Source organism: Sinorhizobium sp. P24N7 (assembly GCF_042436655.1).
In the GTDB taxonomy this organism is placed as follows: Bacteria; Pseudomonadota; Alphaproteobacteria; order Rhizobiales; family Rhizobiaceae; genus Sinorhizobium; species Sinorhizobium meliloti_A.
The window spans coordinates 168,893-223,924 of sequence record NZ_JBHMIW010000001.1 but is presented as its reverse complement, the minus strand read 5'-3'; the positions used below and the strand labels follow the sequence as shown (position 1 = coordinate 223,924).

General features: G+C 63.3%; 55 protein-coding genes, 1 tRNA gene and 1 pseudogene (2 of these 57 only partly in view). 30 read left to right on the top strand and 27 right to left on the bottom strand.

The annotated features are described in order from the left end of the window. Both ACFHWW_RS01025 and msrB read left to right on the top strand, forming a co-directional pair. Positions 1 to 417: the 3' portion of an anti-sigma factor domain-containing protein gene (locus ACFHWW_RS01025; protein WP_275602590.1), read on the top strand. It extends 297 nt beyond the left edge of the window; the window shows 417 of its 714 coding nt (coding positions 298-714); the start codon falls outside the window, past its left edge; its stop codon occupies positions 415 to 417. A 489-nt stretch (positions 418 to 906) separates the two neighbouring features. Next, complete coding sequence (gene msrB, locus ACFHWW_RS01020) at positions 907 to 1,401, top strand: peptide-methionine (R)-S-oxide reductase MsrB (RefSeq protein WP_379937052.1); 495 nt, start codon at positions 907 to 909, stop codon at positions 1,399 to 1,401. A 53-nt stretch (positions 1,402 to 1,454) separates the two neighbouring features. Here msrB and ACFHWW_RS01015 read toward each other — a convergent pair whose 3' ends face one another. From ACFHWW_RS01015 to rpmH, 5 genes are all read right to left on the bottom strand, one after another. Next, a complete protein-coding gene (locus ACFHWW_RS01015) occupies positions 1,455 to 1,994 on the bottom strand; it encodes a DUF1269 domain-containing protein (RefSeq protein ID WP_100669731.1) in 540 nt (179 codons plus the stop codon). 127 nt (positions 1,995 to 2,121) lie between these two features. After that, on the bottom strand, positions 2,122 to 2,775 hold the full coding sequence (gene yihA / locus ACFHWW_RS01010; RefSeq protein ID WP_018094044.1) for a ribosome biogenesis GTP-binding protein YihA/YsxC: 654 nt from the start codon (positions 2,773 to 2,775) through the stop codon (positions 2,122 to 2,124). Positions 2,776 to 2,940: 165 nt separating this feature from the next. Further along, positions 2,941 to 4,725, bottom strand: coding sequence for a membrane protein insertase YidC (yidC, locus tag ACFHWW_RS01005; protein WP_379937051.1), 1,785 nt, complete (start codon positions 4,723 to 4,725; stop codon positions 2,941 to 2,943). Next, positions 4,725 to 5,123, bottom strand: coding sequence for a ribonuclease P protein component (gene rnpA, locus ACFHWW_RS01000; RefSeq protein WP_018094046.1), 399 nt, complete (start codon positions 5,121 to 5,123; stop codon positions 4,725 to 4,727). Before rnpA ends, yidC begins: the two co-directional genes overlap by 1 nt. A gap of 21 nt (positions 5,124 to 5,144) precedes the next feature. Then, positions 5,145 to 5,279, bottom strand: a complete 135-nt coding sequence (rpmH, locus tag ACFHWW_RS00995) for a 50S ribosomal protein L34 (RefSeq protein WP_003531576.1) — start codon at positions 5,277 to 5,279, stop codon at positions 5,145 to 5,147. Between the two features lie 307 nt (positions 5,280 to 5,586). Here rpmH and ACFHWW_RS00990 point away from each other — a divergent pair, with 307 nt between their 5' ends. The 5 genes from ACFHWW_RS00990 (at position 5,587) to ACFHWW_RS00970 (ending at position 11,771) form a co-directional block, all read left to right on the top strand. Beyond that, positions 5,587 to 7,584 (top strand): methyl-accepting chemotaxis protein, encoded by a 1,998-nt coding sequence (locus ACFHWW_RS00990; protein WP_338277865.1) that lies wholly within the window; start codon positions 5,587 to 5,589, stop codon positions 7,582 to 7,584. Between the two features lie 243 nt (positions 7,585 to 7,827). Then, positions 7,828 to 8,628, top strand: coding sequence for a TVP38/TMEM64 family protein (locus ACFHWW_RS00985; protein ID WP_100669728.1), 801 nt, complete (start codon positions 7,828 to 7,830; stop codon positions 8,626 to 8,628). Between the two features lie 22 nt (positions 8,629 to 8,650). Then, positions 8,651 to 10,072 (top strand): dihydrolipoyl dehydrogenase family protein, encoded by a 1,422-nt coding sequence (locus ACFHWW_RS00980; protein WP_379937050.1) that lies wholly within the window; start codon positions 8,651 to 8,653, stop codon positions 10,070 to 10,072. Positions 10,073 to 10,093: 21 nt separating this feature from the next. Beyond that, positions 10,094 to 11,575: a HAMP domain-containing sensor histidine kinase gene (locus tag ACFHWW_RS00975; protein WP_275596869.1), complete on the top strand. Its 1,482-nt coding sequence runs from the start codon at positions 10,094 to 10,096 to the stop codon at positions 11,573 to 11,575. A 119-nt stretch (positions 11,576 to 11,694) separates the two neighbouring features. Next, positions 11,695 to 11,771 (top strand) — tRNA-Arg (locus ACFHWW_RS00970). Between the two features lie 172 nt (positions 11,772 to 11,943). Here ACFHWW_RS00970 and ACFHWW_RS00965 read toward each other — a convergent pair. Next, positions 11,944 to 12,864, bottom strand: a complete 921-nt coding sequence (locus tag ACFHWW_RS00965) for a LysR substrate-binding domain-containing protein (RefSeq protein WP_379937049.1) — start codon at positions 12,862 to 12,864, stop codon at positions 11,944 to 11,946. 118 nt (positions 12,865 to 12,982) lie between these two features. Between ACFHWW_RS00965 and ACFHWW_RS00960 the strand changes: the two genes are divergently transcribed. From ACFHWW_RS00960 to ACFHWW_RS00945, 4 genes are read left to right on the top strand one after another with little or no spacing between them, the layout of a single operon-like run. Next, positions 12,983 to 13,726: an SDR family oxidoreductase gene (locus ACFHWW_RS00960; protein ID WP_379937236.1), complete on the top strand. Its 744-nt coding sequence runs from the start codon at positions 12,983 to 12,985 to the stop codon at positions 13,724 to 13,726. A gap of 1 nt (position 13,727) precedes the next feature. Continuing rightward, positions 13,728 to 14,429 (top strand): cupin domain-containing protein, encoded by a 702-nt coding sequence (locus tag ACFHWW_RS00955; protein WP_275596867.1) that lies wholly within the window; start codon positions 13,728 to 13,730, stop codon positions 14,427 to 14,429. Between the two features lies 1 nt (position 14,430). After that, positions 14,431 to 15,534, top strand: a complete 1,104-nt coding sequence (locus tag ACFHWW_RS00950; RefSeq protein ID WP_379937048.1) for a flavin monoamine oxidase family protein — start codon at positions 14,431 to 14,433, stop codon at positions 15,532 to 15,534. Beyond that, complete coding sequence (locus ACFHWW_RS00945) at positions 15,531 to 16,736, top strand: MFS transporter (RefSeq protein WP_100669722.1); 1,206 nt, start codon at positions 15,531 to 15,533, stop codon at positions 16,734 to 16,736. Before ACFHWW_RS00950 ends, ACFHWW_RS00945 begins: the two co-directional genes overlap by 4 nt. Here ACFHWW_RS00945 and ACFHWW_RS00940 read toward each other — a convergent pair. Beyond that, positions 16,733 to 17,236, bottom strand: coding sequence for a TetR/AcrR family transcriptional regulator (locus ACFHWW_RS00940; protein ID WP_275599960.1), 504 nt, complete (start codon positions 17,234 to 17,236; stop codon positions 16,733 to 16,735). The two genes, ACFHWW_RS00945 and ACFHWW_RS00940, sit on opposite strands and share 4 nt — an antisense overlap. Positions 17,237 to 17,344: 108 nt before the next feature. Here ACFHWW_RS00940 and ACFHWW_RS00935 point away from each other — a divergent pair, with 108 nt between their 5' ends. Then, entirely contained in the window at positions 17,345 to 18,112 is a 768-nt protein-coding gene (locus ACFHWW_RS00935) for an SDR family NAD(P)-dependent oxidoreductase (protein WP_100669720.1), read from the top strand. Positions 18,113 to 18,132: 20 nt separating this feature from the next. Then, positions 18,133 to 18,474 (top strand): carboxymuconolactone decarboxylase family protein, encoded by a 342-nt coding sequence (locus ACFHWW_RS00930; RefSeq protein WP_100670025.1) that lies wholly within the window; start codon positions 18,133 to 18,135, stop codon positions 18,472 to 18,474. A 431-nt stretch (positions 18,475 to 18,905) separates the two neighbouring features. On the opposite strand, the gene ACFHWW_RS00925 is transcribed toward ACFHWW_RS00930, so the two are convergent. Then, positions 18,906 to 19,604, bottom strand: a complete 699-nt coding sequence (locus ACFHWW_RS00925) for a TetR/AcrR family transcriptional regulator C-terminal domain-containing protein (RefSeq protein WP_338277885.1) — start codon at positions 19,602 to 19,604, stop codon at positions 18,906 to 18,908. Between the two features lie 194 nt (positions 19,605 to 19,798). On the opposite strand from ACFHWW_RS00925, the gene ACFHWW_RS00920 reads away from it, so the two are divergent. From ACFHWW_RS00920 to ACFHWW_RS00900, 5 genes are all read left to right on the top strand, one after another. Then, complete coding sequence (locus ACFHWW_RS00920; RefSeq protein WP_100669718.1) at positions 19,799 to 20,287, top strand: RidA family protein; 489 nt, start codon at positions 19,799 to 19,801, stop codon at positions 20,285 to 20,287. 178 nt (positions 20,288 to 20,465) lie between these two features. Next, on the top strand, positions 20,466 to 20,729 hold the full coding sequence (locus ACFHWW_RS00915; RefSeq protein WP_018094055.1) for an antitoxin: 264 nt from the start codon (positions 20,466 to 20,468) through the stop codon (positions 20,727 to 20,729). Beyond that, positions 20,726 to 21,142 (top strand): type II toxin-antitoxin system VapC family toxin, encoded by a 417-nt coding sequence (locus ACFHWW_RS00910; RefSeq protein WP_379937046.1) that lies wholly within the window; start codon positions 20,726 to 20,728, stop codon positions 21,140 to 21,142. Before ACFHWW_RS00915 ends, ACFHWW_RS00910 begins: the two co-directional genes overlap by 4 nt. Continuing rightward, a complete protein-coding gene (locus ACFHWW_RS00905; RefSeq protein ID WP_275596862.1) occupies positions 21,139 to 21,756 on the top strand; it encodes a hypothetical protein in 618 nt (205 codons plus the stop codon). The genes ACFHWW_RS00910 and ACFHWW_RS00905 overlap by 4 nt, the downstream gene beginning before the upstream one ends. 91 nt (positions 21,757 to 21,847) lie before the next feature. Further along, entirely contained in the window at positions 21,848 to 22,993 is a 1,146-nt protein-coding gene (locus tag ACFHWW_RS00900; RefSeq protein ID WP_026168519.1) for an alpha-hydroxy acid oxidase, read from the top strand. Between the two features lie 270 nt (positions 22,994 to 23,263). On the opposite strand, the gene ACFHWW_RS00895 is transcribed toward ACFHWW_RS00900, so the two are convergent. The 5 genes from ACFHWW_RS00895 to ACFHWW_RS00875 all read right to left on the bottom strand — a co-directional run bounded on the left by ACFHWW_RS00895 (position 23,264) and on the right by ACFHWW_RS00875 (position 27,170). Beyond that, entirely contained in the window at positions 23,264 to 23,734 is a 471-nt protein-coding gene (locus ACFHWW_RS00895; RefSeq protein WP_018094065.1) for an aminoacyl-tRNA deacylase, read from the bottom strand. Between the two features lie 184 nt (positions 23,735 to 23,918). After that, complete coding sequence (locus tag ACFHWW_RS00890; protein ID WP_379937045.1) at positions 23,919 to 24,596, bottom strand: methyltransferase family protein; 678 nt, start codon at positions 24,594 to 24,596, stop codon at positions 23,919 to 23,921. Positions 24,597 to 25,060: 464 nt separating this feature from the next. Then, positions 25,061 to 25,492 (bottom strand): DUF1810 domain-containing protein, encoded by a 432-nt coding sequence (locus ACFHWW_RS00885; RefSeq protein ID WP_379937044.1) that lies wholly within the window; start codon positions 25,490 to 25,492, stop codon positions 25,061 to 25,063. Between the two features lie 22 nt (positions 25,493 to 25,514). Then, positions 25,515 to 26,501, bottom strand: coding sequence for an aldo/keto reductase (locus ACFHWW_RS00880; protein ID WP_338277906.1), 987 nt, complete (start codon positions 26,499 to 26,501; stop codon positions 25,515 to 25,517). Positions 26,502 to 26,585: 84 nt separating this feature from the next. Continuing rightward, positions 26,586 to 27,170, bottom strand: coding sequence for an IMPACT family protein (locus ACFHWW_RS00875; protein WP_379937043.1), 585 nt, complete (start codon positions 27,168 to 27,170; stop codon positions 26,586 to 26,588). Between the two features lie 201 nt (positions 27,171 to 27,371). Here ACFHWW_RS00875 and ACFHWW_RS00870 point away from each other — a divergent pair, with 201 nt between their 5' ends. Next, positions 27,372 to 28,616: an integrase core domain-containing protein gene (locus tag ACFHWW_RS00870; RefSeq protein ID WP_379937042.1), complete on the top strand. Its 1,245-nt coding sequence runs from the start codon at positions 27,372 to 27,374 to the stop codon at positions 28,614 to 28,616. A 43-nt stretch (positions 28,617 to 28,659) separates the two neighbouring features. Here ACFHWW_RS00870 and ACFHWW_RS00865 read toward each other — a convergent pair whose 3' ends face one another. Beyond that, on the bottom strand, positions 28,660 to 29,337 hold the full coding sequence (locus tag ACFHWW_RS00865) for an aldolase (protein WP_379937041.1): 678 nt from the start codon (positions 29,335 to 29,337) through the stop codon (positions 28,660 to 28,662). Positions 29,338 to 29,352: 15 nt separating this feature from the next. Continuing rightward, entirely contained in the window at positions 29,353 to 30,357 is a 1,005-nt protein-coding gene (locus tag ACFHWW_RS00860; RefSeq protein ID WP_338282306.1) for a LacI family DNA-binding transcriptional regulator, read from the bottom strand. Between the two features lie 141 nt (positions 30,358 to 30,498). On the opposite strand from ACFHWW_RS00860, the gene ltnD reads away from it, so the two are divergent. The 3 genes from ltnD to otnK are packed head-to-tail and all read left to right on the top strand — an operon-like array spanning position 30,499 to position 33,473. After that, complete coding sequence (gene ltnD, locus ACFHWW_RS00855; protein WP_324764588.1) at positions 30,499 to 31,404, top strand: L-threonate dehydrogenase; 906 nt, start codon at positions 30,499 to 30,501, stop codon at positions 31,402 to 31,404. An 11-nt stretch (positions 31,405 to 31,415) separates the two neighbouring features. Continuing rightward, positions 31,416 to 32,192, top strand: a complete 777-nt coding sequence (gene otnI, locus ACFHWW_RS00850; RefSeq protein WP_379937040.1) for a 2-oxo-tetronate isomerase — start codon at positions 31,416 to 31,418, stop codon at positions 32,190 to 32,192. Positions 32,193 to 32,195: 3 nt separating this feature from the next. Further along, positions 32,196 to 33,473 (top strand): 3-oxo-tetronate kinase, encoded by a 1,278-nt coding sequence (otnK, locus tag ACFHWW_RS00845; protein ID WP_379937039.1) that lies wholly within the window; start codon positions 32,196 to 32,198, stop codon positions 33,471 to 33,473. 118 nt (positions 33,474 to 33,591) lie between these two features. On the opposite strand, the gene ACFHWW_RS00840 is transcribed toward otnK, so the two are convergent. Genes ACFHWW_RS00840 through ACFHWW_RS00830 form a run of 3 tightly spaced genes read right to left on the bottom strand, consistent with a single transcriptional unit; the run spans position 33,592 to position 37,456 of the window. Next, a complete protein-coding gene (locus ACFHWW_RS00840) occupies positions 33,592 to 34,560 on the bottom strand; it encodes a substrate-binding domain-containing protein (RefSeq protein WP_324764586.1) in 969 nt (322 codons plus the stop codon). Next, positions 34,557 to 35,879: an ABC transporter permease gene (locus ACFHWW_RS00835; RefSeq protein ID WP_379937038.1), complete on the bottom strand. Its 1,323-nt coding sequence runs from the start codon at positions 35,877 to 35,879 to the stop codon at positions 34,557 to 34,559. Before ACFHWW_RS00835 ends, ACFHWW_RS00840 begins: the two co-directional genes overlap by 4 nt. Further along, positions 35,867 to 37,456 carry a sugar ABC transporter ATP-binding protein gene (locus ACFHWW_RS00830; protein ID WP_379937037.1) on the bottom strand — a complete coding sequence of 530 codons (1,590 nt, stop codon included), beginning with the start codon at positions 37,454 to 37,456 and terminating at the stop codon, positions 35,867 to 35,869. The genes ACFHWW_RS00835 and ACFHWW_RS00830 overlap by 13 nt, the downstream gene beginning before the upstream one ends. 211 nt (positions 37,457 to 37,667) lie before the next feature. Here ACFHWW_RS00830 and ACFHWW_RS00825 point away from each other — a divergent pair, with 211 nt between their 5' ends. Then, positions 37,668 to 38,687 (top strand): LacI family DNA-binding transcriptional regulator, encoded by a 1,020-nt coding sequence (locus ACFHWW_RS00825; RefSeq protein ID WP_379937036.1) that lies wholly within the window; start codon positions 37,668 to 37,670, stop codon positions 38,685 to 38,687. Positions 38,688 to 38,722: 35 nt separating this feature from the next. Here the strand turns inward: ACFHWW_RS00825 and ACFHWW_RS00820 are convergent, their stop codons facing one another. From ACFHWW_RS00820 to gcl, 7 genes are all read right to left on the bottom strand, one after another. Beyond that, a complete protein-coding gene (locus ACFHWW_RS00820; protein WP_338281823.1) occupies positions 38,723 to 39,298 on the bottom strand; it encodes a DUF1349 domain-containing protein in 576 nt (191 codons plus the stop codon). Between the two features lie 25 nt (positions 39,299 to 39,323). Further along, entirely contained in the window at positions 39,324 to 40,247 is a 924-nt protein-coding gene (locus ACFHWW_RS00815; protein ID WP_379937035.1) for a DUF930 domain-containing protein, read from the bottom strand. A gap of 98 nt (positions 40,248 to 40,345) precedes the next feature. Beyond that, the gene (locus tag ACFHWW_RS00810) at positions 40,346 to 40,837 is read right to left on the bottom strand and encodes an ureidoglycolate lyase (RefSeq protein WP_018096250.1); all 492 of its coding nucleotides are present in this window, start codon (positions 40,835 to 40,837) and stop codon (positions 40,346 to 40,348) included. 47 nt (positions 40,838 to 40,884) lie between these two features. Continuing rightward, positions 40,885 to 42,153: a glycerate kinase gene (locus ACFHWW_RS00805; RefSeq protein ID WP_379937034.1), complete on the bottom strand. Its 1,269-nt coding sequence runs from the start codon at positions 42,151 to 42,153 to the stop codon at positions 40,885 to 40,887. A gap of 113 nt (positions 42,154 to 42,266) precedes the next feature. Next, complete coding sequence (locus ACFHWW_RS00800; RefSeq protein WP_379937033.1) at positions 42,267 to 43,151, bottom strand: 2-hydroxy-3-oxopropionate reductase; 885 nt, start codon at positions 43,149 to 43,151, stop codon at positions 42,267 to 42,269. Between the two features lie 5 nt (positions 43,152 to 43,156). Next, the gene (gene hyi / locus ACFHWW_RS00795) at positions 43,157 to 43,972 is read right to left on the bottom strand and encodes a hydroxypyruvate isomerase (protein WP_100671367.1); all 816 of its coding nucleotides are present in this window, start codon (positions 43,970 to 43,972) and stop codon (positions 43,157 to 43,159) included. Positions 43,973 to 44,025: 53 nt separating this feature from the next. Continuing rightward, a complete protein-coding gene (gene gcl, locus ACFHWW_RS00790) occupies positions 44,026 to 45,810 on the bottom strand; it encodes a glyoxylate carboligase (RefSeq protein WP_338281833.1) in 1,785 nt (594 codons plus the stop codon). A gap of 169 nt (positions 45,811 to 45,979) precedes the next feature. Between gcl and ACFHWW_RS00785 the strand changes: the two genes are divergently transcribed. Beyond that, positions 45,980 to 46,801, top strand: coding sequence for an IclR family transcriptional regulator (locus tag ACFHWW_RS00785; RefSeq protein WP_018096245.1), 822 nt, complete (start codon positions 45,980 to 45,982; stop codon positions 46,799 to 46,801). 113 nt (positions 46,802 to 46,914) lie between these two features. Here ACFHWW_RS00785 and ACFHWW_RS00780 read toward each other — a convergent pair whose 3' ends face one another. Further along, positions 46,915 to 47,814, bottom strand: a complete 900-nt coding sequence (locus ACFHWW_RS00780; RefSeq protein ID WP_379937032.1) for a LysR family transcriptional regulator — start codon at positions 47,812 to 47,814, stop codon at positions 46,915 to 46,917. 132 nt (positions 47,815 to 47,946) lie between these two features. Between ACFHWW_RS00780 and ACFHWW_RS00775 the strand changes: the two genes are divergently transcribed. From ACFHWW_RS00775 to xth, 6 genes and pseudogenes are all read left to right on the top strand, one after another. Beyond that, positions 47,947 to 48,783, top strand: a complete 837-nt coding sequence (locus tag ACFHWW_RS00775; protein ID WP_379937031.1) for a bifunctional allantoicase/(S)-ureidoglycine aminohydrolase — start codon at positions 47,947 to 47,949, stop codon at positions 48,781 to 48,783. Positions 48,784 to 48,820: 37 nt separating this feature from the next. After that, positions 48,821 to 51,276 (top strand): annotated as a pseudogene (ligD, locus tag ACFHWW_RS00770) (DNA ligase D). Between the two features lie 90 nt (positions 51,277 to 51,366). After that, entirely contained in the window at positions 51,367 to 52,251 is an 885-nt protein-coding gene (locus ACFHWW_RS00765; protein ID WP_018096241.1) for a Ku protein, read from the top strand. Continuing rightward, on the top strand, positions 52,251 to 53,336 hold the full coding sequence (locus ACFHWW_RS00760) for a tetratricopeptide repeat protein (protein WP_379937030.1): 1,086 nt from the start codon (positions 52,251 to 52,253) through the stop codon (positions 53,334 to 53,336). Before ACFHWW_RS00765 ends, ACFHWW_RS00760 begins: the two co-directional genes overlap by 1 nt. A gap of 1 nt (position 53,337) precedes the next feature. After that, on the top strand, positions 53,338 to 53,979 hold the full coding sequence (locus tag ACFHWW_RS00755; protein ID WP_379937029.1) for an alpha/beta family hydrolase: 642 nt from the start codon (positions 53,338 to 53,340) through the stop codon (positions 53,977 to 53,979). Between the two features lie 7 nt (positions 53,980 to 53,986). Further along, complete coding sequence (xth, locus tag ACFHWW_RS00750) at positions 53,987 to 54,760, top strand: exodeoxyribonuclease III (RefSeq protein WP_379937028.1); 774 nt, start codon at positions 53,987 to 53,989, stop codon at positions 54,758 to 54,760. A 1-nt stretch (position 54,761) separates the two neighbouring features. Here xth and ACFHWW_RS00745 read toward each other — a convergent pair whose 3' ends face one another. Then, on the bottom strand, positions 54,762 to 55,032 hold the 3' portion of the coding sequence (locus ACFHWW_RS00745) for an ester cyclase (protein ID WP_379937027.1). It continues 911 nt past the right edge of the window; only the last 271 of its 1,182 coding nucleotides appear in the window; its start codon lies off the right edge, out of view — the gene reads right to left on this strand; the stop codon is at positions 54,762 to 54,764.

Below are 55,032 nucleotides of genomic sequence, written 5' to 3'. Positions count from 1 at the left end.
AGCGTCGCGCTGGTATCGCTTTCGGCTGTCGTCGTAATGGCAGGCGCGGTGGCCGGACTTTTCAGCGATCGCCGGGGCGGTACGCAACTCGTTGCGAGCCTCGAAGCGCAAGGCAGCGCCATCAACCTCGTCACGCACTTCGAACCGGCTACGGGGCGCCTCAGACTGTCGCCGGCCGCCGCCGGACAGATGGAGGAGAAATCGCTCGAACTCTGGCTGATCAAAGGTGACGATCCGCCGGTCTCGCTCGGCGTGCTGCCGCCGTCCGGCGAGGGGGAAATCGTGCTCGAGCCGGGAATGCGAAGCCGGATTGCCAGCGGCTCCAGGCTCTCCGTCAGTGTCGAGCCCCTGGGCGGCTCGGCGACCGGCTCGCCCACCGGTGCGGTCATCGCGCAAGGCACCGCGCGCGCTTTCTAAGTCTCGTTCCACGCGGGCCACGCAGTCACGGCAGGAATGCCGCGACCGCTTTGAGCGCCGTGCGCCCGAGTGGACGCACAAAGTTTGAGTTCATGACGGCTGCTGCAACTCTGGTCGGTTTGTCGGCACAGCGGCGCTGTGGGAACCTTTCGGAGGACTGCAATCTCTCCTCTTCCTCATTCCTGTGCTTGTCACAGGAATCCAGCCAGACCAAGTCCTTGGGCTGGAAAGGCTCTTCCGCGCCGCAGACGCGGCGCTGCTTTCATCCTGTGACGAGCCCAACCGGCCGTGGTGGGTATCCCGAATCTCAACAAGCCTTAATCCAATTTGTCGTATCGACGCATCGTGCTTTCCGGAAATCGATACCGATTTTTGGGCCGATGCGGTAAATTACGATATCAGGCCGAACCGGCTGCGGGAGGAAGAAGCACTTCCGCCTTTCGCTCCAGATTCGGCCAATGCCAGTTGCATCGCCCGATGGAGGTTCCGATGATCAGCCGGCGCGACTTGCTGATGGCGGGCGCGGCCCTGGCCGCGGTGGTCACCTTGCGCGGTCTGTTATGGCCCATGCGCGCCGTCGCCGGCGACACCTTCGAAATCACCAGGACCGACGCGGAGTGGCGGGCGCTGCTCGGCGAGAACCGCTATCGCATTTTGCGGGAGGAGGGCACGGAGCCGCCGTTCAGCAGCCCGCTCGACGATGAAAAGCGAAACGGCCTCTTTCAATGCGCGGGATGCGCCTTGCCCGTCTATTCCTCCGAGGCGAAATATGACAGCGGTACCGGCTGGCCGAGCTTCTGGCAGGCGCTACCCGGCGCGATCGGCACACGCGAGGACGATACCCTGTTCATGACGAGGACCGAATGCCACTGCCGCCGCTGCGGCGGTCATCTCGGCCACATCTTCGACGACGGTCCGCCGCCGACCGGCAAGCGGCACTGCATCAACGGTCTCGCCCTGTCATTCGTACCGGAAACTGCCTGAGCGTGGGGATCTTCCCGCCGGCTCCGGCGAGAAGATCGCTGTGCAGCAACCGATCAGAATGTACCCGCCTGCGGCGACGGCGTCTGCGCCTCGGAAAGGGCTGCCTGAAGCTTCTGTTCCTGCTCCGGCGAGAGCGATGTCTTCAGCACGCGGCCGCGCAGGCCGGAGAATTCGGCCAGCACCTTTTCCGGCTGCACCTTGCGCACCAGAACGAAGAGCGCCGAGGAATTGTTCGGGATGGTGTTGCCGAGCGACTTGATGAAGTCGTCGTCGATCCCGTAATCGACAAGCGAGCCGGAAAGCGCACCGGCACCGGCGCCGATAGCGCCGCCGAGGGCGAAACCCGCGAGCGGATTGAGGAAGAGTAGCCCGACGAGCCCGCCCCAGAGGGAGCCGGAAAGGAGGCCGGACGTGGCTCCGACGGTGGTCAGGTTCATGCTCTGCTTCAGATGCACCTTGCCGTCGGCGTCGCGAACGACGACGACCGCATCTTCCAGATCGATCAGATACTCCTTCCTCAGGCTGTTGAGCTTCAAGAGGACCTTGTCGGCCTCATCCGTCGAATCGAATCCCACGACAATCAAATCGGACATGTCTCTCTCCTGATCCTTCGGGCAGACAATCTGCCGCCGCGAAGCAGAGATAGAGCGCTTTTCATGTCAGGGTAGTGACGGAGGTCGAAGACGAGGGGATCGCCCTTCAGCGGCGCCGTTTCGCGCGTCAGCGCGTCACGGCAAGCTCGATCGCCGCGCGGAGGTCCTCGATGCCTTCGCCCTTTTCCGACGATGTCGACAGCACTTCCGGAAAGGCCGCCGGCCGCTTCTTGATCTTTTCGAGGGTTTCCCCGACGAGGCGCGGCACGCCGGCCGCCTTGATCTTGTCCGTCTTGGTCAGCACGATCTGATAGGAAACCGCAGCCTTGTCGAGGAGTGCCAGCACGTCCTCGTCATTTTTCTTGATGCCGTGGCGCGCGTCGATCAGCACGTAGACGCGCTTCAGCGTCGAGCGTCCGCGCAGATAGTCGAACACCAGCTTCGTCCAGGCGTCGACCTGTTCCTTGGGAGCCTGCGCGTAGCCGTAGCCCGGCATGTCGACGAGCGCCATCGGCGGCAGGTCGTCGGCCTCGCCGGAATAGCCGTCCGGCACGAAATAGTTGAGTTCCTGGGTGCGGCCGGGCGTGTTCGATGTGCGCGCAAGGCCCTTATGGCCCACGAGTGCGTTGATCAGCGACGACTTGCCGACATTGGAGCGGCCGGCAAAGGCGATCTCCGTCGGTCCCTCCGGCGGCAGGAACTTCATCGACGGCACGCCGCGGATGAAGATCCACGGCCGGCCGAAGACGCTTGCGGCATTCTGCTTGTTCGTCCCGGACATGTTCTGGCGTTTCCTCTTTGGCCTCGGCATCAGGCTTTTGCAGAGGCTTGTCAAGCTTGAGAGCGCCGGGGCGGCGCCGGTGGCGCTCGGGAAATCGAAAAGAAAAGCCCCGGAACGCGTCGCACCGGGGCTTCCAACTCTTTCACTGCGCTTCCTGGAAGTGCTCTATTCCGCCGGTTTCGGTTTCTTCGAGAAGAGCGACTTCAGATTGTCGAAGAGTTCGACCTTGACGCCCTGACGCTTCATGATGATGCCCTGCTGCAGGATCGACAGCGTGTTGTTCCAGGCCCAGTAGATCACGAGACCGGCCGGGAACGATGCCAGCATGAAGGTGAATACCACCGGCATCCATGTGAAGAGCATCGCCTGGGTCGGGTCCGGCGGCGTCGGGTTCATGCGCATCTGCAGGAACATGGTGATGCCCATGATGATCGGCCAGACGCCGAGATGCAGGAAGGACGGAGCATCGAAGGGCAGGAGGCCGAAGAGATTGACGATCGTCGTCGGATCGGGCGCGGAGAGATCCTGGATCCAGCCGAAGAACGGCGCATGCCGCATCTCGATGGTGACGTAGATCACCTTGTACAGCGCGAAGAACACCGGGATCTGGATGAGGATCGGCCAGCAGCCCGCCAGCGGGTTGATCTTCTCTTCCTTGTAGAGCTGCATCATCGCCTGCTGCAGCCCCATCCTGTCGTCGCCGAATTTCTTCTTCAGCTCCTCCATCTTCGGCTGAACCTTCTTCATGTTCGCCATCGAGGCGTATTGCTTGTTGGCGAGCGGGAAGAAGATGAGCTTGACGACGATCGTGGTGATCAGGATCGCGATGCCGAAATTGCCGAAGAGACGGAAGAAGAAATCCATCATTTTGAACATCGGCTTGGTGATGAAGTAGAACCAGCCCCAGTCGATCAGCTTGTCGAAGTTGGGGATCGAATACGCCACTTCGTAATTGTCGACGACCGGGACTTCCTTGGCACCGGCGAAGACGAGGTTCTTCAGCTCCACGGACTGGCCGGGGGCAACCGTCACCGCATCGCTCTTGTAGTCGCTCTGGTAACGCGGGCGCCCGTCGGCGAAATGCGAGAACCGGATGTCGAAGGGCGTCGCCTGCGGCGGCACGATCGTCGCGGCCCAGTATTTATCGGTGATGCCCAGCCATCCGCCGGTCGACTTACCCGGTTCGACGGGCTCGTCGTCTTCGACCTTGGAATAGCCAACTTCCTGGAGGCCATGCTCTCCCGCAACGCCGACGAAGCCCTCGTGGAGCACGTAGATGCTCGGAGTCGTCGGCTTGTTGAAGCGCGTGACGCGGCCGTAGGAAGACAGGGAAACCGGCGCGGCGGTCTCGTTCTTGATGCTGTCGACCACCTGGAACATGTAGCGGTCGTCGACCGAGATGGTCCGGGAAAAGGTGATGCCCTTGTCGTTCGTATAGCTCAGCGTCACCGGCGTCGAGGGGGTGAGCTTGTCGCCGCCCGAAAGCGTCCATGTGGTCTGCGGCCCCGGAACCGATCCGGTCGCGTCCGATCCGATATAGCCGATTTCCGTGAAATAGCCGTCGGCGGTCTCCGCCGGGCTGAAGAGCGTGATGACCGGGCTCTTCGGGTCGACTGTTTCGTGGTAGCCCTTGAGTTTCAGGTCGTCGAAGCGTGCGCCGGTCAGGTTGATGGAGCCGGAAAGCGCCGGCGTGTCGATCGCCACGCGGGCCGATTTGCCGATTGCCTGATCGCGGCTTTCGCCTGCGCTCGGGATCGCACCGCCGGGCAGCGCCTGTCCAGGTGCAGCGGGCTGAGCGCCTGGCTGTTGCTGGGTCTGTTGCGCCTGCTGCGCCTGTTCCGCGGCAATGCGGTCCTTTTCCATCTTCGGGCTGACATAGAAGAACTGCCAGGCGATGAGGATCAGCACGGAAAGGGCGATCGCCACGAAATAATTGCGGTTGTTTTCCATCATGATTTCCTGGAACCGGCCGGTGGCCGCTTCTGTTTCGGCTTGTTTTCGATGCGATCCCGAAGCGCCCGAGTCAATGCGTCGAAAGGGGCATTCAGGAGATCGCGCCGGGCGACAATCACATAGTCGTGTCCGGGTTTCATTGCAAACCCGGCCGAAAGCCGCACGGCTTCCTTGAGGCGTCGGCGCATTCGGTTTCGCTCGACGGCATTGCCGTGTTTCTTGGTAACGGTGAAGCCGACGCGGGCTTCTCCCTCCGGATCGTTCCGGTCGAGAACTTCGAGGAGAAATAGCGGGCCTCTGCGGCTTTCTCCAGCCCGGACCGCCAAAAACTGCGGACGGCTTTTCAGCCGCCCGACAGCCGTCTTGTCTTTATCTGTCGTCATTTGCCCGGACATAAGGTTTCGGGCAGATTCGGCTTACGCCGAAAGACGCTTGCGGCCACGAGCCCGGCGGGCTGTGAGGACCTTGCGCCCACCCTTGGTGGACATACGTGCACGGAAGCCGTGACGGCGCTTGCGAACAAGCTTGGACGGTTGGTAGGTACGCTTCATTTATTTTAATACCGCGGTGTGCGGTCCTTCTTGGGTTTGCATGATGCAAGAGCGTTTACGCGCCGGACATGGCTCCGCCAACGGGCGGCTCCACCGGACGTGCGCGGCTTATAGGGACAAAAACCCGATAGAGTCAATTCCCAGACGCCGGCGGCGTGCTCATGATTAGCCGCATGACACCCTAAAATGAGTGGGCCCGATGGGTGCTTTGTTAACCACACGCATTTTAGCATTTACTCAGTAGCGTGTAAGCCGTGAGTTACTTTCCCGTTTTAGGCGAGTATGCGGCTGGGGACAGGGACAGGACATGAAAATTCGTGGAAAGATAAACCTCATCGTCGGCATCATGAGTCTGCTGGCGATAGCGATCACCGGCATGTCGTTGCTGATCGTGAGCGAGTACAACCAACGGCTCGGTGAATACCAGAACGCATCCGACCGGGCCTTCAAGGGCGAGAGGCTCAATCGCCTGGTAACGGCGGTGGTGATGGAGGCGCGGGGCATTTATGCGGCGCCGACGGTCGAGAAGGCAAAGCCTTTTGCCGAGGGAATTCTCAAGAACCTCGACAAGATCGACGCGCTGCTCACCGAGTGGCGGCCGCTGGTGCCCGCCGACGTCCTGCCCGCCTTCGATACCCTCGTCCAGCGCGCGGAGGAATTCAAGACGTTCCGAAGCGAGACGGCTCGCCTCGGCACGCAGGTCGCGCCGCAAGCGGCCAACGAGCAGGGCAACAACGAGGCGAACCGGGCCAACCGCAAGGCGTTCCAGGCGGAAATCGACGTGGTCGTCGACGAGAACCTTGCCTCGCTTCACACGATCACCGCGGATCTTGCCGACTACAAGCGCTCGATCGTGCTGATCGTCCTTGCAACGGCAGCGCTCGGCATGCTGGCCGGGATCGGCGCCGCCTTCTATATTGCGACCAATCACCTCAGCCGCCCGATTCTCGATCTGACGGGCAAGATGAAGCTGCTTGCCGGCGGCGATCTCTCGGTTGATGTGCCCTTCGCCGGGCGCAAGGACGAGATCGGCGACATGGCGGCGGCGGTCGAAGTCTTCAAGCAGAACAGCCTCGCCGTGCGAGAGCTCAACGCCCAGGAAGAGGTCCTGCGCGAAAAGAGCGCGGACCTGCAGTCGAGCATCGCCACGGTCGTCGCGGCGGCTGCGGCAGGGGACTTCACCAGGCGCATCGGCAAGGACTACGACAACGACGACCTCAACCGTTTTGCGGCGAGCGTCAACGAACTGGTCAACAGCGTCGATACGGGCATCGCCGAGACCCGGAGGGTCATTGCGAGCCTGGCGACGGGCGACCTCACGCAAAGCATGAAGGGCCAGTTCCAGGGCGCCTTCGCCGAGTTGCAGACGAACGTCAACGATACCTTGCAGACCCTGCAGAAGACCCTGCGCGAGGTCCGCATGACGACGGACTCGATCAACGGGAACTCTACGGAATTGCGCAGTGCCGCCGACGACCTGTCCAAGCGGACTGAACAGCAGGCCGCCGCGCTGGAGGAAACTTCGGCGGCGCTCGACGAGATAACCGCCGCGGTTCGCAATTCTACGGAGCGGGCCCAGGAAGCGACCGTCATGGTCACGGAGGCGAAGGACAGCGCAGCGGAGTCGGCGTCGGTCGTCCGCAACGCCATCGATGCCATGGGCCGCATCGAACAGGCTTCGAGCGAGATCGGCCAGATTACCAACGTCATCGACGAGATCGCCTTCCAGACGAACCTGCTGGCCCTCAATGCCGGCGTCGAGGCGGCGCGCGCGGGGGATGCCGGCAAGGGTTTCGCGGTCGTTGCCCAGGAGGTCCGCGAACTCGCCCAGCGTGCAGCCAGCGCCGCCAAGGATATCAAGTCGCTGATTTCTAAATCGGGCGGCGAAGTGGCCACCGGCGTCAAGCTCGTCCAGGCGACGGGAGCCGCACTCGGTCAGATCGAGACGCGCGTCCTCAAGATCAACGATCACATCCATTCGATCGCGACGGCCGCACGCGAGCAGGCCACGGGTCTCGGCGAGGTCAGCACCGCCGTCAACCAGATGGATCAGGTCACCCAGCGCAACGCCGCCATGGTGGAGGAGGCGAACGCCGCCACGCATAAGCTGTCCGCCGAGGCCGACAATCTCGCCAACCTCATCGCCTACTTCAAGGTCGAGCGCGAGGCGGTGCGTACGGTCGCGCCGGCAAGGGAAGCGAGCCGCCCGGTGGCCTCGCCCGCCCGCCGCATGATGGGCACGGTCGCGCGCGCATTCGGCAACGGCTCCGCTGCGGTCGCTCGCGACGATTGGGAAGAGTTCTGAGGGCCTGCTGCAGCACTGCAGTCGCCCAGTGACCAGCTTCGTTCGCGGTGACCTGTCGGTCGCCGCGAGCGGCATTTCCGAGATGAGCCTGCCCTCCGGAAGGGGCCGCAGGCACTTTCACGCCGGCGTGACTTGCCGCGGCGACCCGGTCACGCCGTCGTTTGTCGACGCGACGATTCGTTATTGGTTCCGGGGGTGAATTCCTTCTAATTCAGGGGCAGAATCTCACCGAAGGCAAATCGCATGAGCCATGGTATCAGCAACGGGGCGGAAGAAGGACCGGCTCTCGAACCCTCGTCGAGCCGACGAGACCTTCAGCCTGTTCCGCATCGCTCTCCCTGGCGCTTCCTGCCGATTTCGCTTCTGCTTGCGGGCGGCGTCCTGAGCTATGCCTACGGCCTGCAGGACTATGTTTCGCTGTCTGCGCTCGCCGACCAGCGCGAGACGCTCGCCGCCCATGTCGCCGCCCATCCGGTCAGTTCGGTTCTCGTCTTCTTCGCGATTTATGTCGCGGTGGTGGTCTTCTCCATTCCGGCGGCATCGGTGCTCACGATCTCCGCGGGCTTCCTTTTCGGCTGCCTTGCCGGCGCAGCCATTACGGTTCTTGCCGCCACACTCGGGGCTTGCCTGCTATTCATCGCCGCGCGCGGCGCCTTCAGCGACATCCTGAGGCGCCGTGCCGGCGGCGTCCTGGAGCGCCTTGCCGATGGATTCCGGGACAACGCCTTCCTTTATCTCCTGATCCTGCGCCTCGCGCCGATCTTTCCTTTCTTCCTGATCAATATCGCGCCTGCCTTCTTCGAGGTGAAGCTGCGCACCTATGCGCTCGCGACGGTGATCGGCATCGTGCCGGGCACTCTCGCCTATACCTGGCTCGGCCGCGGCCTCGGCGACGTGATCGCTTTTGCTGCTGCAAGCGGCCGTGAACTCGTCCTTGCCGATTTCGCCACCAGAGATATTTCGCTGGCCCTCGTCGCCCTCGCATCGATTGCTGCATTGCCTCTGGCATTCAGGCTAATACAGTCGCGCCGCAAAGGTGCATGACGGAGGCGGAGGGCCTAGCCGCGTGGCGAATATACTGACACCCGACATCTGCGTGATCGGCGGCGGTGCCGCCGGGCTCTCCGTGGCCGCCGGGGCGGCCGCTTTCGGCGTGCCCGTCGTTCTGGTCGAGCACGGCCGGATGGGCGGCGATTGCCTGAATTACGGCTGCGTGCCGTCAAAGGCCCTGATCGCAGCAGCCAAGCATGCGGAAGCGATCCGCAAGGCTGCGGAATTCGGCATTGCCGCGGCGGGACCAGTCGTCGACCACGAGCGGCTGACGGCGCGCATACAGTCCGTCATCGAAGGCATCGCGCCGCATGATTCCGTAGAGCGCTTCACCAGCCTCGGCGTCGAGGTGATCAAGGAAACGGCCCGCTTCGTAGACGACCGCACCGTCGCTGCCGGCGACCAGCTGATCCGCGCCCGCCGCTTTGTGATCGCCGCCGGCTCCTCCCCCGCCGTTCCCCCGATCCCCGGACTTGCGGAGACGCCGTTTCTCACCAACGAAACGCTCTTCGGCCTGAAACGCCTGCCGCGACATCTCGTCGTCATCGGCGCGGGCGCGGTCGGCCTGGAGATGGCCGCGGCTCACCGCCGATTGGGTGCCGATGTCACGGTCGTGGACAGGGCCGCGGCTCTATCCGGCCAGGATCCCGAGCTGGCGGCGATCGTGCTCGACGGGCTGCGTGCGGAAGGCATGCTCCTGCACGAGCGCACGGAGATCCGCTCGGCGGAGCAAACGGAGACGGGCGTCCGGCTTTTCTGCGAGAACGAGAGCGGCCCTTTCGAGATCGAAGGGAGCGACCTGCTGGTGGCTGCCGGTCGTGCCTCCGATCACGGACCGCTCGATCTCGATGCGGCCGGCATCCGCCACGGGCCGAAGCACATAGAGGTCGGGGCGGACCTGCGGACGAGCAACCGCCGCGTCTATGCGGTCGGAGATGCGGCGGGCGGCCTCTTCACGCATCAGGCGAGCTATCACGCCCGGCTGGTGCTGCAGCAGATCCTTTTCCGCCTGCCGGGACGCGAGAGGGCGGCCATCGTTCCGCAGGTGATCTTCACCGCGCCCGAACTGGCGCAGGTGGGTTTGACGGAGGAGCGCGCGCGGAAGACCGCCCCGGGGGGCAGAACCGTTCGCCTGAACTTTTCCGCGAATGATCGCGCCCGCACCGACGGATTGGATCGAGGGTTGATAAAGATCGTCGTCGGCAGGCGCGGGCGGGTTCTCGGCGCCGCCATAGCAGGCCCTGGAGCGGGGGAGATGATCGGTCTCTGGGCCTTCGCCGTCGCCAACCGCCTGACCCTCAGGCATTTCCAGACTTATGTCGCACCCTATCCGACTCTCTCGGAGATTGGAAAACAGGCAGCTATCTCCTATTATTCCCCCATGGCGCGAAATCGCCTTCTGCGGACCGCGATCCGGTTTCTGCGGAATTTCGGCTGATCCAGGGAATCTTTTGGGCTTATGGTAGAAGACGCGCGTCCGGCCAATGCGAGTGCGGCACCTCGAGCGGCGGTCGGCTTTCTTGGCGGGCTTTCCGGCAAATTGCTGCTGCTGACGGTCGCCTTCGTGATGCTGGCCGAGGTACTGATCTTCGTGCCTTCCGTCGCCAATATGCGCATTCGCTGGCTTCAGGACCGCCTGAACACCGTGGCGGCGGCCGCCGTCGTGGTCGACGGGCTTCAGAATGTCGAGCTGCCCCGCGCCGTGCAGCGCGAGACCCTGATGGCGACCGGGACCAAGGCCATCGTCATCCGCCGCAAGGACGCCTCCCGGATGATCGCCAGCGTCGACATGCCCCCCGCGATCGACGGCGAATACGACATAGCCAACTTCACGGCTCTGGGCGCGATCCGGGACGCCTTCGACACGCTCATCTTCGGCGGCAACCGGGTGGTGCGCGTCTATGGCCCGCTGGGCGAAGGCGAGGCGACGATCGAGCTGGTGATGAAGGACGCCAAGCTGCGCACGGCCATGCTCGTCTATTCGCGCAACGTCTTCCTCCTGTCGATCGTCATCTCGCTGATCACCGCGGCGCTGATCTTCCTGGCCATCAATCGCATGCTGATTCTCCCGATCAGGCGGCTGACCAAGAGCATGCAGGAGTTTTCGGACGAGCCGTCGAGCCCCGAGCGCGTGCTGGTGCCGCCGAAAGGCAAGGACGAACTGGCGGTCGCCGGTCAGCACCTGGCGAGCATGCAGCGCGAATTGCAGAGAACCCTGAAGCAGCAGAAGAGCCTTGCGGAGCTCGGCCTCGCCGTTTCCAAGATCAACCACGACATGCGCAACATCCTGTCCTCCGCGCAACTCATTTCCGATCGCCTGGCCGACGTGGACGATCCCGTGGTCAAGCGCTTCGCGCCGACATTGCTTCGGACCATCGACCGCGCTGTCGGCTATACGCGCGAAGTGCTCTCCTACGGCCGCACGACGGAGGCCGAGCCGCATCGCCGTTTCCTGGCGCTGCGGCCGCTGGTCGAGGACGTAGCCGAACTGCTCGCCGTCGATCGCCAGGACGGTATCGAGTTCGAGATACAGATCCGCGACGACATCGAGGTCGACGCGGACAGCGAGCAGCTGTTCCGCATCGTCCACAATATCTGTCGCAACGCGGTCGAGGCGCTGGCCAATTACAAGCCGGAGGATGGCTCCGAGCGGCGGATCTCGGTTTCGGCGTTGCGTACCGGCAGCGTGGTGACGATTTCGATCGACGACACGGGCCCCGGCATGCCTGCCAAGGCACGCGAAAATCTCTTCGCCGCCTTCCGCGGCTCGGCGCGCTCCGGCGGAACGGGCCTGGGTCTGGCAATCGCCCGCGAACTGGTGCTTGCCCATGGCGGAACGATCGCACTCGTCGAAAAGCCCACTCCCGGCACGCTGTTTCGCATAGAACTGCCGGACCGCCCGGTGCGGCTCGATGCCTTCCGCGCCAAGGGACGTTCCTGAGATTCCGTCCCCTCACGGCATCGTCGTAAAAATGAAATTTTTTCCCGAAGGCGCTTGCAATCGCCGAAAGGACGCTTTAGAGGATCGCCACGCAAGCGGTGGTCACCGCTTCCAGGCACGCACCCGTAGCTCAGCTGGATAGAGCACCAGACTACGAATCTGGGGGTCAGGAGTTCGAATCTCTTCGGGTGCGCCATTCTTTCCAATTGTCGAACGCCACGATATTTTGCCTTTTTGGCCACTATGTTGCCTATGGGACGGGAAGCTTCCCTTTCCAACCCTGCAGCCCATGGATCGCCCTGACACAAGTTTGGCTGTTGGCGGCAACTTTTGCGCCAAAGCGGAGCGGACTTAGGATGCGTGCCACTCTATTCGAGCGAGCTCGATGGCGCTTGATCACATAACCAATCGTGGAAGGCGGTGACCTCGTACCGGCGAAGAGCTTTCGGTGCCGCCACGGCATAGTACGCCCATTTCACCGGCCATCTCACCTGAGGCATCAGATGAACCAGGCGGCCGCTTTCCAGCTCTTGCGCCACGAGCGCCTTTCTTACCAGCGCCACGCCTCTGGCGGCGACAGCCGCATTGATGACGGCCGCGGTCGAGTTGATCTTCAGACCGCCATCGTCGGGAGGCTGGTTCGCTCCTGCGCGCGCCAGCCAGTCCGCCCATGACGGGAAATCTCCCCCGGGATGCGACGTCCCGTCATGTACCAGGGTCTGTCCCACGATCCAGCCAGCAGTCACATCCCTGTCGATCGGTAAAAGACGCTGATGGCATACCGCGATGATCTCCTCACCCATGAGGAAGGTCGACTTCACACCTTTCCAGTTGCCTAGGCCACATCGGATGCCGATATCGGCATCTCCTTGAGCGAGGTCGATCACGCGATCGGAGACGTCGAGACGTACATCGATGTTCGGGTGTTTCGTGGTGAAGTCGTCGAGCCGCCCGAGCAGCCAGTTCGCGACGAGCGCCTGGGATGCCGTCACGACGACGACCGTGCGCGCCTTGCGCCCGCGCAACTTCCGCAGACCTGTTTCCAGAAGGTCTAATCCCTGCGAGATGTCCTCGAGAGCTTCCTTTGCCTCGTCCACGGGCATCAGGCGTTCGGCCCCGGACCGCGTTCGCCGGAAGAGCGGATAGCCGACCCAGTCTTCCAGGGAGCGAACGAGCTGCCCTACGGCGGGCGGGGTCACGTCGAGTTCCGTGGAGGCCCCGACGAAGCTTCCGTGTCTTGCCGAAGCTTCGAGAGCCTGCAGTGATTTGAGCCTCGTGAGATTCCTCATGTGTGATCCGTTCTCCACCTACGAGAAAGATTTTCTTTGTTTCCGATATCGTTTGTTTTCCTCGTCAATGCAATTGCGAGAGGACATTCGTAGATCCTTAGACGGAGGTTCACGCATGATACTTCAAGGCAAGACGGCACTAGTGACAGGCGGATCGAGCGGGATTGGTCTCGCGGCAGCGAAGATGCTCCGGGAGAATGGGGCACGGGTCGCGATCACGGGCAGATCGGCGGAAAAGCTTCAGGCTGCAAAAGCGGAACTGGGCAACGATATTCTCGCCATTCAGGCGGACGTGTCGTCGCTCGCCGATCTCCATCGGATGAAGACCATTCTTGCGGAGGAATTCTCGACGCTGGACATCCTGTTCGCGAACGCGGGCGTGGCTATCGGGACGCCGCTCGCCACCGTGGACGAGCATACCTACGCCACGATCATGGATACGAATGTGAAAGGCGTCTTCTTCACCGTGCAGTCGGTGCTGACGCTGATGCGCGAGGGCGGCTCGATCATTCTCAACACGTCATGGCTCAACCAGGTGGGAACTCCTGGCCGCGCAATATTGTCCGCCTCCAAGGCCGCTGCCCGCTCGTTCGCGAGGACGATGTCGGCTGAACTTCTGGACCGCAGGGTCAGGGTGAACGCCGTCAGCCCAGGCTCGATCGAAACGCCGATCCACCGCGGCAGAAACCAGACGGAAGAGGAGTTCCGCGCGTACGCCGAACGCGTCGGCGGCCAGGTGCCGATCGGGCGCATGGGCAGACCTGAGGAGATCGCGGCCGCTGTCCTTTTCCTTGCCAGCGACGCATCGAGCTACATGCTCGGCGCGGAGATCGTCGTCGACGGCGGCAGGTCGGAGCTTTGACATGCTGATCAACGAAGACCTCACCAAGCCCGTGCTCATACACGCCGACCGGATCGATTGGGTGCCAAGCCCAGCCAAGGGCGTGGACCGCCGCATGCTGTTCAGGATCGGCGAGGAGAAGGCGAGAGCGACATCGATCGTTCGTTACGCGTCCGGCAGCCGGTTCGCGCGCCACGAACACACGGGCGGAGAAGAGTTTCTCGTCCTGGATGGCGTCTTCCAGGACGAGAGCGGAGACTTCCCGGTCGGCACCTATGTGCGCAATCCTCCAGGCACGGGTCATGCTCCGGGCAGCGACGAGGGTTGTGTCATCCTGGTCAAGCTCTGGCAGTTCAGGGCCGACGATCGGGAAAGGGTCGTCTGCCGTCCGGGCGAAGGCGAGGAAGCGCAGCTTCGGCCCGGCGTGTCGTCCTCCCGCATCCTCTTCGATGGGAAAGACGAGCAGGTGATGATGGAGGAGTGGCAGCCCGGCGCTGCTGTGGAGGTTGCCAACCCGCATGGTCTCGAACTCCTTGTTCTCGGCGGAGGTTTTACCGTCGAAGGCGACGTTCTCGACCACTGGTCATGGCTGCGCCTACCTGCCGGACAAGCGGTTCGGGCCAAGGTCGGAAACGATGGCGCCCGCGTCTGGATGAAATCTGGCCCGCTCCTCCATGAAGACGTCGTGAGGTTCGAAGACGCCGGAACGACGAAGGACAGGTAACATGAGATCATACGAAGTCGCCGTCGTCGGCGCGGGCCTCGCGGGACTGTATGCGGCCTGGGCGCTCAAGGCTTCGGGAGTCGACGCCTTGGTCATCGAGGCACGCGAGCGTATCGGCGGTCGTGTCTTCTCCGCTGATGCCTCCGGCAATTCATCGGAAGACGGATTTGACTTAGGTCCTTCCTGGTACTGGCCGCAGATGCAGCCCGCGATGGCAGACCTGGTCGCTGAATTCGATCTTCAATCATTCGTCCAGCACAGCGAGGGCGAAGTGGTCTTCGAACGATCTCCGAGCCAGAGGCCCCAACGCTTCCCGGCTATGATGCAGGAGCCACCATCGATGCGGCTCGCAGGCGGGACGGCAGCGGCGGTGCGGGCACTCGCCCGCGAGCTTTCGCCTGACAGCATCCTTCTCCGCACGAAGGTGAAGGGGATGACGCTCATGTCAGCGGGTGTCCGGCTGACGGTCGAGAACGCCAGCGGCGAGCAAGATATCATCGACGCCGGCCATGTCATCGCAGCGCTGCCGCCGAGGCTCATCGAGGCTACAATCACGTTCAGCCCGGCGCAGGAGGGCGCGACCGCCGGACGGTGGCGCGACACGCCGACCTGGATGGCGCCGCACGCCAAGTTCTTCGCAATCTACGACCGGCCGTTCTGGAGAGCCGCAGGCCTTTCCGGGACGGCGCAGAGCATAGCGGGTCCGATGGCCGAGATCCACGACGCCACGACGGCTTCCGGAAGGGCTGCTCTCTTCGGATTCATCGGGGTAGGCGCGGAACAGCGCGCAGCAGTCAGCGAGGAAACTTTGAAGATTGCGTGCCTGGTCCAGCTCGAGCGGCTGTTCGGTCCCGCAGCCCGCAGTCCTGTCGCCACTTTATTGAAGGATTGGGCCGTCGATCCCCTGACGGCCACCTCGACCGATCTTGTCGCCGCCGGGCATCCCGTCGTTCGCGACGACGCGTGGGTGACGGGGGGTTGGGATGGACGGCTGAGCCTCGCCGGGAGCGAAACCAGCCCCACCGAACCCGGTTATCTCTCCGGGGCGGTCACGGCTGCCCAGCGCGCTGTCTCCCAGTATCTATCGAAACAAGGTGCCAGATGAGCGCAGTAGAGGCCAGTGCGGTCGAGACGACCGCACGACGCAATGCATGGGTTTTGACGGTTGCCCAATCGCTTGGCGGTGCAAACGCTCCGATCGTCATCTCGCTCGGCGGCTTGGTCGGGCAGCACCTTTCTCCCGATCCGGACCTGATCACGCTGCCCGTCAGTCTGCTGAATCTTGGATTGGCGCTCGGAACCCTTCCGGCCGCTTACGTCATGAGGCGCTTCGGCCGCCGTTCAGGCTATCTGACAGGTGCGGGAATTGGCCTTATCTCAGGGCTGATCGCGGCTCTCGGTATAGCATTGAGCAGCTTTATCATCTTCTGCCTCGGAACTGCTCTTGCTGGCTTCTATTCCTCGTATGTCCAGAGCTATCGCTTCGCCGCGGCGGACAACGCGACGGGTGCCGAGAGCCAGAAGGCCATTTCCCGCGTTCTTGTCGGCGGACTGGCGGCGGCGATCATCGGACCGCAACTTGTCATCTGGACTCGAGACGCATTCCCTGGCACTCCCTTCGCGGGCAGCTTCATCAGCCAGGCGGCACTGGCGGCTCTCGCCATTCCCGTCCTCCTGATGTTGCATCAGCCGTCGAAGGTGAAAGTTTCAGACATGGAAACCGACGGTGGACGCCCGCTCCTCAGCATTCTAACAACCCCGCGCTATCTGCTCGCCATCGCGACCGGCGTCGTCTCCTATGGTTTGATGACCTTCGTCATGACGGCATCGCCGATCGCCATGGTCGGCCACGGCCACTCGGTGGACCAAGCGGCCCTGGGCATTCAGTGGCATATCCTTGCCATGTACGGGCCAAGCTTCTTCACCGGCAAGCTGATGGTTCGCTTCGGCAAGGAGAAGGTTGCCGCCGTTGGCCTTCTCCTGATCGGATGTTCGGCTGCCGTCGCACTTTCCGGGTTCGATATCGCCCATTTCTGGATGGCCTTGATCCTGCTCGGCGTGGGCTGGAATTTTGGGTTCATCGGGGCGACGTCGATGGTCGCCGACTGCTACAGACCGTCCGAGCGCAGCAAGGTCCAGGGAGCGAACGACTTTCTGGTCTTCGGTACGGTTGCCTGCGCGTCCTTCTCCGCCGGCTCCCTCCTCCACAGTTCGGGATGGGAGACGATCAACTGGGTCGTGCTTCCCGCGGTGGCTCTTGTGCTGGTCCCGCTTGTCTGGCGGTCGGCGAGACCGATTCGCGCCTAGGCGAGAGCGGCAGTGCCGCTTTCGAATATGGCGGGATCATCCAGAATGTTGGCGGTGAGCATAGCGCCTTCGAGCGTCGCGAGAACCTGGATCGCGGCGTCCTTCCGAAGACCCCCCTCGACAAGTCGTTGGATGCCGAGATTGAAGAACCGCTTCACTTCGTTCCTGACTTCGTCGGCGAGATCGTGGGAGGTCGCCCCCATCGCTCCGCAAAGACACATCCTGCCGTCGCGTGCGAGTGCGTCGCGGAAAACCTGACGCCACGCCTGGACGATGTCCCGGCCAGCTTGGACTTTTTCGTCTACTCCCACGAGAAACCGATCCGTGTAGCGGCGGGCGACCGCCGCGGCGAGCTTCTCCTTGGTGGGAAAATGGTAGTGGACGCTGGAGCTCTTGACCCCGACGTCCGCCGCGATCTCCCGGAAACTGAAGCCGCTATAACCCGCGCCTCGAATACGCTCCTCGGCTGCATCCAGGATCGCGTCTCTCATTTCGCTCATCACAACCTCGTTTGTCTATCTAATGATAGATAGGGGTTGCGCAGAAGGAAATCAATCTCTATGTAGGTCTCCTCTATCTATCGATAGATAGACAACAAGGAGATCATTATGCGATTTGAAGGCAAGGTAGTAGCGATCACCGGCGGCGGCTCGGGTATCGGCAAGGAGACGGCGGCACGTTTCGTGGCCGAAGGTGCGAAGGTCGCCATCAACGGCCGTGATCTTGGCAAACTTGAAGCAGCGGCGAAGGAAATCGATCCGAGCGGCAAGAACCTCGTGGTTTCCGCCGGCGATATCGCAAAGCCCGAAACCGGAGCAGCGCTCGTCGAGGCAGCGGTCTCACGGTTTGGCGGCCTGGACGTTCTCGTGAACAATGCGGGCGTCTTCAACCCCAAGCCGTTCATTGAACTGACCGAGGCGGATTACGACTGGTATCTGGACACGATCCTCAAAGGCAAGTTCTTCACGGCTCAGGCCGCTGCCAAGGCAATGAAGGACAAGGGCGGCGCAATCGTCCAGACCGGCTCCATGTGGGCGATCCAGGCGATCGGCGCGACGCCGTCGGCTGCCTATTCCGCCGCCAATGCCGGCGTGCACGCCATGGTCCGCAATCTGGCGATCGAGCTTGCGCCATACAACATCCGGATCAACGCAGTCGCCCCGGCCGTCGTCGAGACGCCCGTCTACAACACCTTCTTGTCCGATGATCAGGTCAAGGAGGTTCTGCCGACGTTCAATTCGTTCCATCCGCTCGGCCGCAACGGCCAGCCGCGTGATGTCGCCGAGGCGATCCTCTTCCTCGCTTCGGAGCAGGCTTCGTGGATTACCGGCACGATTCTCCCGGTCGATGGCGGCGTGACCGCCGGACGTCAGTGAGGGAGAGGGCCATGAACAACATGCAGGATTGGAACGCCTACCGGGATGCCCTCATCGGCCGGGTCGGCGACTTCGCGAAACTCAGCCCCGACGTGCTGCGCGGCCTGAACACGATCGAGAACAGCGGCAACAATACTGGCAAGCTCGAGCCGAAGATGCACGAGTTGATCGCGCTGGCCGTCGCGGTCACGACGCGCTGCGATGGCTGTATCGCCGTCCATTCCAAGAAGGCCGTCGAACTGGGAGCTTCGAAAGGCGAGATCGCCGAAGCTTTGGGAGTGGCGATCGCATTGAACGCCGGCGCGGCGCTCACCTACTCGGCTCGTGTCTTTGACGCTGTTGAAAGCCTGCCGGAGAAATGAGGAATAGGGTAGCGCTAGATTGTCTAGCGCTACCTTCCCACCAACGCGGATTCCGTTTGTGGCCCGTGACGTCAGGACTATGGGAGTTTTGCTGTACGCGGCAAAATTTAACCTCTTGTTTCTCAATGGGTTACACTATGTCCAGAGGCAATTTATCGCGGCAAACGACATCAATTATCTCCGCCCTAAGGTTCGTTGTCATCTGCAAGTCCTCGAAATGTTGAACGGCTCTGCGTAGGCTGAGCGTCATTGTCTCGCGCGCGACCAAGACGTTCTTCGGCGCCCGCGACAATTCCGCTCCATCGACTTCGCCGGCGAGCAGTCCCCCTCCTGTTAGCAGGTCGTAAAGCTCAACGCCTCGGCCTCCGGCGTATCAGGTGCTGCATCCATTCACATGATCCTGTCGCAACGGCCTCGGCAAACCCGAACGCTCATTGTCTCGGAGCAAGGCCGTCTAGCAGGAAGTCGAGGCCCTTCCGGAAGGCGCCGTCCCAATCGTTGTCCAGCAGCAGACGGGAGCGTCCGATCGTCGCGTAGTGTTCGTTGAGGCATGTAAGGCGCTGCTGTGCCGCGGCCCTGTCATCGTCCGAGACGTCAAAGCTCGCCCGGGTGACGGTGGCGCCCATCACATAGTTCCAGAGCGACCATATCGCGACGTTCAGATCTGCGTCGGCTACACCGGCTCCGGACAAGGTTCTGCCCAGCAGTTCCAGGCGGCTGAGAATGTTCGGGCCGAGCGCCCGGCGCGGCAGCAGAGATGCCGACCAGGGATGGCGCAGCATGCTGGCGCGCCAGTCCTCGAGCATGTGAACGACTTCTCCGCGCCAGTCCTGAGACTCAACCGTTTGTGGCGGTCTACGGTATTCGAGCACCGAGTCCAGTGCCAGATCGAAGACATCCTCCTTGTTGTCGACGTGCCAGTACAGGCTCATCACGCCCGAGCCGAGGCGATCGGCCAGCCGACGCATCGTCAATCCGTCTATCCCGTGGGCGTCCAGCAGTTCTACCGCGGTCGCCACGATACGCTGCCGGGAGAGAGACGGTTCACTGCGCGCCTCCTGCGCGGACGGTGGCGATACACCTGTCCGCTGAGGCCGTTTGCTCCGGGCGCCGCTGCGTTTGGCCGTCATCCGTCTTCCTTGCTGATCAGAATGCCGATTTAAGCCGACAAGGCCACGAAAGTCGATCCTGAACGGTTGACTCGTACTATGTACGATGCGAGTGAATGGTACACCGTACGAGTCATCAGATCATGCGGCAGTAAAAGTTCAATCCCGAAGGCGGCGAGGTTCATTGCGCGCAGCCCCGGACCCGAGAGAAAAACATGTCACGCGCAATCACGCATCTGCTTATCGGAGGGCTGATCATCATGACCACCGGCGTTCCCACTGCCACGACAGCGAATGAGAATGATCTCAAGCTGACCATCGTCAACCCGCAAAACCTCTACGACCCGACGCCGAACGGCTACAGCACGGCAGTGATCGTGCCCCGCGAGGGCCGGGTGGCCTATATCTCCGGGCAGGGCGGCCAGGACAGCAGCGGAGCCTTGTCGCCGGACTTCGCTGTCCAGGTCGAGCAGGCCTATGCAAATCTGCGCACGGCCCTCGATGCGCTCGGTGCCAGGCCGGATCAGGTCGCCAAGCTCACGGTCTTCGTCGTCGATCACGACATGTCCAAGCTTGAGGTGCTGACCAGCAACGTCAAGAAAATGTTCGGCGCCGCGCTGCCGGCGCAGACTTTGGTTCCCGTTCCCAAGCTTGCAATCGACCCCATGCTCTTCGAAGTCGAAGCCGTTGTCGTTCTGAAATAGTCGCGACGAGATATCAGGCGCGCGTGCCAACGGGGGCGGGTGGCATGGGTAGAAATGGCGAACGCCGCCGGCCCGCACGGATCGGCAGCGTCTCGAAAATCCCCCATCGATGTCCTGCGCTTAATAGGCATCTTCTGCTTGGTATATATCATGATAGATATCGAAAGCGGAGGTTACCGTGGCAACCAAAACAGCCAAGATATTTGCCAGCGGCCGCAGCCAGGCCGTCAGGCTCCCTGCAGAGTTCCGCTTCGAGGGCAGCGAGGTGTTCGTTCGTCGTGATCCGAAGACCGGTGATGTCATTCTGTCACGCAAGCCGGATTCATGGGACGGTCTTTTTGAACTCTATGGCAAGGATCAGGTCGGGGACGACTTCCTGGGGCCGGCCGACCGCAAGCAGCCTTCGCAGGATAGAGATCCGTTCGAGGGCTGGAAGGAATGAGCCTGTGGATGCTCGATACCAAGATTGCCGGTCATGTCATCAAGGGCGACCGCCCCGAGATCATCGATCGGTTGGTCTCGCTTCCCATCACGGATATTGTCGTATCATCCGTCACCGAGGGGGAGTTGCTCTACGGTCTCGCCAAGCGAGGCTATCCGAGGACGCTATCTGAACGGGTCAGGCAATTCCTTCTTCGGGTAGACGTGTTGCCCTGGAATCGCACTGCCGCCCGAAGCTATGGCGACCTACGCGCTGCCTGTGAAGGCAAGGGCGCGGCTCTCGCGCCCCTCGATATGATGATTGCTGCTCATGCGGTCGCGTTCGATGCGGTCCTTGTGACCCGCGACAGAGCTTTTACTCGGGTTGCGGAGCCCCTGAAGACGGACGACTGGACGGACCAAAAACTGAAATGAACCGGATCGAGAAGCTGCCGCCTGCCTTTGAACGCTTCGACAAGATGCTGGGCGTGCTCGATTTCGCGGTCTTCGAGAACGCAGGCGGTACGGAGGAGGAGGTGCTTTCGGCAGTTCCGCAGGCGTTGCGCCACTTCCATAGGTTCGATGCCGGGAAGCTGCGCGCTCTGGGAAGCCGGCGCATCACCGAAAAGGCATTCTTCGGCGACTGGTACGACCCGGACAGCGGCAACCTGCTGAGGCTCGGCCGCTATAAGACCGCCGACGGATCGCAGCTGACGGATCCGGTCTTGAGCTCGCTTGAGGGTGTGAAGATCATCTCGGGTGCAAGCGCCTGCCCCGAAACCGGCGGGCAATTCGCCTACGCTTTCTCCAGTCCGCCCTATCCGCTCGACGCCAGGCCAGGCGAGGTGCAGGCGGTGTTCGAGGAGATCAGGGACTTCATATTGCCGCCGCACCGCGCGAGCGAAATTCTCGACTGGTCCGACATGCGGCTGCCGGAGGTCTCGGACTATTTCGATGACGGCGCCGAATGGTGGGGCGTCTTCCTCTTCAGTGTCCACATACCATCCATGCGGCGCCTCACCATCATTGCCGGCTCGACGACGGACTGAGCGCCGGATTCCCGCCGGGGCTCGTTTGATTTCCTCATTCCGCTCTATCGAAAAAGTGCTATTGATTCCGCCGTTCGGGTCCGAGGGGCAGATGCGTCTGAAAGATTGTTATAATTTCCACGATTTCCGTCGGATGGCAAAGCAGCGCCTGCCGTCGCCGATCTTCAACTACATCGATGGCGCGGCCGATGACGAGGTCACCTACCGGCGCAATACGACTGCGTTCGAGGGCTGCGATTTGGTTCCGAATGTCCTGCGCGGCGTCGGCGATATCGACATGTCGGTGACGGTGATGGGCCAAAGGCTGGCGATGCCCGTCTATTGCTCGCCGACCGCGCTTCAGCGTCTGTTCCACCATCAGGGCGAACGTGCGGTGGCGGCAGCGGCGGCGAAGTTCGGCACGATGTTCGGCGTCTCCTCGCTCGGCACCGTCAGTCTGGAAGAGGCCCGGCGGATCTGCGACGGCCCGCAGGTCTACCAGTTCTACTTCCACAAGGATCGTGGGTTGAACCGCGAGATGATGGGGCGCGCCAAGCAGGCCGGCATCGAGGTGATGATGCTGACGGTGGACAGCATCACCGGGGGCAATCGCGAGCGCGACAAGCGCACGGGGTTTGCCATTCCTTTCAAGCTCAATCTCGCCGGCATCACGCAATTTGCGATCAAGCCCTCTTGGGCGGTCAATTACGTTCGCCATGAGCCTTTCAGGCTGCCGCAGCTGGAAAACCATGTCGATATGGGCCGCGGCGCGATGTCGATAAGCCGCTACTTCACCGAGATGCTCGATCCGTCGATGTCCTGGGACGACGTCGCCGAGATGGTGCAGCACTGGGGCGGCCAGTTTTGTCTGAAAGGCGTGATTTCGGTCGAGGATGCCAAGCGCGCGGTCGAGATCGGCTGCACCGGAATCGTGCTCTCCAATCACGGCGGGCGCCAGCTTGACGGTTCACGCACTGCATTCGACCAGCTTGACGAGATCGTTCAGGCCGTCGGAGACAGGATAGATGTGATGATGGACGGCGGCGTGCAGCGCGGCACCCATGTGCTCAAGGCGCTCTCGCTGGGAGCGAAGGCGGTCGGCCTTGGCCGCTATTATCTCTTCCCGCTCGCTGCGGCAGGACAGGCCGGCGTCGAACGGGCGCTGGAACTGATGCGCATAGAGATCGAACGCGGCATGAAGCTGATGGGCTGCTCGTCGGTCGACGAGCTTACAAAGGAAAACCTGCGTTTCCGGTGAGAATGCACCGTGCATTGCCGCGGCGCATGCGGATGGCGCAAGCAGACTGAAGCCTGCCTCGTAAAAATTTTCCGAATCATCTCACACCTTCGATGGCAAGCGGCTTTTTCCGCCGCTCGCGAGAACATCTCCCGGCATATGCGACCTTCATCGCAAGGGTCAGGAGCAGGGGATGCTTATTCCCGCGGGAAGCGCGTCCTGCATCGCCATATCCACGACGGTATCGCCCAGTGAACCCCGATCGGGCCCGCCGCCGATAAGCGGCTCGGCTCATGACGGGTGGCTGAACCGGGCGACCCGCGCGTCCTTCGTGAGGTTGCGAAAATTGGTGCCGCTCATATGCACGAGCGTCCTGTGGTCGCCGCCCTCGAAATAGACGTCGTTTGCCCTGTCGAGGCTCTCGTCGAGAATGACCGGCACGCCATAGGCCTCCCCGATGGGCGGGACGGCTCCGGTCTCGCAATCGTTGAAGAGCTCGCTGACCTCTTCCTCCGAGGCGAGGCCGAGACGGCGGTTCATGACGTCCTGCAGCGTGGAGAGCTCGACCCGATGCGTGGCCGGAACGACGGCGAGCGCATAGCCCATCTCGTGGTGAACGACCACGGATTTGGCGAGCCTGTTGCCCGGCACATGGGCGGCTTCGGCAGTCTGACTGGTGGTTGCGGTACGGTGATGCGCGAGGGTGTCGTAGGTGATCCCTTCGCTGTCGATATAGTCCTGAAGTCTCCTGGCGATCGTCATCGTAGGCGCCTCTCCTATCCTGCTGCAGTGTCCCCAAGCCGTTTGGACTCAAGAAAAAAATGCAGCGCTTCAAAGTGCTACAGCAGCTTTCGGGCGTCCGGCGGGACGCGGGGCACTGTAGTGACGCAGAAGATGACATTCTCCTCTCATCATCGGAGGAGTCAACGGCGAACGGCCGGGTCGGCTACCACACGTAGGGCACGAGCCGGTAGCGCACGCGTTCCGCATAGGCATCGTAGCCGGCGAGCCCCGTACGCAAAGCCTTTTCCTCTATGCCGATCCGGATCGCGAGCAATGCCGCCAGTCCGAGTGCCACGAGCAACCCCCACCAGGAGCCCAGGAACAAAGAGGTTGCGGCGACGAAGAGAAGACTGCCCGTATAGAAGGGATGACGGACGTAACGATAGGGTCCCGTGGTGATCACGCTTTGCGCACGCTCGGTCTGCACCTTGACGACCGGAGATGCGAAGCTGTTTTCGCGCAATGTCCGATAGCTGAATCCGATGGAAAGGACGAGGAGCAGCGCACCCAGCGCCTGCACCCAGACCGGCATGGAAGACCATTTGAATCTCGCTGCATCGAGCGCCATGAAGGCGAAGCCGGCGACAAGGAACAGGAGGATCACCGAAAGGAGCACCTTGTCGGCTAGGGGCTGGCCTTCCTGGATTGGGGGAGCCAGCCTTTCCTTGAGCAGCGCGGGATCGTGCCGGGCAAGGAGCAGCCCGACGAAGAACGAAAGCGCAAGCATGAGGAACAGGTAGCTCCACGCCGCGGGCCAGGCGAGCGTTCCGGCGGAAAGAAAGAGGACGGCTCCGATGAACCCGAACCAGACGATCGTCTGTACGGTCAGCCTAACAAGCATGAGCAAGCTCCTGCATAGTTTGTGCGATGAAGGGCGCTTTAGAGCGATGGACTCCTGGAGATAGTGTTCCGGCCAGCGCTCGCAACTCTCATCTCAGGCGGGTGAAGTGGGATTGGACGGGGCGCGCGCGACGTTCCATCGGGCGCTCGCCGACGTTCACACACTTGTGCTTCGCGCGGAACTTAAAGCCGCATAACGGATTCCCATATTAGATCCGCTGCACCTTCGCTTGGGCCTTGACCGGTTCAGGATCAAGGCATGCGGCAATGCGAAGCACTACAGCCCCTTGCACGTCGAACAGGACGTGCGGTGCTGGAGCAGCACTCGCCGTCCGCAAAGGAGGGACGCGATGTATCGCTATATGATGAAGGAACTGATGCTCATCATCGCCGGCCTGACGGTCTGTGCGGTGCTGTTCCTGCTCGTCCTGTCGCAGGGAGCGGCCGCATCGTTTTGAGCGCGGTTCAGCTCTTCCCGAGAATCTCGATCGTCCTCTTGTCCCGGACGCCGTCGAAGTAAAGGTCGAGCGCCCGGGTGAAGGCGTCGACATCAGGCGCCGCCGCTTCGAAGAGCGTCATCGATGAGCAAAACTTCAAATCGTCCGGCCGCCCGAAGATCTCAAGAGCGTTGCGCCCCCTGACCCCATTGACCGCTTCCGTGCATTCGAGAATACGTCGGCCGAGAAGCGGATGTTCGACATAGGCGCGCGCCTCGCCGAGGCCTGAGAGCGCATAAAACCGGGCCGTCGGCGAATGGCCGAGGCCCGCGATCTGCGGAAAGATGAACCACATCCAGTGGGTCCGCTTGGCCCCGGCACGAAGCTCCGCAAGAGCAGCCGGATAGGTGCTTTCCTGCGCAGCGACGAAGCGTTCGAGATCGAATGCCTCCCTCGTCATCACCCTCTCACCGGTTCATCCATCACCAGCGCTGATGAACATGAACCTTGACGAGCCGCTCGTAAAGCGCCTCGATTGCCGCGAGCGTCGCGCCGTCGATCGGCGCAAGGGCGCTGGCGGCGGCGTTCGACTGCGCCTGCGCGGCATTGCGGGCTCCGGGGATAACGACGGAAACGGCGTCCTGCGCGAGGATCCAGCGCAAGGCGAATTGCGCCATCGGCACATTGGCGGGCACCAGCGTACGAAGCTCGTCGACCGCCTGCAGCGCCACGTCGAAGGGCACGCCGGCAAAGGTCTCCCCGACGTCGAAGGCTTCGCCGTCACGATTGAAGTTGCGGTGGTCGTCTGGAGCAAAGACCGTATCTTTGCCGATCTTGCCCGAAAGCAAGCCGGACGCCAGCGGCACGCGCACGATGACGCCGACATTCTTTTTTTTCGCCTCGGCGAAGAATAGGTCCTGCGGCCGCTGGCGGAAGATGTTGTAGATGATCTGGACCGTGGCGACGCCCGGATATTCGATAGCCTTCAGGGCCTCTTCGACTTTCTCGACCGAGACGCCGTAATGGCGGATCTTGCCCTTGGTGACCAGCCCATCGAGCGCGCCGAAGACCTCGGGCCGATAGTAGACCTCCGGCGGTGGGCAGTGGAGCTGGACGAGATCAAGCGTTTCGACGCCGAGATTTGCGAGGCTGCGGTCGATGAAGGCCTCGATATTGCCGCCTGTATAGCCCTCCACCACGTGCGGATTGAGCCGGCGTCCTGCCTTCGTGGCGACGAATGGTTTCTCCCCGCCCCGTTCCCGCAGCACCGCGGCGATGATGTTTTCGGAACGCCCGTCGCCGTAGACGTCTGCGGTGTCGATGAAGGTGACGCCGCTGTCGAGGGCGGCATTGAGCGCGCGCTTGCCATCCTCCTCGCTGACGTCGCCCCAGGAGCCGCCGATTTGCCAGGCGCCGAAACCGATCTCCGAAATCGTGGCGCCCGTTCGTCCCAAGATCCTTGTTTTCATCGAATGTATCCTATCCATTGTGCTGCCGGAACTTCAGCTCCGGGTGGTTGGCATAACTATGACGAGAGTGGCGCAGATGAAAGCTCAGTCGCAGAGTGTCACGAGCGCCTTGCCGCGACTGAGATCGCTCACCAGAGCGAGCACGTCGTCTAATGCGTCTTGCCGTATCTCGACCGACAGCACCGCACCGGTGCCGGTGAAACTCTCGGAGGCGATCGACACGCCGCGCGCTGCCAGCCGCGCCTTGATGAGCGCGAGATCGGCGAAGTCGCAGGCGATCTCGGCGCGCTGACGCTCGATGAGCTCGATCTTCTCCGCCGCCCGCAGGCAGAGCGCCGCCGTGCCGCCATAGGCACGGACCAGTCCGCCGCTGCCGAGCAGAATGCCGCCGAACCAGCGCGTCACGACGACGGCGACGCGATCCAGCGACTGGCCGTCGATCGCCGCAAGGATCGGCTTGCCCGCCGTCCCGCTTGGCTCGCCGTCGTCGCTGAAGCGATAGCTCTGGCCGACCCGCCAGGCCCAGCAATTGTGATTGGCCGCAGTGTCCGAGTGGGCGGCAATGAAGGTCTTGGCCGACGGTTCGTCCTCGATCGGCCCGGCAATCGCGAGAAAGCGGCTCTTCTTGATTTCCTGTGTCGAGGTCTCGATGCGTTGGAGCGTGAACATCCGCTTTGTCCCGATTCTTCCAGCGGTCATAGCGGACGGATGGCGCACCGTCATCGTCAAGGTCACCCCTCCCCAACCCCTCTCCACAAGGGGGAGGGGCTGGGGAGGGGCAAATCGGGGGTTCAGACCGGGTAGATTGTCGACAGATTAGACCGGGATGATTGTCGACAGGTTAGATTGGCATCTGAGGGGGACCTTTTGATGCCGTTTAACGAGACTTGTCGGATGGAAGAGCGGGTTCGGATGCTTTCGGATTATGACAGCGGGAACTGGAGCGTTTCGGAGCTTTGCCGTCGATACGGTGTTTGCCGCGATACGTTTTACGCGTGGCGCAGTCGGCGCGACAGCGGGGTTTCGGACTGGTTTGTGGATCGCTCGCACGCCCCGCAGCACTGCCCGCACCGAACCGCGGAGGGCCTGAAGGAAGAGATCGTCGCAATGCGGCAACGTTTTCCCGATCTGGGGCCGCGCAAGCTGTTGGCAAAGCTTTCGCGTCAGGCGCCGGAGATAGTCTGGCCGGCGGCGTCGACGATTGGAGACATTCTCAAGGGGGCCGGACTGGTTTCGCCGGTGAAGCGCCGCCGCCGGCCGATCGACCAGCGGCGGCCGTATGCAGCGGTAACGGCTGTGAACGACGAATGGAGTACCGACTTCAAGGGCTGGTTTCGCACCACGGATCAGCAACGGATCGACCCGTTGACGATCACAGACGGCCACAGCCGCTTTCTGATCGATGTCCGGATCGTTGCGCCGACGATCGAAGGGGCCATCCCGGTCTTCACCGAGGCTTTTCGGGTTTACGGCCTGCCGCTGGCTATCCGCTGTGACAATGGTGCGCCGTTCGGATCACGCGGGGCCGGCGGACTGACACGGCTTTCGGCTTGGTGGCTGAAGCTGGGCGTGGAGCCGCATTTCATCAATCCGGCTTCACCGCAGGAGAATGGCCGGCACGAACGGATGCACCGCACGCTCAAAGCTCACACGTCGCGCCCGCCAGCCGCGAGTGCGGCAGAGCAGCAGGACCGTTTCGATGCCTTCCGCTGGTACTACAATCACGAGCGCCCGCATGAAGCGCTCGAGCAACAGCTGCCGGCCGAGTTCTACGAGCCCTCGCAGCGGCCGATGCCGGTTCAGGCGGAAGACCCCTGGTATGACGCCGATCACCAGGTCCGGCGCATTCGCAACTCCGGCGAGATCAAGTGGAAGGGCGGACTCGTCTTCATCAGCGAGGCGTTGATCGGCGAGCTCGTCGGCATCGCCGAACTTGAGACCGGCGACTACGTCGTGCGCTTCTGCGACCTCGATATCGGCCTTATCGATCGCCGCGGCAGGTTCAGCCGGTTCGCTCCGCCCCGTCCGGGGCTTCGCGAACCCGCTGAACCTGCCGCAACCCAAAATCTGTCGACAATCATCCCGGTCCAAAATGTCGACCATCAACCCGGTTGAACAGCGGATCCAGACCGGTTGAGAATAGACGCAGGGAGGCACTCTATCCGTGATCATGTCCCTCATGGTCGCCGAGCGACGGCAGGTCGAGGCTGAAGGTTTTGGCAAGATCGGCGACTTGCTGCGGGCTGAGATAGCGGGGATTAAGGTTGCGCAGCAGCAGGTAGAGCTTTGCGGTCTCTTCCAGTTCCTCCGTCGCAAAGATCGCGGCCTCCAGAGTGTCGCCGGCGACGACGGGACCGTGATTGGAAAGCAGCACGGAGGAATATTTGCCCGCAAGCCCGCGGATCGCATCGGCGACGGCCGGGTCTCCGGGGCGGTAATAGGGCACGAGCGCAGTCTCCCCGGCCCGCATGAGATAATAGGGCGTCATCGGCGGCAGAGCCGCTTGCGGATCGATCTCCGGCAGCATCGTCAGCGCGACCGCGTGGGTCGAATGGAGATGCACGATGGCACGGGCGCTGCCGCGCGTCTCGTAGAGGGCGGAATGAAGCGGGATCTCCTTGGTCGGCTTGTCGCCCGAGACAAGCCGACCGCCGGCATCGAGGCGCGAAATACGCGCTGGATCGAGGAAGCCGAGCGAGGCATTGGTGGGCGTCACCAGCCAGCCGCCGTCATCGAGTCTCATCGATATGTTTCCGGAAGAGCCGGGGGTCAGGCCCCGCTCGAAGAGAGACCGGCCGTAGCGGCAGATTTCCTCGCGAAGACGCGTTTCGGACATTGGTGGTCCTTTCGTTCAGGCTGTATCGCCTTCGATCAGTTCAAATCCAAGATCGGCGATGTGAGACGGGTGATCGTTGATGACCAACTCGGCCGCCAGCTTTCCCGTCGCGACGCGAGGCGTGCGAATGGTCGTCAGAGGCTGCGGCGTGGCCTGGCCGATATCGAGGCCGTTATGGCCGAAAAGGGCGAGTCTGGTTGGGACGGAAATGGCGCGTGCAAGACAATGAAAATATCCGCCGAGCGCCATGTCGTCGTTCGAGAAATAGACCGCATCGAGTCCCGGCGCCCTTCGAAGAAGCTGCTCGAGCCCCGCCCGCCCGCTCCCAACCGAAGAAGCGCCCGGACGGATTTCCCGATCCACAAGGGCGACGCCGGCCAGGTTCAGCGCTTCACGGAAGCCGTCGAAGCGTTTGCCGGCGCGTGTGTCGCGGTCGAGATCGTGGCCGACATAGCCGATCCGGCGATAACCGCGCTTCAACAGGAATTCGGCGCTCGCCCGACCCGCCTCACGATTGGAAAAGCCGACCGCCAGGTCTATGGCGCTCCCGTCGATGTCGAGCAGTTCGACGACGCGACAGCCGCTCGCCCGCAGCATCTTGAGCGTGCCTTCCGTATGCTCGAAGCCGGCAAGCATCACCGCCGTCGGCCGCCAGGCGAGCATGGCGGCGACGAGGGCCTCCTCGCGCTCCGGCTCATAGTCCGTCACGGAAAAGACGGCCTGATAGCGATTTTCCTCCAGAACGGCGCCTGCACCCCGCAGCACGTCCGGGAACACGATGTTGGTGAGCGACGGGATGACGAAGGCAACGAGCCGGGACCCCGCCGAGGCCAAGGTTCCGGCGATCCGGTTCGGCACGTAGCCAAGCCGCTCGACCGCATCCAACACGCGCTCGCGGGCCTTGCCGGAGAACGAGCCGTGATTGCGCAGCACGCGGGAAACCGTGCTCTCACCCACGCCCGCGGCTTCCGCCACCTCTGCGAGCGTTACGGGTGTCTGCTGCTTGAAGTCCGTCGCCACTTCGCGCCTGTCCAGTTTGACGAGACCGTTCACGGCTCTCATCGACTTCATAGGCGGATTTTTTTGGCAGCGCTACCAATTTTGGTTGGCAGCGCTGCCAAAAATCCCTAAACGAGTGACCGGCAACTGGAGGGAGACGAAATGACATCGAAGATCGCAGTGCTCGGGCTCGGCTCGATGGGCTTCGGTATGGCGTGCTCGTTGAAAAGCGCCGGCCTCGACGTGTTTGGCTACGACGTTGCCCCGCCCGCAGTGGAACGTTTCGTCGCCGAAGGCGGTCGCGGAGCGGGCACGCCAGGCGAAGCCGTGACGGGCGCCGACATCGTCGTTTCGGTGGTCGTGAGCGGCGCGCAGACCGAAGCCGTTCTGTTCGGCCGGGACGGCGTTGCAGACGCGATGAAGCCCGGCGCCGTCTTCATATCGTCCGCGACAATGGATCCGGCGATCGCGCGCGACCTGGCGCAGCGGCTCGAAGGACTGGGGTTTCACTATCTCGACGCGCCGATCTCAGGCGGCGCGGCAAAGGCATCGAAGGGCGAACTGACGATCATGGCCTCGGGATCGCCGCAGGCCTTCGCCGCCGCCCGGCCGGCGCTCGACGCCATGGCCGCCAAGGTTTACGAACTCGGCGAGACTGCCGGGACCGGCGCCGCCTTCAAGATGATCAACCAGCTTCTCGCCGGCGTGCACATCGCGGCCGCCTGCGAAGCGATCGCCTTCGCGGCGAAACAAGGGCTGGACCTCGACAAAGTATACGAGGTGATCACCGCCTCGGCCGGCAATTCCTGGATGTTTGAGAACCGCATCCCGCATGTGCTGGCGGGAGATTACGCCCCGCTGAGCGCCATCGAGATTTTCGTGAAGGACCTCGGCATCGTCCAGGATATGGCGCGCGCGGAGCGCTATCCGGTGCCGCTCGTGGCGGCCGCACTGCAGATGTATCTTGCAGCCTCGGGCGCAGGCATGGGGCGCGACGACGATTCCTCCCTCGCGCGGCTCTACGCCCAGCTCTCCGGGGCCACGTTGCCCGGCACAAATAACCCCTAAGGAAGACGCGCATGCCCGTTTTTGCCGCCAATCTGACGATGATGTTCACCGAGTGGCCGTTCCTCGACCGCTTCGACGCGGCGGCCGACGCCGGGTTCGCCGCCGTCGAGTACCTTTTTCCCTACGAGGTGCCGCCGGAAGCGATCGCCGAACGGCTTGCCCGCAACAGGCTCGAGCAGGCGCTGTTCAACCTGCCGCCGGGCGATTGGGCAGCCGGCGAGCGCGGCATCGCCGCCCTGTCCGGTCGCTTCGACGGGTTGAAATCGGATGTTGACAAGGCGCTCGACTACGCGGCGGCGACCGGCGCCAAGCGCCTGCACCTGATGGCTGGTCTTGCTGATTCGCGCGACCCGGAGGCCGCATCCCGTTACCGCCGCTCGGTCGCCTATACCGCCGGGCGCCTGGCCGACGAGGGCATCGATCTCCTCGTCGAGCCGATCAACGGGCGCAACATGCCGGGATATTTCCTCAACGATTTCGGGACCGCCGAGCGGCTCATCGCCGAACTGGCGCTCCCCAACCTGAAGCTGCAATTCGACATCTATCACCGGCAGATCCTGCACGGCGACGTCGCAATGGCTCTCCGCCAACTGATGCCGGTCACCGGCCACATCCAGATCGCCAGCGTGCCCTCGCGGCACGAGCCCGATGGCGAGGAGTTGAACTATCGCTACCTCTTTGATGAAATCGACCGGCTCGGCTATGGCGGCTTCGTCGGCTGCGAATATAACCCGCACGGCCGGACGCTGGACGGCCTCGGCTGGTTCAAACCCTTTCGACGGAGCTGACCCATGACAATCCTGCTCGGATCGATCGCCGACGACTACACGGGCGCCTCCGATCTCGCGAATACGCTGACGAAGAACGGGCTTCGCACCGTGCAGACGGTCGGCATTCCCGATCCGTCGCTCGCCCTGCCCGACGTCGATGCAGTGGTCGTTTCCCTGAAGATCCGGTCGGTCGCAGCGGAGGAGGCCGTGGCCGCCGCCCTCGCGGCCGAAAGCTGGCTGCGCGGCCGAGGCGCCGCCCATGTGCTCTACAAGATCTGCTCCACCTTCGATTCGACGGATCTCGGCAATATCGGGCCGGTGACCGAAGCGCTTCTGAGCGTCTCGGGCGGCGACATCGCCCTCGTTACGCCGGCCTTTCCGGAAACGGGGCGAACCGTCTATCTCGGCCATCTTTTCGTCAACGGCCAGCCGCTTGACGAAAGCCCGTTGAAAGACCACCCGCTCAACCCGATGCGCGATGCCAATCTGGTGCGGGTGCTCACCCGCCAGTCGCGCGGCAAGGCCGGCCTCATCGACCTGCCGACCGTCACGCGCGGAGCCGATGCGGTAAAGGCGCGGCTCGATCGGTTACGAGCCGAAGGCGCCGCCGCGGCAATCGCGGATGCCGTCTTCGAACGCGATCTCGAAACGCTCGGCGAAGCGGCGCTCGAAATGCCCGTCTCCACCGGCGCGTCCGGCCTGGGTCTCGGCCTCGCCCGTGCGCTTCTGCGCTCCGGCCGCGCTTCGGCAAGCGACGGGGAAAGCGACGCCATCCGCCCCGTCGGCGGTCTTGCCGCGGTGGTCGCAGGCAGTTGTTCGGCGGCAACGCTGAAGCAGCTCGACGCGGCGGAACGCCATATGCCGGTGCTGCGGCTCGACACGGAAAAGCTCCTCGACGGATCGGACGAGATTTCCGCAGCCGTCGCCTGGGCCGGGGAACGGATTGCCCAAGGCCCCGTCGCCATCGCCGCGAGTGCCGCGCCCGAGGTCGTTTCGCGTCTGCAGGCGCGCTACGGGCGAGAGGCATCCGGGCACGCGATCGAAACGGCAACCGCCGCTATCGCCGGTGAACTGGTGGAGCGCGGCGTGAGACGCCTCGTCGTCGCCGGCGGAGAGACCTCCGGCGCGACCGTCGACAGGCTCGGGATTCCGGCTTTCCTCATCGGTCCGGAAATCGCGCCCGGCGTCCCCGTGCTGAGGACGATCGGCACTGCCGGAAACGAGATGTTGCTGGCGCTGAAATCGGGGAACTTCGGCGGCGAGGATTTCTTCGCCACGGCACTGTCTATGATGCGGTGAGAGGGAAGGCGGGCGGTCCCCCTCGTATCCGCCGCCCGCCCGCTGCACGCTTCCTCAAATCGGACCGAGTAGACCATGCAGACTTTGCGCTTGCCGCAGCGCGTCCGCGCGACGGATCTTACAGGCCGTTGTCCTTCAGTATCTGCGCGGCGTTTTCCTTGGTCACCTTCATCGTGTCGAGCGTGACGGTCTTTTCGACCTTTTCCCCCTTCAGGAACTTCACCGCCTGGCGTAGACCCTCTGCTCCCGGCGTCGCATAGAGGAAGGTCGCGGTCAGTTCGCCGTTGTTGACCCAGGTCACGCCTTCGTTCGGGAGCGCGTCGATGCCGATGAACTTCATTTCCTTCTCACGACCTGCGTCCTTCGCCGCCAGATAGGCGCCATAGGCCATCGGATCGTTGTGGCCGTATACGAGATCGATCTTCTCGTTGTTGCGCAGCGCCGTCGCCATGATGTTGTAGGCCTGGTCCTGCTTCCAGTCGCCGGATTGCTGATCGAGCAGGTTCTTGATGCCGGGCTCCTTGTCGGTGAACTCGTGGAAGCCGTCGTGGCGGTCGTGCGCCGGCTGGGTGCCCATGCCGCCCCATATCTCGACGATATTGCCCTGAGCCTTGCCCTTTCCGCCGAGAAGCTCGACCGCATATTCGCCGGCCGCGCGGCCGATCAGTTTGTTGTCGCCGCCGACGAACTGGGTGTACTGGTCGGTCTCGACGTTGCGGTCGAGAACGAAGACCGGGATCTTGGCATCGATCGCCTGCTGCACCACGCCGGTGAGCCCTGCGGACTCTTTCGGCGACACGAGCAAGGCATCCACCTCCTGGCGAATGAGGTTCTCGACGTCTGCCACCTGCTTTTCCGTCCTGTCCTCACCGTCGGTTATGATCAGTTCGACGTCCGGATGCTTTGCCGCCTCGGCGATGATGTCCTTGTTGAACTGCGCACGCCACGGTTCGATCGTCGTCGCCTGGCTGAAGCCGATGCGAAACTTCTTGTCCTGAGCCAGGGCGTCGTGCGCCGGCATGAGCACGGTCGTCGCGGCGAGAACGGCGGCGACCGCCGTCAGTTTGATGATGTCACGGCGTTTCATTTCTTCTTTCCTCCCATTGTCATGGATAACGTCTCTCCCGACGTCCGCTCCTCGGCGGACGTATCTCCTTGAGCCGGGCGCCGGCTTGCGCCCGGCAGCCGCAATTGCGCGAGAAGGTCGTAGGCATTGCGCTCCTGAACGAGCACCGTGCCGATGATGATCACGCCCTTCAGCACCAGCTGAAGATTGGAATTGATGTTGTGGAGCTGCAGGATATTGGAGAGCAGGCCGAAGATCAGGACGCCGCAGAACGTCCCGGCAAGGCTCCCGCGCCCTCCCATCAGGCTCGTCCCGCCGATGACCACTGCCGCGATCGCATCCAGTTCGAGGCCCGCGCCGGCGTCCGGCTTGCCCTGCCGGTACTGCGCCACATAGAGGACCGCGGCGATGCCCGCGAGAAGACCCGATACCGCATAGGTGACGATCTTCACCCGGCCCGCATTGATGCCGGAAAGGCGCGCCGCCTCCTCGTTTCCGCCGATCGCATAGACATAGCGGCCGAAGGGGGTGAACCGCAGCACCGCGCCATAGAGAAGAATCGCGACGATGAAGAATATGCCGGGCATCGGCACGATGCCGAAGACGAGCTGCCGCAGCATATCGAAATCGGCGGTCGCATTGCTGCCGGTATAGACCGGCAGCACGGCGTTGTTCTGCCCGGCGGTGAGCCGGGCGATGCCGAGCGCCGTGACCATCATGGCAAGCGTGACGATGAAGGGCTGCAATCGTCCGACCACGATGATCGCGCCGTTGACCGCGCCGAACATGAGTCCGACCGCCGGCGCCACGAGCAGAACGCCGAGCACGCCGAATTTCGTCTGCATCTGAGGCAGAAGGAAACTTAGAACCAGGGCACAGAGAACGATGCCGGCTGCGGCGGGCAGAACGGTACCGCGGGTCCGGTCAAGCCGGATGTCGCGGACATGTGTCACGCCCGCACGTGATTTCTCGATATTCAGGAAGACGAAGCGTACTGCCGCCGCACCGCCGACCAGAACGGCAAGCCCGACGGACGGCAGCCCCAGATAGAGGGCGGCCGTGTCCCCCGGAACGGTCAGGAGCATTGCGCAGACGACGGTACAGATCGCCATCAGCGAGCCGACCGAAAGGTCTATGCCGCCCGTCAGAATGACGGCCGTCATGCCGGTGGCGATCAGCCCGGTGGTCGATACCTGCCGCAACACGTCGAGGAGATTGCCGGAGGAGAGAAAGATGTTCCTGCCCGACGACGTTACCGGCGAGGACAGGACTCCGATCAGGAAGATGGCGATCAGCCCCCAATAGAGTTTCGTACGGGAGAGAGCCTTCAGGAAATACATGCAACCGCCCTTCCGCGTGCGCTCCGCGGAGCGGCGAGCTGCATGATGCGCTCCTCGCTCGCCTCCTCCCGGGAGATGAGCCCGGTCTGCCGTCCCTCGGCCATCACCAGAATGCGGTCGGCGAGGAGCAGAAGCTCCGGCAGTTCGGAACTGACCACCACGATCGCCAGCCCGTCGCCGGCGAGCTTGAAGATGAGATCGTAGATCTCGCGCTTCGCACCGACGTCGATGCCGCGTGTCGGCTCGTCGAGAAGAAGGACACGCGGACCGGTCGCCAGCCACTTGCCGATGACGACCTTCTGCTGGTTGCCGCCGGACAGGGTTCCCGCCGCCTGATCGGTGCTCGCGCAGCGCACGCCGAGCGCATCGACTGCCCCTTTTGCGAGCGCACGCTCGCCTTCGAAGGAGCGCAGCCCGAATCGGGCGAGCCTTCCAACAAGCGGCAGGGCCACATTGTCTCTGATCGATTCGTGAAGATGCAGCCCCTTCGCCTTGCGGTCCTCCGTCACCAGAGCAAAACCGAGGCGGCGAGCATCGCGTGGCGAGCGGATATCGACGGCGATGCCGTCCAGCCGGATTTCACCGCCGCGAAGGCCTTCATTCGATGCAAAGATCGTCTCCAGGATTTCCGTGCGTCCCGCGCCGAGCAAGCCGCCGATGCCGAGGATCTCGCCGGCGCGAACGTCGAAGCTCACGCCCTTCAGCACGTCGCGCCAGCCATGGCGTCCGGGCACGGCAAGCGACAGGTCCCTGACCGAAAGGACGGGCTCGCCGCCGCCGTTGCCCCGGTCGGCCGGATGCGCGTCGAGGAGGTTGCGGCCCACCATTGCGGCGATGATCGTATTCTCGTCCAGTCCGGCCATCGGCCGGGTCCAGACATGCCGGCCGTCGCGGAAGACGGTGACCCGGTCGCTGAGCTGCATCACCTCGTCGATCCGGTGCGAAATATAGATGATGCCGACGCCGTCGGCCGCGAGTTGCCGCATGATCTTGAAGAGGCGTCGACACTCGCCGGGCGAAAGCGCCGAGGTCGGTTCGTCCATGATCAGAATGCGCGCTTCAACGGAGAGGGCCTTCGCGATCTCGACGAGCTGTTGTTCGCCCACCCGCAATTGCCCGACGCGCGCCTCCGGGTCGAGTTCGATGCCGAGACGGTTCAACAGCCCTCGTGCGGCCTCCAGGCTCGCCTTGCGATCCACGAAAAGACCGGCGATCACCCGTTCGCGGCCGAGAAAGATGTTGTCGGCGACGCCGAGTTCGGGGACGAGGTTGAGTTCCTGATGGATGATGGCGATCCCGGCCGCCTCGGCATCGCGCACATTGGAGAAGCGGGCGGTTTCTCCATCGACGCGGAAGGTGCCCTCGTAGTCCGGGTAGACGCCGGACAAGACCTTCATCAGCGTCGACTTGCCGGCGCCATTCTCGCCCATGAGCGCATGGATTTCGCCCGCGCGCAGTTCGAAGCGCACATCCTTGAGCGCCGCGACGCCGCCGAACGATTTCGAAACCGCTTCGGCCGCCAGAACTGGCCGGCCGGATTCTTTGGTGACCGAATCACGGGGGATAGCATCGCGCATGATATTGGCAGCCTCCCTACCGCCGACATCTGACGCTCTATTCGCCTATTTCCTGCAGCCTATTCTAAACGTTTCGACACTGTCAAGCAGGCGGTTCCGGACTTGATTGCCTAATTCCAGCAATTCAAATACAGTTTCGCGAGCAAATCATCTAAACGTTTCAGAAGAAATGCAGCAGCGACGAAATTCACGGAAATCCGGTGCACCGACCATGCTCGACGTCGCCAAGGCGGCGCATGTCTCTGTGGCGACGGTCTCGGCCGTGATCAACGGCTCGGCCCCGGTCAGTCCGGAATTGCGCAGCCGCATAGAGCAGGCGATCGGCCTCATAGGCTACAAGCGCAACGCGATCGCCCGCAGCCTCAAGCTCGGCACGACCCGCACCGTAGGCCTGATGGTTGCCGATATCACCAATCCCTTCTTCACCGATGTCGTGGCGGTGATCCAGGACGTGCTGCATCGGGCCGGCTACGCCGTGATGCTCTGCTGCAATGACGAGGACGTTGCCTTGCAGGACGAGCAGATCGCCCTGTTGATCGACCGGAGCGTGGACGGCCTGATCATCGCGCCGGCCGGAGACGACGAGACGCTGAAGCGCATGATCGCTAACGCCAATCTTCCAACCGTGCTGATCGACAGGCTTTGCGACGGCATCGACACCGATGCGGTCGTGCTCGACAATCGTCGCGCGGTTCAGGATGCAACGGTCTATATGCTCGGCCTCGGCCATCGGCGCATCGGCTATATTTCGGGCTCGCTCGACACTTCGACCGGACGGGAGCGTCTTGCCGGCTATCGGGCAGCGTTGGAGGCGGCAGGCCTCCCCTGCGAGGAGGACCTGATCCGGATCGGCAATTTTCGGGAGAAGGACGCCTACACCGCGGCGATCCAGCTGCTGACAAGTCCCGAGCGGCCAACGGCGATTTTCTCCGCCAACAACCTGATGGTCATCGGGGTGATGAAGGCGATCCGGGATATCGGCCTTCGCTGCCCGGACGACGTTTCGGTCGCAAGCTTCGACGATTTTCCCTGGGCCGACGTCTTCCAGCCGCATCTGACGACGATCGCCCAGCCAGTCCAGGCGATCGGCGAACAGGCCGCGCAGCTCGTGCTCGACCGCCTTTCCGGCGCTAGCCCGGAAGCGCCACGCCGGCTCGTGCTTCAGGGAAGACTGGTGATTCGCGACTCCTGCCGGCCGGCCGGCAGCCTGGCGCCGCGCGCGATCGCGTGACCCAATTTTCGCAAAAGGATCGCGCTATCGGGGCTTCAGTCGTCGTGCAAGGCGCGAGCGATCGGCGGGCCGAAATTCAAATCGCGGAACCTTGCCGCAAAGCCCGCGCGCTCCGGCGAACAGGCCGTGACGCCGGCCTCGGCATCAGCGGCGGAAAAGGGACAGAGCCGCGCCATCTGCCAGCGTTCCTCGCCAAAGCGGAATTGCACCCGCACCGCATCGTCATGCCGCGTCAGCCGCACCTCCAGTGGGTCCGAAGGCGCCCTTGCGTGCAACGGGATGACCGACCAGTCCGATACGCCGCGCGTCACGACCACGCTGAAATGCATCAGCCCATCGGTATATTCGATACCGCATTTGATCCAGTTCTGTTCGTCGAGCCGCAGCATCAGACCGGCCTGGTCGTAAAGCTGCTCATACTGGCCGACGATCTTCGCCGAGGCGGTGAAATCGCCTGAAACCGGACGAAGATAGGCATGTCCGCTGTCGCGCACGAAGCCGTAGAAGGTTTCGCGCCAGAAATCCGTCTTGGCGTCGGTTCTGAGCGACAGATCGCGTTCGTCGCCCTCCCAGCTTGCCGGCTCGTTCAGCCAGCGATAGGCGCTTGCCATTCTGTCCCTCCATCCGTCCCAGTGTTTAATTGCTCGGCAGCTGTCGCGCACCCCACTCGCTCTTCGGGATCGCCTTGCCGATTGCGAAGCTGAAGGAAGTGACCGATGTCGTCTCGGGGCTCACTTCGCATTTAAAGTCGATGGCGTACCATGTCGACCGGCTGCGGAAGGCGCCGCCATCGGCGTTCAGGCCCGTCGGCGAGATGAAGCCCCCCGAAGGGCCGAAGGGAACGAGCATGTCCGGAAAGGCGCCGGGCATTTCACGCCGCACCTGCTCGAGCGCTTCGATGCTGCAGAGCTGCACGATCCGCTTCTTCGGCGGCAGCCTGCCGATCGCCTGTTTCACGCGGGGGTCCGACAGGGCGTTTTCAGAATAGAGTTCCTTCGCCTGGACGAGCTGGTTCGACTGGCGTTCGGCCATGGCCTCGGCCGGCTTTTGCGCCGGGTCCGCCCTTGCTTCCTCCACGACCGGTTTCTCCTGGGGAACAGCTGCAGCCGGCGGCGTGGCTGCGGCCTCGGCCGCCTCGTTCGCTGCGCTCCGGGCATCGACGCGCAATTCCGCAAGCGCGGTCCTGCTTTCCGCCGGCTTTTCGCTGGCGGTGTTTTCCTTTTGTGCCGGGGCGGGGCGCGAGGCCTCCGGCGTCTCGCTCGGCGTTTCGATCTTTTTCGGCGCGGCCGGAGGCAATTCGGGCCGAGGCGGCTTTTCCGTTTCGACCGGCGCTGCGGCCGACTCGAATGCCTCAGGCTGAGGACGCGTTTGCTCGCTCTTGGCCACGTTCGGCTTTTGCTCGGGCTTTTCTGCACTCTTCGGCTGCGCAACGAGCTCGACGCTGACGCTTTGCTCCTTTGCCGGCGCAGACAATTCCGGCAGCCGGACCAGCAACAAGAAGGCGAGCGCCAGGTGCAGGGCGAGCGAGGTCGGCATGCCCCAACCGGTTTCTCCCCACATTTTCCTGGCGAAGTGCTGCATTGCTCAAAGATCACGGACTCGGAAGCACCGAACCTAAGAGTTCGAGCGCCCCGCAACAAGTGCGGGGCACGTGTCGGTCAAGCGTATTCGACCTGATAAGGCTTTTCGAAGAAATGCTCCTCGAGATTGCACCCGCTGCCGCCGCGGTCGATGACGACGAATTCGGAGGTCGAACGAAGCGGCGTCAGAATTCCGTGCCAGACATTTTGGGCGATGTTGACCCCCTGGCCCGGCGCAGTCTCGAAGGCGATCGGCTCGCCGGGTTCCCCGCCTTCGTCGGGCGCGACGACCACGAGAAAGGGATTTCCCGTCAGCGGGATGAAGGCCTGGCTTCCGAGCGGATGCCGTTCCACCATCTTCAGCGTCAGGGGGATGTCGTAGGGCTCGCCCTTCAAGAGGCTGACCAGCGTTCGGGCTTCCGGCCCGCTCGTCTCCACCTTCGCAAGGTCGTGATAGCGGATGCATTTGCCGGCGTTGATCGGAAAGCTCTTCGCATCGTCAGGCTCGATGACGTCGCCGAAGGGCGCGAACTCGCCGTGCGAAAGCGGGCGGATCGGTAGAGGTATCATGGTCTTTCCTCCCTGGTTGACCAATTGCCTTTGGGCGCCGGCACCGATCACTGGATCAGCACCGCCCTGAAATCATTGACGTTCGTGCCCGTCGGCCCCGGCTTGAAAAGGTCTCCAAGCGCATCGAAGGCCGCCCAGCTGTCGTTCTTCTGAAGCAGCGCGGCGGCATCCAGGCGCCGCGCCAGCAGGCGCGCGATCGTCGTATGATCGGCGAAGGCGCCGGCATTGTCCTCGGATCCGTCGATGCCGTCGGTATCCGCGGCGAGCGCCGAGATCCCGCCGATACCGTCGATGCCGAGCGCCAGCGACAGCAGGAACTCGCTGTTGCGCCCGCCGCGACCTTCGCCCCGGACCGTCACCGTCGTTTCGCCGCCGGAAAGGATGAGGGCGGGCTTCGGAAAGGGACGGCCGCGCAGCGCCGTCTCGCGCGCGATGGCCGCATGAACGAGCCCGACGTCGCGTGCCTCCCCTTCGATCGCATCGGAAAGAATGACGGCCTCTACGCCCGCGGACCGGGCCTTGGATGCCGCGGCCTCCAGTGAGACGCCTGCCGAAGCGATCAGCCGCACCTCATTGCGGGCAAGGCGTGGATCGGAAGGTCTCGGTGCATCCGCCGCAGCGCTCGCCAGCCAGCGCATGACCTTTTCCGGCAAAGCGAGGCGATAGCGCTCGACGATCTTCAGGGCGTCGTGGCGGCTGGCTGCGTCGGCGACCGTCGGGCCGGATGCGACCAGCGCCGCGTCGTCGCCGGGAATATCGGAGACGACGAGAGAGACGACCCTGGCCGGATGGGCCGCGGCGGCAAGGCGGCCGCCCTTGATCAAGGAAACATGCTTGCGTACCGCGTTCATCGCTCTGATCGGCGCGCCCGACGCAAGTAGCGCCCGATTGACGGCGATTTCATCCTCGAGCGAAAGCTCCGGTGGTGGTGCCGGCAGGAGCGCCGAACCGCCGCCGCAGATCAGCGCCACGACCAGGTCATCCCCGGTCAGGCCGCTGACCGCCGCGAGGAGCCGCTTCGATGCCTTCAGCCCGTCCTCGTCCGGCAAGGGATGGGAGGCTTCGAGCACCTCGATCTGCCTGCAGTGCGCGCCGAAACCGTAGCGCGTGACGACCACGCCGCTGAGCGGCCCCTCCCAGGCGCATTCGAACGCCCGGGCCATCTGAGCAGCGCCTTTGCCGGCTCCGATGACGACCGTGCGCCTCTTCGGCCGCTCCGGCAGATTTGCGGCGATGACGCGTTCCGGATCAGCGGCGGACACCGCAGAGGCGAACAGGCTCTCCAGGAATTGACGCGGGTTGGCGATGGCGGCCATTGTTCCTCCCGTTTGGAAATACGCGGGCGGCGGCTCCTCCTTCCGCCGCCCGGATGCATGATCTCCCCGACGGATGAGGCCGCCGGCCGATCATGCGCGTCCTCGATCGCGACTTATGCGACCTCGTGGTTCGCCATACGCTCGAGCGCCCGCACGAGCCCGGAGTGGTCAAGCGCGCTGTCGCCATTGGCGGCGCAATTGTTGAAGAGCTCCTGGGTTGCCGCCGTGTTCGGCAGCGAGATGCCGAGGCTTTTCGCTCCCTGCAGCGCGAGGTTCAGGTCCTTCTGGTGCAGCGAGATGCGGAAGCCCGGCTCGAAGGTACGCTTGATCATCCGATCGCCATGGACCTCGAGAATGCGCGACGATGCGAAGCCGCCCATCAGTGCCTCGCGGACACGGGCCGGATCGGCTCCTGCCTTGGACGCGAAGACCAGCGCCTCGGAGACTGCCTCGATGGTCAGCGCCACGATGATCTGGTTTGCGACCTTGGTGACCTGACCGTCGCCGCAATCGCCGACCAGCGTGATGTTCTTGCCCATCAGCTTGAAGAGCGGCAGGGCGCGTTCGAAGGAGCTCGGCTCGCCGCCGGCCATGATGCTGAGAGAGGCGTTCTTGGCGCCGACCTCGCCTCCGGAAACCGGGGCGTCGATATATTCGGCACCGGTTTCGCGTACCTTCTTGGCGAACTCCTTCGTTTCGATCGGCGAGATGGAGCTCATGTCGATGACGAGCTTGCCCTCGCCCAGGCCGTAATAGACGCCATTCTCACCGAACAGGACATCCTTCACTTCCGGCGTATCGGGCAGCATCAGGATGATCGTGTCGACCGTTTCCGCGAGCGCCTTCGGCGTTTCGACGATTTCCAGCCCGTTGTCGACGAGCTCCTGGCGCGGCGGGATGGCGAATTTGGACGTGATGATCTTGTGACCGGCATCCTGAAGGTGGCGCGCCATCGGCGTGCCCATGATACCCAGTCCAATGAAACCGATAGATGCCATCGTGCTTAGCTCCTGATTTGGATGATGTCTGCGGATTGCTTGCGCCGGCGCTCGGTGCCGAGCCACCCAAGTCCTTCCGCGGTGGTCGTCAGCGGCTTGTATTCGCACCCGATCCAGCCGTCGTAGCCGGCGGCTTCCAGCGCGTCGAAGACGAAGGGGTAGTTGATCTCGCCGGTCCCCGGCTCGTTGCGTCCGGGATTGTCCGCAAGCTGTATGTGCGCGATCTTTTCTCGGTAGCGCCTGTAGGTGCCGACGAGTTCGCCTTCGGTGCGCTGCTGGTGGTAGAGGTCGTACTGGACGAAGAGGTTGTCGCTCCCCACCTCCTCGATGATCGACGCCGCCTGCCCGACCGTGTTGAGATAGAAGCCGGGAATATCGAAGCGGTTGATCGGTTCGATCAGGAGGCGGATGCCGCACTTGCCGAGTTCGGCCGCCGCAAGCTTCAGATTGGCGACGAGGGTCGTGCGCAGCACGCTGTCGGGCACACCGTCCGGCGCAATCCCCACGAGGCAATTGACCTGACGGCAGCCGAGCGCGGTCGCATAGTCGATGGCCGTGGCGACCCCCTTGCGGAATTCGTCGATCCGATCCGGCAGGATCGCGATGCCCCGTTCGCCGCCGGCCCAGTTGCCGGCCGGCAGGTTGTGCAGCACTTGCGTCAGGCCGTGGCGGTCGAGCTCGCCGCGCAGCGCCACCTTCTCGAATTCGTAGGGGAAGAGATATTCCACGCCTTCGAACCCGGCATTGGCGGCCAGTGCGAAACGGTCGAGGAACGGCGCCTCGTTGAACAGCATCGTCAGGTTCGCAGCAAATCTCGGCATGCGATCACTCCTCTGTGGTAGCGGGATGCGGGCGGAACCGCGCAGGACGTTCTTCAATCGAGAAGGGCGGCAATCGCGGTCGGGGCATCCTCGCCGCGCTCGGCGAGTTCCTCGAACTCGACGACCGCGTTGATGTCCGCCCCCATGGCGATATTGGTGACGCGCTCCAGGATGAATTCGATGACGACGGGCACCTGGTGCTCTTCCATCAGCGCCTGCGCCCGATCGAAGGCGTCGGCGAATTCATTTGGGCTCCTGACGCGGATTGCCTTGCAGCCGAGCCCCTCGGCAACCGCCACATGGTCGACCCCGTAACCCTTCTCCGCGTCGCCGTCGGCATTGATGTTGTCGAAGGCCAGACTGACCTCGAAATCCATGTTGAAGCCGCGTTGGGCCTGACGGATCAGCCCGAGATAGGAATTGTTCACGACGACATGCAGGTAAGGCAGCTTGTGCTGGGCGCCGACCGCGAGCTCCTCGATCAGGAACTGGAAATCGTAATCGCCGGAAAGCGCAACGATTTTCCGGTTCGGATCGGCGGCCCGCACGCCGAGTGCTGCCGGCAGCGTCCAACCGAGCGGACCGGCCTGGCCGCAATTGATCCAGTTGCGCGGCTTGTAGACGTGCAGGAATTGCGCGCCGGCAATCTGGCTCAAGCCGATGGTCGAGACGTAGCAGGTGTCGCGGCCGAAAGTCTTGTTCATCTCCTCGTAGACACGCTGGGGTTTCAGCGGGGTCTGATCGAAATGGGTCTTGCGCAGCATCGTCCGCTTGCGCTCGCGGCACTCCTCGGCCCAGGCCGACCAGTCGCGCAGCTTGCCGGCAGTCTTCCATTCGGTTGCGACGTCGAGGAAGAGCTTGAGCGCGGCGCCTGCGTCGGAGACGATGCCGAAATCGGGCGCGAAGACGCGGCCGATCTGCGTCGGCTCGATATCGACATGGATGAACTTGCGGCCCTCCGTATAGGTCGGGACGTTACCGGTGTGGCGGTTTGCCCAGCGATTGCCGATGCCGAAGACGAAATCGGAGGCGAGCAGCGTCGCATTGCCGTAACGGTGCGAGGTCTGCAGGCCGCACATGCCGGCCATCAGCGGATGGTCGTCCGGGATGACGCCCCAGCCCATCAGTGTCGGAACGACCGGAACGCCGGTGATCTCGGCGAACTCGGTCAGGAGATCCGAAGCGTCCGCATTGATGATGCCGCCGCCGGCGACGATCAGCGGCCGCTCTGCCTCATTGAGCATGGCAAGCGCCTTTTCGGCCTGCGCACGGGTGGCGGCGGGTTTGTAGGCGGAGAGCGGCTCGTAGGTTTCCGGATCGAATTCGATCTCGGCAAGCTGGACGTCGACCGGCAGGTCGATGAGGACCGGCCCCGGCCGACCCGAGCGCATCAGGTGGAAGGCCTTCTGGAAGACGAAGGGGACCAGCGCCGGCTCCATGACGGTGACCGCCCATTTGGTGACCGGCGCCGCGATTTTCGCGATGTCGACCGCCTGGAAATCCTCCTTGTCGAGACGCGCACGTGGCGCCTGCCCGGTGATGCACAGGATCGGGATCGAATCCGCGGATGCCGAGTAGAGGCCGGTGATCATGTCCGTGCCGGCCGGGCCCGAGGTGCCTATGCAGACACCGATATTGCCGTGCTTGGCGCGGGTATAGCCCTCCGCCATGTGCGAAGCCCCCTCGACGTGGCGAGCGAGGATGTGACGGACCGATCCGCGCGCCCTGAGGGCCGAGTAGAATGGATTGATCGCCGCGCCGGGTACGCCGAAGGCGCAATCAATCCCTTCTTTTTCCAGAACATAAACCGCTGCATCGACTGCGCGCATCTTGGCCATGGGAACTCCTCCTGTTTGATTGGAAGGTAAATCCATGCTGCACCTATTTCAACGCGTTTATGGAAATCATTCCCATTATATGGAAATAAAGATTTTCAACAAATAGGAGAAAATCGGACGCAATGGCTGTAGAGCATGATCTCAGGCGGCAACTGATTTGGAGACTGGCATGGAGGCGAACGGAAGGGGAAAGAGAGGGCGCAAGGCGGGAGAGAACGCCGCCCCGGCTTCCGTTCAGGTGCTGGACAGGAGCCTGTCCCTGCTGGCGATCATCGCCGAAGGGGACGGCTCGACCTTGACCGCGCTTTCGGAGCGCTCAGGCATGGCACCTTCGACCGTGCACCGGCTGCTGACGTCGCTCGCCCAGCACGGGATGGTGGCCAACGACGCCGAGGCCGGCACGTGGACCGTCGGGGTCAAGGCTTTCGAGATAGGCAACGCCTTCCTGCGCTTCCGCAAGCTCGGCACGATCAGCCGTCCTTTCCTGAAGCGGCTCATGGATGAAAGCGGCGAGACGGCGAATATCGGCATTGAGGAAGACGGCGACGTCGTTTTCATTTCCCAGGTCGAAAGCCACGCTCCGATGCGCGCCTTCTTCCGTCCCGGGCGGCGGGGCCCGATCCACGCTTCCGGCATCGGCAAGGCCATTCTGTCGACTTGGTCCGATACGGAGATCGCCAAGACTTTGAGCGGCAGAACGCTGCCCTGCTTTACCGGTCGGACGCTCGCCACGCTGCAGGACCTGATACGCAATGTTCAGGAGATCCGCTTCCGCGGCTGGTCGGTCGATGACGAAGAGCACACGCTCGGCATGCGCTGCATCGCAGCCCCGCTCTTCAACGAGTACGGCGAGGCGATCGGCGGCATCTCGATCTCCGGCCCCACCGTCCGTATCGACGACGAGAGGCTCGGCATCCTCGGCCCCGCCGTGCGCCGCACGGCGGACGAATTGACGCGCGCGATCGGCGGGCATAGGCCGGAGGAAGGCTGAAGGCGCTCCGCATCCAGCTGGTCTGGTATGTCATGCTTCGAAGTCCGTATCCGCGGCGGATGCCACAGGCAGAACGCGGAAGCGGAATCGAGGGCAAGCGGCTCGACCTCGACCTATCTCACCTTGGTATCGATCCTTTTGCCCGGCGAGCCTTGCGCTGCCTCCAGAAAGGCTGCGATGACGGGTCCGGGGTTCGGCCGGCTGATGACGTACACGTCGGCTTCCGGCGCGGGGTCGGCGAGCGGCCGGTAGACGACCCCCGGTCGCGAAAGAGTCCTTATGCATTCCGGGACGAGTGCGACGCCGAGCCCAGCGGCAACGAGGCTGGTGAGGGAATAGGATTCCACGACCTCGTTCGTGATATCAGGTACGAATCCCGCCGCCACGCAGCAATCATGCAGGTAGCGGGCAAAGCGGGAGTCCGCGAGCCGCAGGAAGACGAAACTTTCCTGCCGCAGGTCGCCGAGCGCGATTTTCCCGAAATCCGCCAGTCGATGGTGCTCGGGCAAGGCGATACCCACCTTCTCATGCCAGGCGACATTCGCGACGAGATCCGGATGGTTCCGGGGCCTGCGCACGAAACTGAGGTCGGTGCGATGGGAGAGCAAGGCCGCCTCCTGCGCCTCGGGGTCCATTTCATGGATACGGACGAACACGCCGGGCCACGCATCCCGGAACCGCGCGATCAGGTTGGACAACGGCCCCAGCAGCACCGAGCCGGTCGTCGCAATGTTCAGCGCTCCTACCTGCCCGGAACCGATGGCGCGCGCCTGGCGGGTCGCATGCTCCACCTGGCCGAGAATCATCCGGGCGTGTTCGAGAAAGTCGGCGCCCGCCTCGGTCAGCTCGACATTGCGGCTGGAACGCTCGAACAGCCGCGTGCCGACTTCCGCCTCCAGATCCCTGATCTGCTGGCTCAATGGCGGCTGGGAGATGTTGAGGCTCCTCGCCGCCGCCGTGAAGCTTTCGGCCTCGGCGACAGCAACGAAATAGCGCAGGTGACGTAGCTCCATCGCGAAGTCCTATCGATACATCATTCCTCTGGATCGAGTGGAACAATATATTGGACGTATCGCGGATCAAGCCTGTAAAGTCCTGGTAGAGAGGCGGAAGAACCGTTTCACCTGGCATTCGATGGGATTCACATGCAGAAGAACTACTATTTTCCGGAAGGCGGCCACCCGCCTCAGACCAGCCTGCTTTCCGACCGCGCCATCTTCACCGAGGCCTATGCGGTCATTCCGAAGGGCGTCATGCGCGACATCGTGACGAGCTATCTGCCCTTCTGGACGAATACACGGCTCTGGGTGCTGTCGCGCCCGCTTTCCGGCTTCGCCGAGACCTTCTCGCAATATATCATGGAAGTCGGCCCTTCTGGCGGCAGCAATCGGCCGGAGACGGATCCCCGCGCCGAGGCCGTGCTGTTCGTGGTGGACGGCGAGTTCCATCTGACGCTCGGAGATGAGACGCATCTGATGCAGTCCGGCGGCTATGCCTTCATTCCGCCGGGCACCAAATGGAGCCTCAGAAACGAATCCGGTGCGCCGACGCGATTCCACTGGATCCGCAAGGCCTATGAGGAAGTCGACGGGGTTCCCCTTCCCGAACCGATCGTCACCAATGAGCGCGACATCCCTCCCTCGCCCATGCCGGAAACGGACGGGCGCTGGGCCACCACCCGCTTCGTCGATCCTTCCGACATGCGCCACGACATGCATGTCACGATCGTGACCTTCGAGCCCGGCGGCGTCATCCCGTTCATGGAAACCCATGTGATGGAACACGGACTCTACGTGCTCGAAGGCAAGGCCGTGTACCGCCTCAACAACGACTGGGTGGAGGTGGAAGCCGGCGACTATATGTGGCTCAGGGCCTTCTGCCCGCAGGCCTGCTATGCCGGCGGACCGGGCAAATTCCGCTATCTGCTCTACAAGGACGTGAACCGCCATATGACGCTCGGCAATCCGGGCAGGCTCGCCTGATATTGCAGCCTGCCGTGATCCGCCATAGCTTGGGTGCATGGCGACGCCGAAGCTGGAGGCCTACCGCAAGAAGCGGAATTTTTCGAAGACGCCGGAGCCGGTCGGAAATCTGACCGGCGGCGGCAACCGATTTGTCGTGCACAAGCACCATGCGACCGCCGACCATTACGATTTGCGGCTCGAGGTCGACGGCGTCCTGAAAAGCTGGGCGGTGCCGAAGGGTCCGTCGCTCAACCCGGCCGACAAGCGGCTGGCGGTGGAGACGGAGGACCTCCCCTCGACTATATCGACTTCGAGGGCGTGATCCCCCAAGGCGAATATGGAGGCGGTCCGATGATCGTCTGGGACGAGGGCGTCTGGGCGCCGATGGGCGATGTGGAAGACGACCTGCGCAAGGGCGCCTTCAAATTCCGCCTGGCAGGGGAGAAACTCAACGGCGGATGGATGCTGGCCCGTCTGAAGCCTCGCCCGGGCGAAGAGGATCAGCGCAACTGGCTCCTTTTCAAGGAGCGCGATCCGGCCGCCGACACTTCGATCGACATCCTTGCCGCCCGGCCGGAAAGCGTCAAATCCGGCCGTCGGATCGAGGAACTGGTGGAGAAGCCGAAGGCACCGCCAAAGCCGGTCAAGCTCAATCCCGGCGCGCTGGCCGGTGCGGCCAAGGGCGCACCACCCGAACGCATCGAACCTCAACTCGCAACACAGACGATTCTCCCCCCGGAAGCCGAAAAGAACGCGAAAAAGCCCGAGCTCTGGCTGCACGAGATCAAGTTCGACGGCTATCGCACCATGGCCCACATTGCGGAAGGAAAGGTGCGCCTCGTCACTCGCGGCGGGCTCGACTGGACGAAGCGCTACGGAGACCTGCCGGAGGCTTTCCGGCGGCTGCCGTGCCGCGATGCCGTCATCGACGGCGAGATCGTCGTGCTGGACGAGACGGGGGTCAGCCGCTTCGCGCTGCTGCAGGATGCGCTTTCCACCGGCGCCGGCAACAGCCTCGTCTTCTACGCCTTCGACCTCCTGCATCTCAACGGCTGGAATCTTTTCGACGTCCCGCTCGAGAAGCGCAAGGCACTGTTGAAGAAATTGCTTGCAGGGCAGATCCCAAGCCGCTCGGCGATCCAGTTCAGCGATCATGTGGTGGGCGAAGGGCGCGCGCTTTACGACCGGGCCTCCGAGATGGGTCTGGAAGGGATCGTCTCCAAACGCATCTCCGCCCCCTACCGAAGCGGCCGGTCGAAGACCTGGACCAAGACGAAGGCGCTGAAGGCGGAGGATTTCGTGATCGTCGGCTACACCGTTTCGGAGGCGGCCGAGGGCATTGCGTCGCTTGCCCTGGGAGAGTGGGCCGACGGCGAGCTGGAATATCGCGGCAAGGTCGGAACCGGCTTCGACGCGCAGATGCTGAGGGAGTTGCTGGTGCGGCTCGAGCCCTTGCGGGCCGGCGCCGCAACGCTCGAAGGAGCGCCCCGGGAGATCATCTGGGTGCGGCCCTTGCTCCGGGCGCATATCCATTATGGCAACCGGACAACCGACAACGTCCTGCGGCACGCCGTCTTCAAGGGGCTGCGCGACGTCGAGCTGTCGACGCCGGTTTCCATGTCGAGAAAGCGCCTGATCTCGGACGCGGACCTCGCAGGCATATCGATCACCAACCCGACCCGGCGGCTCTTCGGCAGGTCCGGCCCGACCAAGCTCGACCTCGCCGTCTACTACGCGATGATCGGGGATTTCATGCTGCCGCATATTCTCGGCCGTCCCGTTTCGCTGGTACGCTGCCCTACCGGCCGGACGCAGGATTGCTTCTTCCAGCGGCATCCCTTTACCGGCATGCCGCCTTCGGTCGCGACGTTCCAGGCAACCAACTCGGAAGGCGAGGCGAAAACATACCTGTCGGTCGAGGACGCGAGAGGATACCTGGCGCTGGCGCAGTTCGGCGTCGTCGAATTCCACAACTGGGGAACGACACGCAAGCTGCTCGGCAAGCCGGATCGCATCGTCTTCGATCTCGATCCCGGCGAGGGCATCGCCTGGCGCGAAGTGGTCGAGGCCGCGATCCACATCAAGGCCGAACTCGAGGCGCTTACCCTCGTGCCCTTCGTAAAGACATCGGGCGGCAGGGGAGTGCACGTCGTCGTACCGGTCGTGCCGAAACTCGACTGGAAAAAATTCCATCAGGCGGCGAGCGCGCTCGCGACCCGTCTCGCGGCCACCGCTCCGGACACCTTCACCACCACCATGGGCAAGGACAACCGCGTAAGGCGCATTTTCATCGACTTCCATCGCAACGCCCGCAGCCATACCTGGGCGGCCCCCTATTCGCTGCGCGCCCGCAGCAATCTGCCCGCTTCGACCCCGCTCAGCTGGGCGGATCTGGAGACTATCGACGCTCCGGCGGATTTGAACTATTCTTCGCTGCCGGGCCTTCTGGCCACGTCCGGCGATCCCTGGGCCGATATCGACGACTTCGCGAGGGATCTGTCTATACTGTAGTCGTTGAGCGCGGGATGCAGGCGGAGACCGCATGCATTTTCCTCATCCCGCTCTGGCAGATGTGATCGTAGTGCCGCGTAGGAGACAACCATGGCACCCAGGGCAAGTTGGAAGGGCTATATCAGACTGAGTCTCGTGAGCTGTCCGGTGAGGCTTTACCCCGCCACCAGCGCAAGCGAGCGTATTTCCTTCAATCAGCTTCACAAGGACACCCATAACCGGATCAACATGAAGCCCGTCGATCCGGAGCTCGGTCTCGTCGAGCGTTCGGACCTCGTGAAGGGCTACGAGTACGAAGACAAGAAATACATCATCATCGAAGACTCGGATCTGGAAAGCGTCCGGATCGAATCCAATCACACCATGAACATCGAGGCTTTCGTCGATGCCGATTCCGTCGACGTCATCTACCAGGACGCCCCTTATTATCTGGCGCCGGACGGGGCCATGGCCGAGGAAACCTTCGTCGTCCTGCGTGAAGCTCTGCGCCGAAGCGGGAAGCTTGCGATCGCCCGCCTCGTGCTGTCCAGCCGGGAAAGGGTGGTGACCATCGGTCCGCGCGAGACCGGAATGTTCGTCTGCACCTTGCGCAATCCCAACGAGGTGCGCGGCACGGCGGATTATTTCGGCAACATTCCGGTCGGCAAACCGGATCCCGAGATGCTGCAGCTTGCCGAAGCGCTCATCGAGCAGAAGACGACGACCTTCGACCCGAAGCAGTACGAAGACCGCTACGAGGTCGCGCTGATGCAGATGATCCGCGAGAAGCTAAAGGGTCACAAGCCCATCATCGCGCAGGCGCCCGAACGCGGCAACGTCGTCAATCTCATGGATGCCCTCAAGGCGAGCCTTTCGCAGGCCAAACCGCCCGCCAGGAGCAAGCCCAAGGCGGAGCCCGCGGCAAAGGAGCCCGCTGCCAAAGCCGCGGCGGCGAAACGCGTGACGGCAAAACCCGCGGCCAAGAAGAAAGCCTGATGGCGGTTGCCGGTCGGACATTCGGTATCGTGGGCGCGCTCGCCGCCTTTCCGCGACGGCTGGCGGCGCGCGAGGTCGAACGCCAGGGCGGACACCTCAGGCGCGGTGTCAACAGGCAGACGAAGTTCGTGGTCTTCGGGCGCGGGCTGCTCGCAAAGGCGCCCGAAGCGGAGATCGAGGCCCGATTCGACAGCGAAAGCGGCCAGCGTCGGTGCGTGCTCAGCGAGAACGGCTTCCTCCGCCTGCTCGGACTGGCGAGCGCCCCGGAAACATCGGCGCTGACGCGGCAATCGCTCGTCGACCAGTCCGGCATCTCCCCGCGCCACCTCGATCTTCTGTCGTTGTTCGACGCTTTCGAGCATGAGGGCGAGCCCTATTCCTTCCGCGATCTGATCCTCGCCAGAAAATATGCCGGCCTGATGGCCAGCGGCGCCGGCTGGAGCGCGATCGCGCGCTCGGTCCACCGTTCCGGAAACGTTGCCTCCCTCACGGCGCTCTCGCTGCACCATAAACGCAAGGATGCGATCTATGCGCGACGCGCCGAAGGCCTGAGCGAGCTCGACGGTCAATTGCTGCTCGACATCGGCTCTCCCGACGAGGAGGCGCTCGAAGATCTGTTCGCTCAGGCCGAAGCGGCCGAAGAAGCGGGGGAATACGATCAGGCAGCCGCGTTCTACCAGCGTTACCTCGGCATCGACCGCACCGACGAGGTTGCAGCCTTCAACCGCGCCAACTGCCTCAGGGCCGCGGGGCGGGAGGCCGAAGCGGCCCAAGACTATGTCCGCGCCATCAAGCTCGATCCTTGCTTCGTCGAAGCCTGGTTCAACCTGGCCGGGCTGATGGGCGAACGCGGCCGCACGGACACGGCCAGGCGGCATCTGAGGAGAGCGATCGAAATCGATGGCGATTACGCCGATGCCATCTTCAATCTGGCGAAGCTGGAGTTCGATGCCGGCAATCTCACCGAAGCCCGCCGCTGGTGGACGCGTTACCTCGAGCTCGATCAGCATTCCGAATGGGCACGCGCCGCAGAACGCGGCGTACAGTTCGTGAACCTTCATCTCCTCTCCAGAACGGCTGGCTGACATGCACGGAAAATTCCTGTTCGACGGGCCGGGCGATGCGCCCGTCACCATCCTCCTCGCGCATGGAGCCGGCGCGCCGATGGATTCGACCTCGATGACCGCGGCCGCCCTGGCGCTTGCAGGGGTGGGTTTTCGCGTCGCCCGCTTCGAGTTCGGCTATATGGCAGCGCGGCGCACGGCCGACGGACGCAAGCCCCCGCCCCGTGCGGAAACGCTCAATCCGGAGTATCGGGCGGCCCTTGCCGAACTCGGCGCCCAGGGCACTCTCGTGATCGGCGGCAAGTCCATGGGCGGCCGCGTCGCCAGCATGGTCGCCGACGACCTTCATGCCGAAGGGAAGATCGCCGGGCTCCTTTGCCTCGGCTATCCCTTCCATCCCCCCGGAAAACCGGAGCAGTTGCGCACCCGGCATCTCGCCGATCTCAAGACGCCTGCACTGATCTGCCAAGGGACTCGCGACGAATTCGGCACCCGCGACGAGGTTTCACGATACGCGCTCTCCGACAGGATCGAACTTCTCTGGCTGGAGGACGGCGACCACGACCTGAAGCCGCGCAAGAAGGTCTCGGGCTTCTCGACCGCAGATCACCTGAAGACGCTGGCCGAGGCGGTCGCGCGATGGGCGGATCGCCTCGCCCCTTGAGCTCCTCATGAAGATCGCGACCTTCAACATCAACGGTGTGAACAAGCGGCTCGACATCCTCTTGACCTGGCTCGCTGCGGCCGAGCCGGACGTGGTCTGCCTGCAGGAGCTCAAGGCGACGGACGGACAGTTTCCGAAGGCCGCGATCGAGGAAGCCGGCTACGGCGCCGTCTGGCGGGGCCAAGCCGCCTGGAACGGTGTTGCCATTCTCGCCCGCGGTTGCGAGCCGGTGCTCACGCGAACCGGATTGCCCGGCGACCCCTTGGATACGCAGAGCCGCTACATCGAGGCGGCGGTGAACGGCATCCTGATCGCGTCGCTCTATGCGCCCAACGGAAATCCGCAGCCCGGGCCGAAATTCGACTACAAGCTCGCCTGGCACCTGCGCTTCAACCAGCATGCCGCCGCGCTGCTCGAGACGGGGGTGCCGGTGGTGTTCGCCGGCGACTACAACATCGTTCCGGAACCGCGCGACATCTATCCGACCCGCTCCTACGACGACAACGCCCTCGTCCAGCCGGAAAGCCGCGCAGCCTTCCGGAGCCTTGTCGATCAGGGCTGGCTCGACGCGCTGCGCAAGATCCACCCGAAAGATCAGCTCTTCACTTTCTGGGACTACCGCCGCAACCGCTGGCAGCGCGACGCCGGCCTTCGCCTCGACCACATTCTCTTGAGCCGCAAGCTCCGGCGCCGCCTGACCGGCGCCGGCATCGACCGGGAGATCCGTGCGCTCGAAGGAGCGAGCGACCACGCGCCGGTATGGGTGTCGCTGCGGGATTAGTCTAGCTGTCCCTGTAAGCCTGCGATGCATCCGCAGCGCCCGACTGGCGAGCCAATGCGGCAAGCTTGACCTGTACGAGCAGCGAAAGCTCGTCATAGACATTCCATTCGTCGACGATCTTCCCGTCCTTGTAGTGGTAATGGGTCATGCCCATGACCTGCAGTCGGGCACCTGTCGGTTCGCCGAGATCCTGAAGAATACCGTAGCCAAGGTGATGACCTTCCATCAGCCAACGCACCGCGACCTTGACGCCGCCTTCCTCGCAGGGGTTT

Bases quoted from the DNA above. Each gene is read 5' to 3' on its own strand.
- ACFHWW_RS00820 (WP_338281823.1), bottom strand. From the start codon at position 39,298: ATGGCAAGCGCCTATCGCTGGCTGAACGAGCCGGCAAGCTGGGAGGGC.
- ACFHWW_RS00830 (WP_379937037.1), bottom strand. From the start codon at position 37,456: ATGCGCGATGCTATCCCCCGTGATTCGGTCACCAAAGAATCCGGCCGG.
- ACFHWW_RS00955 (WP_275596867.1), top strand. From the start codon at position 13,728: ATGCTGATCAACGAAGACCTCACCAAGCCCGTGCTCATACACGCCGAC.
- ACFHWW_RS00920 (WP_100669718.1), top strand. From the start codon at position 19,799: ATGTCACGCGCAATCACGCATCTGCTTATCGGAGGGCTGATCATCATG.
- ACFHWW_RS00775 (WP_379937031.1), top strand. From the start codon at position 47,947: ATGCAGAAGAACTACTATTTTCCGGAAGGCGGCCACCCGCCTCAGACC.
- rpmH (WP_003531576.1), bottom strand. From the start codon at position 5,279: ATGAAGCGTACCTACCAACCGTCCAAGCTTGTTCGCAAGCGCCGTCAC.
- hyi (WP_100671367.1), bottom strand. From the start codon at position 43,972: ATGCCGAGATTTGCTGCGAACCTGACGATGCTGTTCAACGAGGCGCCG.
- ACFHWW_RS00800 (WP_379937033.1), bottom strand. From the start codon at position 43,151: ATGGCATCTATCGGTTTCATTGGACTGGGTATCATGGGCACGCCGATG.
- ACFHWW_RS00930 (WP_100670025.1), top strand. From the start codon at position 18,133: ATGCAGGATTGGAACGCCTACCGGGATGCCCTCATCGGCCGGGTCGGC.
- ACFHWW_RS00835 (WP_379937038.1), bottom strand. From the start codon at position 35,879: ATGTATTTCCTGAAGGCTCTCTCCCGTACGAAACTCTATTGGGGGCTG.
- ACFHWW_RS00805 (WP_379937034.1), bottom strand. From the start codon at position 42,153: ATGGCCGCCATCGCCAACCCGCGTCAATTCCTGGAGAGCCTGTTCGCC.
- ACFHWW_RS00910 (WP_379937046.1), top strand. From the start codon at position 20,726: ATGAGCCTGTGGATGCTCGATACCAAGATTGCCGGTCATGTCATCAAG.
- otnK (WP_379937039.1), top strand. From the start codon at position 32,196: ATGACAATCCTGCTCGGATCGATCGCCGACGACTACACGGGCGCCTCC.
- ACFHWW_RS00945 (WP_100669722.1), top strand. From the start codon at position 15,531: ATGAGCGCAGTAGAGGCCAGTGCGGTCGAGACGACCGCACGACGCAAT.
- ACFHWW_RS00885 (WP_379937044.1), bottom strand. From the start codon at position 25,492: ATGACGAGGGAGGCATTCGATCTCGAACGCTTCGTCGCTGCGCAGGAA.
- gcl (WP_338281833.1), bottom strand. From the start codon at position 45,810: ATGGCCAAGATGCGCGCAGTCGATGCAGCGGTTTATGTTCTGGAAAAA.
- ACFHWW_RS00785 (WP_018096245.1), top strand. From the start codon at position 45,980: ATGGAGGCGAACGGAAGGGGAAAGAGAGGGCGCAAGGCGGGAGAGAAC.
- ACFHWW_RS00765 (WP_018096241.1), top strand. From the start codon at position 51,367: ATGGCACCCAGGGCAAGTTGGAAGGGCTATATCAGACTGAGTCTCGTG.
- ACFHWW_RS00840 (WP_324764586.1), bottom strand. From the start codon at position 34,560: ATGAAACGCCGTGACATCATCAAACTGACGGCGGTCGCCGCCGTTCTC.
- ACFHWW_RS01015 (WP_100669731.1), bottom strand. From the start codon at position 1,994: ATGTCCGATTTGATTGTCGTGGGATTCGATTCGACGGATGAGGCCGAC.
- msrB (WP_379937052.1), top strand. From the start codon at position 907: ATGATCAGCCGGCGCGACTTGCTGATGGCGGGCGCGGCCCTGGCCGCG.
- rnpA (WP_018094046.1), bottom strand. From the start codon at position 5,123: ATGTCCGGGCAAATGACGACAGATAAAGACAAGACGGCTGTCGGGCGG.
- otnI (WP_379937040.1), top strand. From the start codon at position 31,416: ATGCCCGTTTTTGCCGCCAATCTGACGATGATGTTCACCGAGTGGCCG.
- ACFHWW_RS00880 (WP_338277906.1), bottom strand. From the start codon at position 26,501: ATGAAAACAAGGATCTTGGGACGAACGGGCGCCACGATTTCGGAGATC.
- ACFHWW_RS00935 (WP_100669720.1), top strand. From the start codon at position 17,345: ATGCGATTTGAAGGCAAGGTAGTAGCGATCACCGGCGGCGGCTCGGGT.
- ACFHWW_RS00870 (WP_379937042.1), top strand. From the start codon at position 27,372: ATGCCGTTTAACGAGACTTGTCGGATGGAAGAGCGGGTTCGGATGCTT.
- ACFHWW_RS00825 (WP_379937036.1), top strand. From the start codon at position 37,668: ATGCTCGACGTCGCCAAGGCGGCGCATGTCTCTGTGGCGACGGTCTCG.
- ACFHWW_RS00905 (WP_275596862.1), top strand. From the start codon at position 21,139: ATGAACCGGATCGAGAAGCTGCCGCCTGCCTTTGAACGCTTCGACAAG.
- ACFHWW_RS00875 (WP_379937043.1), bottom strand. From the start codon at position 27,170: ATGTTCACGCTCCAACGCATCGAGACCTCGACACAGGAAATCAAGAAG.
- ACFHWW_RS00815 (WP_379937035.1), bottom strand. From the start codon at position 40,247: ATGTGGGGAGAAACCGGTTGGGGCATGCCGACCTCGCTCGCCCTGCAC.
- ACFHWW_RS00755 (WP_379937029.1), top strand. From the start codon at position 53,338: ATGCACGGAAAATTCCTGTTCGACGGGCCGGGCGATGCGCCCGTCACC.
- ltnD (WP_324764588.1), top strand. From the start codon at position 30,499: ATGACATCGAAGATCGCAGTGCTCGGGCTCGGCTCGATGGGCTTCGGT.
- ACFHWW_RS00810 (WP_018096250.1), bottom strand. From the start codon at position 40,837: ATGATACCTCTACCGATCCGCCCGCTTTCGCACGGCGAGTTCGCGCCC.
- ACFHWW_RS00895 (WP_018094065.1), bottom strand. From the start codon at position 23,734: ATGACGATCGCCAGGAGACTTCAGGACTATATCGACAGCGAAGGGATC.
- ACFHWW_RS00780 (WP_379937032.1), bottom strand. From the start codon at position 47,814: ATGGAGCTACGTCACCTGCGCTATTTCGTTGCTGTCGCCGAGGCCGAA.
- ACFHWW_RS00990 (WP_338277865.1), top strand. From the start codon at position 5,587: ATGAAAATTCGTGGAAAGATAAACCTCATCGTCGGCATCATGAGTCTG.
- ACFHWW_RS00975 (WP_275596869.1), top strand. From the start codon at position 10,094: ATGGTAGAAGACGCGCGTCCGGCCAATGCGAGTGCGGCACCTCGAGCG.
- yidC (WP_379937051.1), bottom strand. From the start codon at position 4,725: ATGGAAAACAACCGCAATTATTTCGTGGCGATCGCCCTTTCCGTGCTG.
- ACFHWW_RS00865 (WP_379937041.1), bottom strand. From the start codon at position 29,337: ATGTCCGAAACGCGTCTTCGCGAGGAAATCTGCCGCTACGGCCGGTCT.
- ACFHWW_RS00965 (WP_379937049.1), bottom strand. From the start codon at position 12,864: ATGAGGAATCTCACGAGGCTCAAATCACTGCAGGCTCTCGAAGCTTCG.
- xth (WP_379937028.1), top strand. From the start codon at position 53,987: ATGAAGATCGCGACCTTCAACATCAACGGTGTGAACAAGCGGCTCGAC.
- ACFHWW_RS00985 (WP_100669728.1), top strand. From the start codon at position 7,828: ATGAGCCATGGTATCAGCAACGGGGCGGAAGAAGGACCGGCTCTCGAA.
- ACFHWW_RS00760 (WP_379937030.1), top strand. From the start codon at position 52,251: ATGGCGGTTGCCGGTCGGACATTCGGTATCGTGGGCGCGCTCGCCGCC.
- yihA (WP_018094044.1), bottom strand. From the start codon at position 2,775: ATGTCCGGGACGAACAAGCAGAATGCCGCAAGCGTCTTCGGCCGGCCG.
- ACFHWW_RS00940 (WP_275599960.1), bottom strand. From the start codon at position 17,236: ATGAGCGAAATGAGAGACGCGATCCTGGATGCAGCCGAGGAGCGTATT.
- ACFHWW_RS00890 (WP_379937045.1), bottom strand. From the start codon at position 24,596: ATGCTTGTTAGGCTGACCGTACAGACGATCGTCTGGTTCGGGTTCATC.
- ACFHWW_RS00950 (WP_379937048.1), top strand. From the start codon at position 14,431: ATGAGATCATACGAAGTCGCCGTCGTCGGCGCGGGCCTCGCGGGACTG.
- ACFHWW_RS00925 (WP_338277885.1), bottom strand. From the start codon at position 19,604: ATGACGGCCAAACGCAGCGGCGCCCGGAGCAAACGGCCTCAGCGGACA.
- ACFHWW_RS00900 (WP_026168519.1), top strand. From the start codon at position 21,848: ATGCGTCTGAAAGATTGTTATAATTTCCACGATTTCCGTCGGATGGCA.